The organism is Emticicia sp. C21, assembly GCF_003418935.1.
Taxonomy (GTDB): Bacteria; Bacteroidota; Bacteroidia; order Cytophagales; family Spirosomataceae; genus Emticicia.
Genome location: NZ_QVMT01000001.1, coordinates 1095757 through 1153427, shown reverse-complemented (window position 1 = coordinate 1153427; position 57671 = coordinate 1095757). Strand labels below are relative to the sequence as shown.

At 40.3% G+C, this 57671-nt stretch carries 52 protein-coding genes (2 of these 52 only partly in view); 19 read left to right on the top strand and 33 right to left on the bottom strand.

The window, feature by feature from the left end:
• Positions 1–1285, top strand: partial view of an ABC transporter permease gene (locus tag D0T08_RS04630; RefSeq protein WP_116981398.1) — the 3' portion only. It extends 1127 nt beyond the left edge of the window; only the last 1285 of its 2412 coding nucleotides appear in the window; its start codon lies off the left edge, out of view; its stop codon occupies positions 1283–1285.
• 82 nt (positions 1286–1367) lie between these two features.
• On the opposite strand, the gene D0T08_RS04625 is transcribed toward D0T08_RS04630, so the two are convergent.
• The 4 genes from D0T08_RS04625 to D0T08_RS04610 form a co-directional block, all read right to left on the bottom strand.
• Positions 1368–1841 carry a hypothetical protein gene (locus D0T08_RS04625; protein WP_116981397.1) on the bottom strand — a complete coding sequence of 158 codons (474 nt, stop codon included), beginning with the start codon at positions 1839–1841 and terminating at the stop codon, positions 1368–1370.
• Positions 1842–2009: 168 nt separating this feature from the next.
• Positions 2010–3059, bottom strand: coding sequence for a hypothetical protein (locus tag D0T08_RS04620; protein ID WP_116981396.1), 1050 nt, complete (start codon positions 3057–3059; stop codon positions 2010–2012).
• Positions 3060–3163: 104 nt separating this feature from the next.
• Entirely contained in the window at positions 3164–4147 is a 984-nt protein-coding gene (locus D0T08_RS04615) for a hypothetical protein (protein WP_116981395.1), read from the bottom strand.
• Between the two features lie 109 nt (positions 4148–4256).
• Positions 4257–4928 carry a hypothetical protein gene (locus D0T08_RS04610; protein WP_116981394.1) on the bottom strand — a complete coding sequence of 224 codons (672 nt, stop codon included), beginning with the start codon at positions 4926–4928 and terminating at the stop codon, positions 4257–4259.
• Positions 4929–5367: 439 nt separating this feature from the next.
• On the opposite strand from D0T08_RS04610, the gene D0T08_RS04605 reads away from it, so the two are divergent.
• The 9 genes from D0T08_RS04605 (at position 5368) to D0T08_RS04565 (ending at position 16446) form a co-directional block, all read left to right on the top strand.
• Positions 5368–8109 (top strand): DUF1553 domain-containing protein, encoded by a 2742-nt coding sequence (locus tag D0T08_RS04605; RefSeq protein ID WP_116981393.1) that lies wholly within the window; start codon positions 5368–5370, stop codon positions 8107–8109.
• Positions 8110–8166: 57 nt separating this feature from the next.
• Positions 8167–10902: a DUF1553 domain-containing protein gene (locus tag D0T08_RS04600; protein ID WP_116981392.1), complete on the top strand. Its 2736-nt coding sequence runs from the start codon at positions 8167–8169 to the stop codon at positions 10900–10902.
• Between the two features lie 330 nt (positions 10903–11232).
• Positions 11233–11493, top strand: a complete 261-nt coding sequence (locus D0T08_RS04595) for a hypothetical protein (RefSeq protein ID WP_116981391.1) — start codon at positions 11233–11235, stop codon at positions 11491–11493.
• Positions 11494–11704: 211 nt separating this feature from the next.
• Positions 11705–12394, top strand: a complete 690-nt coding sequence (locus tag D0T08_RS04590; protein WP_116981390.1) for a hypothetical protein — start codon at positions 11705–11707, stop codon at positions 12392–12394.
• Between the two features lie 174 nt (positions 12395–12568).
• Positions 12569–13102, top strand: a complete 534-nt coding sequence (locus D0T08_RS04585; RefSeq protein ID WP_116981389.1) for a gluconate 2-dehydrogenase subunit 3 family protein — start codon at positions 12569–12571, stop codon at positions 13100–13102.
• Between the two features lie 30 nt (positions 13103–13132).
• Complete coding sequence (locus D0T08_RS04580; protein WP_116981388.1) at positions 13133–14848, top strand: GMC oxidoreductase; 1716 nt, start codon at positions 13133–13135, stop codon at positions 14846–14848.
• A gap of 141 nt (positions 14849–14989) precedes the next feature.
• Complete coding sequence (locus tag D0T08_RS04575) at positions 14990–15439, top strand: DUF3592 domain-containing protein (protein ID WP_116981387.1); 450 nt, start codon at positions 14990–14992, stop codon at positions 15437–15439.
• 56 nt (positions 15440–15495) lie between these two features.
• Positions 15496–15945 (top strand): DUF3592 domain-containing protein, encoded by a 450-nt coding sequence (locus D0T08_RS04570; RefSeq protein WP_116981386.1) that lies wholly within the window; start codon positions 15496–15498, stop codon positions 15943–15945.
• 42 nt (positions 15946–15987) lie between these two features.
• The gene (locus tag D0T08_RS04565; RefSeq protein WP_116981385.1) at positions 15988–16446 is read left to right on the top strand and encodes a DUF3592 domain-containing protein; all 459 of its coding nucleotides are present in this window, start codon (positions 15988–15990) and stop codon (positions 16444–16446) included.
• 65 nt (positions 16447–16511) lie between these two features.
• On the opposite strand, the gene D0T08_RS04560 is transcribed toward D0T08_RS04565, so the two are convergent.
• A complete protein-coding gene (locus D0T08_RS04560; protein ID WP_116981384.1) occupies positions 16512–17168 on the bottom strand; it encodes a hypothetical protein in 657 nt (218 codons plus the stop codon).
• Positions 17169–17335: 167 nt separating this feature from the next.
• Between D0T08_RS04560 and D0T08_RS04555 the strand changes: the two genes are divergently transcribed.
• Both D0T08_RS04555 and D0T08_RS04550 read left to right on the top strand, forming a co-directional pair.
• The gene (locus D0T08_RS04555; protein WP_158561193.1) at positions 17336–17791 is read left to right on the top strand and encodes a DUF3592 domain-containing protein; all 456 of its coding nucleotides are present in this window, start codon (positions 17336–17338) and stop codon (positions 17789–17791) included.
• Positions 17792–17864: 73 nt separating this feature from the next.
• Complete coding sequence (locus D0T08_RS04550; protein ID WP_116981382.1) at positions 17865–19877, top strand: beta-L-arabinofuranosidase domain-containing protein; 2013 nt, start codon at positions 17865–17867, stop codon at positions 19875–19877.
• Positions 19878–20030: 153 nt separating this feature from the next.
• Here D0T08_RS04550 and D0T08_RS04545 read toward each other — a convergent pair whose 3' ends face one another.
• Entirely contained in the window at positions 20031–21293 is a 1263-nt protein-coding gene (locus D0T08_RS04545) for a replication-associated recombination protein A (RefSeq protein ID WP_116981381.1), read from the bottom strand.
• Positions 21294–21443: 150 nt separating this feature from the next.
• On the opposite strand from D0T08_RS04545, the gene glgB reads away from it, so the two are divergent.
• Entirely contained in the window at positions 21444–23414 is a 1971-nt protein-coding gene (gene glgB, locus D0T08_RS04540; RefSeq protein WP_116981380.1) for a 1,4-alpha-glucan branching protein GlgB, read from the top strand.
• Between the two features lie 259 nt (positions 23415–23673).
• Here the strand turns inward: glgB and D0T08_RS04535 are convergent, their stop codons facing one another.
• From D0T08_RS04535 to cmk, 12 genes are all read right to left on the bottom strand, one after another.
• Positions 23674–24339 carry an MCP four helix bundle domain-containing protein gene (locus D0T08_RS04535; RefSeq protein ID WP_116981379.1) on the bottom strand — a complete coding sequence of 222 codons (666 nt, stop codon included), beginning with the start codon at positions 24337–24339 and terminating at the stop codon, positions 23674–23676.
• A gap of 134 nt (positions 24340–24473) precedes the next feature.
• Positions 24474–25241 carry a nuclear transport factor 2 family protein gene (locus tag D0T08_RS04530; RefSeq protein WP_116981378.1) on the bottom strand — a complete coding sequence of 256 codons (768 nt, stop codon included), beginning with the start codon at positions 25239–25241 and terminating at the stop codon, positions 24474–24476.
• Between the two features lie 93 nt (positions 25242–25334).
• On the bottom strand, positions 25335–26201 hold the full coding sequence (locus D0T08_RS04525) for a helix-turn-helix transcriptional regulator (RefSeq protein WP_199538111.1): 867 nt from the start codon (positions 26199–26201) through the stop codon (positions 25335–25337).
• Positions 26202–26211: 10 nt separating this feature from the next.
• The gene (gene bla, locus D0T08_RS04520; protein ID WP_116981376.1) at positions 26212–26946 is read right to left on the bottom strand and encodes a BlaB/IND/MUS family subclass B1 metallo-beta-lactamase; all 735 of its coding nucleotides are present in this window, start codon (positions 26944–26946) and stop codon (positions 26212–26214) included.
• A 31-nt stretch (positions 26947–26977) separates the two neighbouring features.
• A complete protein-coding gene (locus D0T08_RS04515) occupies positions 26978–27748 on the bottom strand; it encodes a helix-turn-helix transcriptional regulator (protein ID WP_116981375.1) in 771 nt (256 codons plus the stop codon).
• Between the two features lie 9 nt (positions 27749–27757).
• On the bottom strand, positions 27758–28840 hold the full coding sequence (locus D0T08_RS04510; RefSeq protein ID WP_116981374.1) for a winged helix DNA-binding domain-containing protein: 1083 nt from the start codon (positions 28838–28840) through the stop codon (positions 27758–27760).
• A 262-nt stretch (positions 28841–29102) separates the two neighbouring features.
• A complete protein-coding gene (locus D0T08_RS27525) occupies positions 29103–29243 on the bottom strand; it encodes a hypothetical protein (protein WP_158561192.1) in 141 nt (46 codons plus the stop codon).
• Positions 29244–29535: 292 nt separating this feature from the next.
• Entirely contained in the window at positions 29536–30555 is a 1020-nt protein-coding gene (locus D0T08_RS04505; protein WP_116981373.1) for a phosphotransferase enzyme family protein, read from the bottom strand.
• 47 nt (positions 30556–30602) lie between these two features.
• The gene (locus D0T08_RS04500) at positions 30603–31157 is read right to left on the bottom strand and encodes a hypothetical protein (RefSeq protein ID WP_116981372.1); all 555 of its coding nucleotides are present in this window, start codon (positions 31155–31157) and stop codon (positions 30603–30605) included.
• 94 nt (positions 31158–31251) lie between these two features.
• The gene (locus tag D0T08_RS04495) at positions 31252–33573 is read right to left on the bottom strand and encodes a hypothetical protein (protein ID WP_229238894.1); all 2322 of its coding nucleotides are present in this window, start codon (positions 33571–33573) and stop codon (positions 31252–31254) included.
• A gap of 67 nt (positions 33574–33640) precedes the next feature.
• Positions 33641–34699, bottom strand: coding sequence for an FAD-binding oxidoreductase (locus tag D0T08_RS04490; RefSeq protein WP_116981371.1), 1059 nt, complete (start codon positions 34697–34699; stop codon positions 33641–33643).
• Positions 34700–34704: 5 nt separating this feature from the next.
• Entirely contained in the window at positions 34705–35406 is a 702-nt protein-coding gene (gene cmk / locus D0T08_RS04485; protein WP_116981370.1) for a (d)CMP kinase, read from the bottom strand.
• Positions 35407–35531: 125 nt separating this feature from the next.
• On the opposite strand from cmk, the gene D0T08_RS04480 reads away from it, so the two are divergent.
• Positions 35532–36143, top strand: coding sequence for a DJ-1/PfpI family protein (locus tag D0T08_RS04480; protein ID WP_116981369.1), 612 nt, complete (start codon positions 35532–35534; stop codon positions 36141–36143).
• Between the two features lie 57 nt (positions 36144–36200).
• Positions 36201–36701 (top strand): GNAT family N-acetyltransferase, encoded by a 501-nt coding sequence (locus D0T08_RS04475; protein WP_116981368.1) that lies wholly within the window; start codon positions 36201–36203, stop codon positions 36699–36701.
• A 30-nt stretch (positions 36702–36731) separates the two neighbouring features.
• On the opposite strand, the gene miaA is transcribed toward D0T08_RS04475, so the two are convergent.
• Positions 36732–37649, bottom strand: a complete 918-nt coding sequence (gene miaA / locus D0T08_RS04470) for a tRNA (adenosine(37)-N6)-dimethylallyltransferase MiaA (RefSeq protein ID WP_116981367.1) — start codon at positions 37647–37649, stop codon at positions 36732–36734.
• A 353-nt stretch (positions 37650–38002) separates the two neighbouring features.
• Here miaA and D0T08_RS04465 point away from each other — a divergent pair, with 353 nt between their 5' ends.
• Positions 38003–38647 carry a DUF4230 domain-containing protein gene (locus tag D0T08_RS04465; protein WP_116981366.1) on the top strand — a complete coding sequence of 215 codons (645 nt, stop codon included), beginning with the start codon at positions 38003–38005 and terminating at the stop codon, positions 38645–38647.
• 3 nt (positions 38648–38650) lie between these two features.
• Here the strand turns inward: D0T08_RS04465 and D0T08_RS04460 are convergent, their stop codons facing one another.
• From D0T08_RS04460 to D0T08_RS04415, 10 genes are all read right to left on the bottom strand, one after another.
• Positions 38651–39409 carry a hypothetical protein gene (locus tag D0T08_RS04460; protein WP_116981365.1) on the bottom strand — a complete coding sequence of 253 codons (759 nt, stop codon included), beginning with the start codon at positions 39407–39409 and terminating at the stop codon, positions 38651–38653.
• A 149-nt stretch (positions 39410–39558) separates the two neighbouring features.
• On the bottom strand, positions 39559–40326 hold the full coding sequence (locus tag D0T08_RS04455; RefSeq protein ID WP_116981364.1) for a hypothetical protein: 768 nt from the start codon (positions 40324–40326) through the stop codon (positions 39559–39561).
• Between the two features lie 165 nt (positions 40327–40491).
• Positions 40492–41703: an acyl-CoA dehydrogenase family protein gene (locus tag D0T08_RS04450; RefSeq protein ID WP_116981363.1), complete on the bottom strand. Its 1212-nt coding sequence runs from the start codon at positions 41701–41703 to the stop codon at positions 40492–40494.
• A gap of 202 nt (positions 41704–41905) precedes the next feature.
• A complete protein-coding gene (gene lysA, locus D0T08_RS04445; RefSeq protein ID WP_116981362.1) occupies positions 41906–43126 on the bottom strand; it encodes a diaminopimelate decarboxylase in 1221 nt (406 codons plus the stop codon).
• A 179-nt stretch (positions 43127–43305) separates the two neighbouring features.
• Complete coding sequence (locus D0T08_RS04440; protein ID WP_116981361.1) at positions 43306–43698, bottom strand: DUF3127 domain-containing protein; 393 nt, start codon at positions 43696–43698, stop codon at positions 43306–43308.
• An 87-nt stretch (positions 43699–43785) separates the two neighbouring features.
• Positions 43786–44787 carry a DUF4249 domain-containing protein gene (locus D0T08_RS04435; protein ID WP_116981360.1) on the bottom strand — a complete coding sequence of 334 codons (1002 nt, stop codon included), beginning with the start codon at positions 44785–44787 and terminating at the stop codon, positions 43786–43788.
• A 7-nt stretch (positions 44788–44794) separates the two neighbouring features.
• Positions 44795–47188 carry a TonB-dependent receptor gene (locus D0T08_RS04430; RefSeq protein WP_116981359.1) on the bottom strand — a complete coding sequence of 798 codons (2394 nt, stop codon included), beginning with the start codon at positions 47186–47188 and terminating at the stop codon, positions 44795–44797.
• Between the two features lie 235 nt (positions 47189–47423).
• Positions 47424–49571 (bottom strand): molybdopterin cofactor-binding domain-containing protein, encoded by a 2148-nt coding sequence (locus D0T08_RS04425; protein WP_116981358.1) that lies wholly within the window; start codon positions 49569–49571, stop codon positions 47424–47426.
• Between the two features lie 34 nt (positions 49572–49605).
• Positions 49606–50253, bottom strand: a complete 648-nt coding sequence (locus D0T08_RS04420) for a hypothetical protein (RefSeq protein ID WP_116981357.1) — start codon at positions 50251–50253, stop codon at positions 49606–49608.
• A gap of 12 nt (positions 50254–50265) precedes the next feature.
• Positions 50266–50742, bottom strand: a complete 477-nt coding sequence (locus D0T08_RS04415) for a (2Fe-2S)-binding protein (RefSeq protein WP_116981356.1) — start codon at positions 50740–50742, stop codon at positions 50266–50268.
• A 191-nt stretch (positions 50743–50933) separates the two neighbouring features.
• Here D0T08_RS04415 and D0T08_RS04410 point away from each other — a divergent pair, with 191 nt between their 5' ends.
• The gene (locus D0T08_RS04410) at positions 50934–51311 is read left to right on the top strand and encodes a hypothetical protein (protein WP_147322706.1); all 378 of its coding nucleotides are present in this window, start codon (positions 50934–50936) and stop codon (positions 51309–51311) included.
• Positions 51312–51457: 146 nt separating this feature from the next.
• Here D0T08_RS04410 and D0T08_RS04405 read toward each other — a convergent pair whose 3' ends face one another.
• Complete coding sequence (locus D0T08_RS04405) at positions 51458–52348, bottom strand: diacylglycerol kinase family protein (protein ID WP_116981354.1); 891 nt, start codon at positions 52346–52348, stop codon at positions 51458–51460.
• Positions 52349–52425: 77 nt separating this feature from the next.
• Here D0T08_RS04405 and D0T08_RS04400 point away from each other — a divergent pair, with 77 nt between their 5' ends.
• Both D0T08_RS04400 and D0T08_RS04395 read left to right on the top strand, forming a co-directional pair.
• On the top strand, positions 52426–53745 hold the full coding sequence (locus tag D0T08_RS04400) for an alkaline phosphatase (RefSeq protein ID WP_116981353.1): 1320 nt from the start codon (positions 52426–52428) through the stop codon (positions 53743–53745).
• Between the two features lie 185 nt (positions 53746–53930).
• Positions 53931–54521 (top strand): redoxin domain-containing protein, encoded by a 591-nt coding sequence (locus tag D0T08_RS04395; protein ID WP_116981352.1) that lies wholly within the window; start codon positions 53931–53933, stop codon positions 54519–54521.
• Between the two features lie 85 nt (positions 54522–54606).
• Here D0T08_RS04395 and D0T08_RS04390 read toward each other — a convergent pair whose 3' ends face one another.
• From D0T08_RS04390 to D0T08_RS04380, 3 genes are all read right to left on the bottom strand, one after another.
• Complete coding sequence (locus D0T08_RS04390) at positions 54607–55842, bottom strand: hypothetical protein (protein WP_116981351.1); 1236 nt, start codon at positions 55840–55842, stop codon at positions 54607–54609.
• A gap of 107 nt (positions 55843–55949) precedes the next feature.
• Positions 55950–56666: a hypothetical protein gene (locus tag D0T08_RS04385; protein WP_116981350.1), complete on the bottom strand. Its 717-nt coding sequence runs from the start codon at positions 56664–56666 to the stop codon at positions 55950–55952.
• Between the two features lie 54 nt (positions 56667–56720).
• Positions 56721–57671: the 3' portion of a SusD/RagB family nutrient-binding outer membrane lipoprotein gene (locus tag D0T08_RS04380; RefSeq protein ID WP_116981349.1), read on the bottom strand. It continues 729 nt past the right edge of the window; only the last 951 of its 1680 coding nucleotides appear in the window; its start codon lies beyond the right edge, outside the window; its stop codon occupies positions 56721–56723.

The following is a 57671-nucleotide window of genomic DNA, read 5'->3' as shown; positions in this document are numbered from 1 at the left end:
TAATGCCTTGTCGGAGAAAGCTATTCAATTGATTGATATGATAAGCTTGCAGTCAATTGTATGGTTTGGCGTATTGTTATTGATTAATATATTGCTGGCAGCCTTTTATCCGGCTGTGGTAATGTCTGCTTTAAGGCCAGTTGATGTGCTTTATAAAAAGCCTAAACTTATGACTCATGGCTTGCTGGGCAATGTCCTCATTGTATTTCAGTTTACGCTTTCTATGGTGATGATTATTGTCACGCTGATATTCTATAACCAGATGGATTTTATCAGAAACAAAGACCTGGGCTATGTTCCTGCACAGGTGTTAAGGTCTGAGATTCCGGGAGATAGAGATGTTAATAAAATCAGTTCACAGCTAAAAAATGAGGTTGCAACTACTCAATACATCGAAAAAATCTCATTTGGCGGAGAATACGGCACGTATAATACAAAATTTGGAGATCGCACCATTAAGAGCTTCTATCGAACGGCCGATGAGAACCATATTCCAACCCTGGGCATCAAACTAAAACTTGGAAGAAATTTCTCTGCCCATTTCGCAGGAGATAAGCATCGTGGACTTATTATAAACGAAGCTTTTGTAAAAGCATTCAACCTTAAAAATCCGCTGGGTGCACAGATACAGATTGACCCTTATTTTGGAAAAGGTACAATGGAACTCATTGGAGTAGTGAGAGATTTTCATTCGGGCTCTTTAAGAGAAAGGATTGAACCAATGGCAATGTTTATGAGCGAACAATACGGGGGAGGTATCTGGTTAAAACTCAATCATAAAAATCAGGCACTTGCTTTAGATGCCTGGGAGAAAATATTCAAAAAGGTAATGCCTGGAGCAGTGTATCAATATAAGTTTTTGGACGACATCAACCATAAACAATACTATCAGGAAGAGCGCTGGCAGAAAATCATCGGTTACGCCACTGCCATTTCTTTTTTCATCTGTTGCTTGGGTTTATTTGGAATTGCCAAACTCTCAGCGCACCGTCGCACCAAAGAAATCGGTATCCGTAAGGTTTTAGGTGCATCTATTGCCAGCATTGTTGCTCTATTATCAACCAGGTTCCTTAGACTCGTATTCTTCGCCATCTGTATCTCAATACCCGCGGGCTGGTATATAAGCCACATCTGGCTACAGAATTTCGCCTACAAAATTGAAGTACAATGGTGGATTTTTCTGCTCGCAGGCACAATCTCATTGCTGGTAGCTCTTTTGACTGTAAGCTTGCACAGCATCAAAGCAGCATTGCTGAATCCTGTTAAGAGTTTGAAAGTGGAATAGGGGATTAATGAGAAATAGTAAAGTGGAAATTGAAATAGAGTAAGAAAATGGATAAGTCAAAGATTATGAAAAGTAGTAGATATTAAATAGTTTGACCTGATTTACAGAATTTAATGAATTCTCCTGCCTCTGATAATAAAAAAAAATAGGAATCAGAAAAATGATAGGGCTTATGAATGGTGACGCGGACAAATATAGTATGCTCGACTTTAGTTGCACAAAAAACTATTAATTTTGTCTTTGACTTGTTTTTTGAATCCATTACTCTGACTTGCTCTTTCAGTTGAAGCTTAATTTCTTTGATTTCTGGTATAGACTTTTCAGCAGAAAATTGAATTTTATCGTATAAAGACTTATCCTTAAAACAATAGGGTGTCAGGCTAAAACTAGTCATTTCCTTTTCTGTTTTATTGCTGAAAGCTATTTTTGTTATTGACGGATACTCTTTTAGATAAATATGCTGAATGAAATAATTTGTAGCAATTTCTTCATATTTGGGCAATTGTGCCAAACCACAAAAAGGTATAAAAATCAATCCGAAAACTATATTTTTCATTTTGTATTTATCTTATTTGTTCTAAGCCAAATAAATAAGGTTGATAGATGTTTTGATTGTTTTTTAATACAAACCTAACACGTATCAACCTTATTACTATAATTATGATAGTTATTCGCTCAATCACTAAATATTCTATTCGCTAATTCGTCATTCGCTCATTCACAATTAACTAGGCAGCCCCAACAAGAAGCCAATGGTAAAGTTAGCATCCCAGTCGAAAACGAATTGCGTTGTGCCGGTAGCATCTTTAATGGCTTTGTAGATATTTACACCAGCTTTGTCTTTCGCATCTTTCAAATCTTTATAGTCGGCCGGAGCTTTCAACACCGTATAGCGTTCTTTGCCGTTTCTCACTTTCTTAGCCATTGAGAAAGGTACACCACCGATGATAAAACAGGTTTTGCGTTTCATACTAGGCACAGACGATGCTTTAGCTTTAACATCATCATATACTTTACCATCATCTTCGCCATTCTGGAAATATTTCGCGCCATAAGTCTCTAAAGCAGAAACACTACCATTGTTTGACCACGAGATTTTAGTATTACCCGAACCAATATCAGTTACAAAAGCATCCTCTTCAAAATCTTTTGGTAGCACACATTTCAAGGCTAATGCGCCCTCTTGCTCTGGGGTTACGGTATTTACATAGTAGTTAAGTGCTTTTAAGTTCTTTACAATTTTTTGCGTAACATCAGCTTTCACGGCACCTGAACTCACCACAAAGTGAATATCACGACCGCTCACGCCGAAGTCCAGCATGCCGCCGATATACTTTTTCAAACCGGTTCTGATATCTTCATCAGTTGCCATATTTTCAGTAACCAAGCTATTACCGAATTCAGCTTTTTCCAGTTTCCAGTTTTTGTCTTTGTCTATTCTGACAATAAATGAGTTGAAACCACTGGCACCTAATTCTACTACGCCTTTCAATTTACCATTCACAGGCTCTGGTGCTACATAACTGAAAGAAGACGAACCTGTAGCAGTTGCTTCATTATCGCTGCCTGATGATGAGGCACTTGATGAGCTTTCAGCCGCAGGGCCTTCTTCCGGTGCTTTAGTTGATTCTTCTGTGGTAGTTTCTTCGCTTTTGTTCATCAAAGACTTACCCCAGGCGGTATTATCCATAATATATTTGCCCCCAAAAAACAGACCCGCCAAAATAACAAGCGTAATCATAAATCTGGCAAATGGTGTGAGTGTTGTTTTCATTGTGTTAAGTGTTAAATCTACTGAGTTTTGTGTAAACAGGATGTTAAATTTAATTGGAATGAAAAGGCACTGTTGCTATAGTGCCTTTCGCACTATAGATGTAATTATTCAAAAAGTTTATCGTATTGATTACCTGATGGTTTGTGAGAAGATACATCTTTACCGGCAATAAGGGCTTTTTTATCATTCCCCAAAAGCAGCGACACACCTTCATTTTCCCATTTCTCCAACATTTTTAAACCTTCTTCTTCAAATACCCCATTCTGTAAGTCGATAGAATCCATGAAATTCGACGACATTTCCATGAAACGCTCCATTTCACCTACTTTCTGGCTCACATCATCGGCGATAGATTCCATAGCCATATCAAACATTTGGCGCTGGTCTTTATTCCCATTCAGGATATTCATGGCCGAACGCATGGCTGAATGACTGGCACGAATGGCTTTGCGCTCCTGCTCTTTTACGGTCACCTGGTCTTTAATATCTTCCAGCATTACCTCCGAGTTTTCATACATTTTGCCCAACACACGGTAAAGAATCTCCATCTTTTTGTATAAATCTTCCAGCTTGATGTTTGACTCCTGTAAGCGTCCGGCTTTGCGGGCTTTCAATACCATCATGGCCTGTTTATCAGTCTCTTTTGCCTTACTTGCTAGATTCAAATCGTTCTGAATCTGCTTTTTATTGGTTTCAATGATGGTTTTCAGATTATACATCTGGCCTTTCAGCGTCGAAATCTGCTGATTCATTTTGCCCAGATTATTCTTCAATTCATCAATATATGTTTTCAGGATACCGATAGGGTCTAGCTGTACAAAAAGACCAGTTATCCAACGCATGATACTCTTATAAATGTAGAAAATAAGATTTCTCATTTTAGGGTCGAGTATCATATAGATAACAGCCGCCAATACGATTAGCAAACCAGCCAGATACAGCGTGTTAGAAGCTAATGTAATCAGATACGGCAGGGCTTTATAGAGCAGAACACCTCCACCTAATAGTAAACCAGCGCCTAAAAGAGTTCCTGTTTTGCCTTCCGGGCGTTCCCAAAATGATTTGGGTTTCATTTCTTGCATTTCCATGTTTTATTCGGTAACCCTCTGCCCCGGAGGAGTTTGCTAAAATTTATAATGTATGTTAGTAATTCTACCGGAGAAATGGGGCTCTCTCCTGGTAGAATCCGGGTTTTGCTTATTTTAAATACTTAGCCATGTTCTCAACGTCTTTGCTGATTTGGGCAGTCAGTTCGTTGAAAGTAGCATGGAAGTCACTTAAGGTTGTTTCAATTTTTACAACCGCATCCGAAATCTCTGCTTTCATTTTTTCCATATCGGTCTGATGCGCTTGTATTTCCTGCGTTAGTCTGGTTATCTGTTCGGCTTTGGCCTTAATGGTCGCATCCATATCAGCAATGGCTTTTTCTTTATTACCAATCTGTTTCTGGCGCTGGGCATTCACCGATTCCTGAAATTTCGAATCTTCCGCAGCTAATACTTTCAGATAAAAATTAGCCGAATCTGTTAATTTCTGCGAAGTTACCCCCATCGCCTGTGCTGCAGCAAAAGCCGAAAAATAGCGGGTTTGCTCGTCCATTGGCATTTTAGATAGCGTTTGCAGAGATTTTTTATACTCCAGATAATCAAATCCCTCCTGATTATTGGCCTCCATAGAAGCTAAAAGAATGTCATAAAATTTCTCTGATGCTTTTCCGACAGGAGTGGTTGGTGTAGAACCAGAAGTAGCGCTGTTTGCTGGTGTGTCAGATTTGGCAGAGTTCGTCTTGTCCGTACTTTCAGTAGTTTCGCCCTCAGTAGGGGTTTGTACAACAAAGAGACCCTTTAAAGTTTTGAAAATATCGCTCATTTTTTATGCTGAATACTATGGTTTTTTAGCGTAAATAAAATATTAACAGACTTTTGATTTTAACCGGATGATTAATTTCGACTCAAATGTTGGGGTATTGCAAAGATTGTACAATCATTATCATACAATACAAGTAAAAAGTGGTGTCGAATGGTTAAATTTAGTGATGATTTTTGAAATCTTTCAAATCTCACGGGATTTTTGTGCAAATAAGTTTATTAAATGAACAGCAGAGAAACTTTGAAGACAATGCAGCGATACAACGACTTCAGTCGCTGTGTATGTACCATGTTGGCTGTCATGCGATTGTCATTGGCAATCATTCGTTTGTGATTTCGCCGCTATTCTAAGAAATTTACTTAAAAATCTTGGAAGAATTCAATGCAATTCCCCCAAACAATCTTTAAATTTGTGTAGATTTATTGTTGTATAGACAAGTATGAGATACTCTAAGCTTTTTCTGTTCTCGCTGATAGTGGTGGCACTTGGGGCTATCATGGCTTTCAGTTTCAATCCTTTTTCAAAATCCGTCGATTTCAATACCGAAATCAAGCCGATTCTGAATAAGCATTGTGTGTCTTGTCACGGAGGTGTCAAAAAAGCGGCTGAGTTAAGTTTCCTGTTCTCGCAGGAAGCCATTAATACCAAAGGCAAATCAGGAAAAGTAGCCATTATCCCTGGCGATGCCGATCACTCTGAGTTCTTTAAACGCCTGATTACCAACGATACAGAAGAGCGGATGCCCAAAGGAAAAGACCCGCTCAATAAAGACGAGATTGCGACACTCAAAAAATGGATTGACCAGGGTGCTCCCTGGGGTGACCATTGGGCCTACCAGAAACCCGAAAAACCGGAGGTGCCATCAGTAGGCGGATTCTTTGCCCGCCTGGGCTTGATAGAAGATGACGAAACCCGTTTTGCCAAAAACGACATTGATAATTTTGTACTGCATAAGTTAAAGGAAGAGGGGCTCTCTCATTCAAAACCTGCCGATAAAGGCACTTTGCTACGCCGTGTCTATCTTGACCTCACTGGTTTACCACCCACCGAAGCGCAATTACAAGCTTTTCTGAAAGATACTTCTGAAAATGCCTACGAAAAAGTAGTCGACCAATTGTTGGCATCCTCAGCTTATGGTGAACGCTGGGCAGCTATGTGGCTAGACCTTGCCCGCTATGCCGATACCAAAGGCTATGAAAGAGATGTCTATCGTAATATCTGGCGTTACCGCGATTACGTGATTAAAGCCTTTAATGAAGATAAGCCTTTCGATAAGTTTACGATTGAGCAATTGGCCGGAGATTTATTGCCAAACCCGACTAACGAGCAATTGATAGCCACAGGCTTCCACCGCAATACCATGAATAATGATGAGGGCGGAACGGTAGACGAAGAGTTCAGAGTAGCAGCTACGCTCGACCGGGTAAATACCACTTTTGATGTATGGCAAGGCACTACCATGAGTTGTGTACAATGTCATACTCATCCTTACGACCCATTCAGACACGAGGAATACTATAAGCTGATGGCATTTTTTAACAATGCCCGTGATGAAGATGTGGTGAGCGATACCCCTTATCTAAGATTTTATAAACCCGAAGATTCAACCAAAATACAAGAGCTGAAAAGCTGGATTTTAGCTAAAGGTAGAAACGAAAAGGAGTTTTCGAAATTTGTCAGAATCTTAGAACCGAAATTCAATTCTCACGATATAGAACCGCTTTCCAATGGCACCTCTTCTTTGCTCGATGCCAAATATTTAGGTTTACAACACACCGGCTATGGCCGGTTAAAAGGCGTAACGCTGACTGATAAAAACCGCCTGGTCATGAATTTCAATACAGGCACCGAAAAAGGAGTACTACATATCAGAGACGGTAAATTAGATGGCAATACCATCCTCACCATCCCGATTTCCACGGCGCGTGATACGGTGATGTTTTACCCATTACCAAAGCTTGAGGGCACACATGATTTGTATTTTACTTTTACTAATCCTAAAAAGCCAAAAGACTGGCTGCAGATTAAATGGTTATCTTTCCAGAAGACTTTTGGAGAGGGAAAGGACTATGAACCTGTTGAGTTGAAATACAAAGAGATTCTAAACGCCAAAGCTGATTTTACGCCTATTATGAGCGAGGGCGAAGGTGATCTGGCGCGTGAGCAGCATATTTTTGAGCGCGGTAACTGGCTGGTACATGGCAAGGAAGTAAAAGCAGATGTGCCTAAGTACCTGTCGAAAATGCCTAAAGATTATCCAAACAACCGTCTCGGCTTAGCCAAATGGTTAGTAGATGGCAATAATCCACTAACAGCACGTGTAGCAGTCAATCGTTTCTGGGAGCAGCTATTCGGCACAGGTATTGTTGAAACGGTTGAAGATTTCGGAACGCAAGGTTTCAGTGCCACTAACCCCGAATTGCTCGATTACCTGGCCCTTACCTTTCAGGATGATATGCACTGGAGTGTGAAGAAATTGCTCAGAATGATTGTGCTATCGGGCACTTATCAGCAATCATCCGATGTCAACAAAGAATTAGTAGAAAAAGACCCTTATAATCGTTTCTTAGCTCGCGGCCCTCGCATCCGCCTGTCAGCAGAGCAGGTAAGAGACCAGGCTTTATTAGTGAGCGGACTATTATCGAAAAAAATGTATGGCAAAAGTGTAATGCCTTATCAACCGGATGGCATGTGGCAATCACCATGGAATGGAGAGTCTTGGAAACTCTCTCAAGGAGAAGACAAATATCGCAGGGCCATTTATACTTTCTGGAAACGTACCGCCCCTTATCCATCGATGATGTCTTTCGATGCCCCAAGCCGCGAGTTTTGTCAGTTAAGACGCTTACGCACCAATACTCCTTTACAGGCTTTGGTAACGCTCAACGACCCTACTTATGTAGAAGCGGCACAGGAATTAGCCAGAAACATGTTGCAGAAAGGCAAGACACCAGAAGAACAGATACAGGCAGGTTTCAACCTGATTATGATGCGGAATATTGATAGCAGAAAGCTACAGGTGCTCAGCAAACTTTACCGCCAGACTGAACAAGAGTACACCAAACACCCGATAGAAGCCTATAAATTCTTTGGTCGGTCTGATGTATCACCAAAGATGGCAGCGATGGCTGTTACGGCTAATGCGATGTTGAATCTGGATGAAATTGTGACGAAGGAGTAGGGAGGATGGGTCGTACCACGTCTCTACAGAAACACCATTATTGTTGTCAAAACAATCATGAAATACTCCAAACCTTTCATATTTTCCTTTATAACAATAGCCGTCGCGGCTATCATGGCATTCAGTTTCAATCCTTTTTCAAATGAGGTCGATTTCAATACTGAAATCAAGCCGATTCTGAATAAGCATTGTGCGCCATGTCATGGAGGCGTAAAGAAAGCAGCCAATCTCAGTTTTTTATTCTCGCAGGAAGCCATCAATACGAAAGGCAAATCTGGAAAAGTAGCCATTGTACCCGGAGATGCCGACCATTCAGAATTCTACAAACGTCTGATTACTACCGATACAGAAGAGCGAATGCCAAAAGGCAAAGACCCGCTCAAAAAAGAGGAAATTGCTATTCTAAAAAAATGGATTGACCAGGGTGCACCCTGGGGTGACCATTGGGCTTATCAGAAACCCGAAAAACCGGAGGTACCGTCAGTTGGTGGCTTCTTTGCCCGTTTAGGATTGATAGAAGATGAAGACACCCGTTTTGCCAAAAACGCAATTGACCATTTTATCCTCCAGAAACTAAAAGAAGAGGGGCTCTCTCATTCAAAACCTGCCGATAAAGGCACTTTGCTACGCCGTGTCTATCTTGACCTCACTGGTTTACCACCCACCGAAGAGCAACTGCAAACCTTTCTGAAAGATACCTCTGAAAATGCCTACGAAAAAGTAGTCGACCAATTGTTAGCTTCCTCAGCCTATGGTGAGCGTTGGGCGGCTATGTGGTTAGACCTGGCCCGCTATGCCGATACCAAAGGCTATGAAGCTGATATGTACCGGAATATCTGGCGTTATCGTGATTATGTAATTGATGCCTTTAATAAAGATAAACCTTTCGACCAGTTCACGATAGAGCAATTGGCGGGAGATTTATTGCCGAATCCGACTAACGAGCAATTGATAGCCACAGGGTTCCACCGTAATACCATGAACAATGATGAGGGTGGAACTATAGATGAAGAGTTCAGAGTTGCGGCTACGCTCGACCGGGTAAATACCACTTTTGATGTATGGCAAGGCACTACTATGAGTTGTGTACAATGTCATACCCATCCTTACGACCCATTCAGGCATGAGGAGTACTACAAGCTGATGGCATTTTTCAACAATGCCCGCGATGAAGATATTTATACTGATACGCCTTACCTGAGATTCTACAAACCGGAAGATTCTACCAAAATAGAAGAAGTAAAGAACTGGATTCTGGCAAAAGGCAGAAACGAAAAGGATTTCGATAAATTCGTCAGAACTTTAGAGCCGAAATTCAATTCGCATGATGTGCAACCGCTCTCTGCAGGTACATCATCCTTATTAAGTTCAAGATATATTGGTTTTCAACACGGGGGCTATGGTCGGTTAAAGGGTGTAACGCTGACTGATAAAAATCGACTCATCATCAGTTATGATTGGGGTACTGATAAAGGCATCCTGCAAATCAGAGATGGAAAATTAGATGGAAGTGTCATTTTGTCGATTCCTGCGGCGCATGATACAGTTATGGTTTACTCATTGCCTAAGTTAGAGGGCAAGCATGATTTGTATTTTACTTTTACTAATCCCGCTAAGCCCAAAGACTGGATACAAATCAAATGGTTTTCGTTCCAGAAGACTTTCGGAGAGGGGAAAGACTATGAACCTGTTGAATTAAAATATAAAGAGATACTGAATGCAGATGCCGATTTTACCCCGATTATGAATGACGGTGAGGGAGACTTGATGCGTAAACAGCATATTTTTGAACGGGGTAACTGGCTGGTGCATGGCAAAGAAGTAAAAGCTGATGTGCCCAAATATTTGGCTAAAATGCCCAATGATTATCCTAAAAACCGATTAGGCCTGGCTAAGTGGCTGGTAGATGGCAATAATCCGCTCACGGCCCGTGTAGCTGTCAATCGTTTCTGGGAGCAACTATTCGGCACAGGCATTGTAGAAACGCTTGAAGATTTCGGAACACAAGGATTTGCTCCTACCAATCCTGAGTTATTGGATTATCTGGCACTTACCTTTCAGAATGATATGCAATGGAGTGTAAAGAAACTCCTCAAACTGATGGTGATGTCGGGCACGTATCAGCAATCATCTGATGTCACCAAAGAGTTAGTAGAAAAAGACCCATATAATCGTTTCTTAGCCCGTGGTCCTCGCATCCGCTTGTCAGCAGAGCAGGTAAGAGACCAGGCATTGTTGGTGAGTGGCTTATTATCTAAAAAAATGTATGGCAAGAGTGTGATGCCTTATCAGCCCGATGACTTGTGGTTATCCCCTTGGAGCGGCGAATCATGGAAATTGTCAAAAGGAGAAGATAAATACCGCAGAGCTATTTACACTTTCTGGAAACGGACAACTCCTTATCCATCCATGATGTCTTTCGATGCCCCAAGCCGGGAATTTTGTCAGCTAAGACGTCTCCGCACAAACACCCCACTACAAGCCTTGGTTACCCTCAATGACCCTGCCTATGTAGAGGCCGCACAGGAACTCGCTAGAAATATGCTCAAAAAAGGCAAAACACCCGAAGAACAAATTCAAGCAGGCTTCAACCTGATTATGATGCGGAATATTGATAGCAAAAAACTACAGGTACTCACCAGACTCTTCCGAAAAACTGAGCAGGAATACACTAAACATCCTGTTGAAGCCTATAAATTCTTTGGCCGCTCTGATGCTTCTCCAAAAATGGCTGCCATGGCCGTAACTGCTAACGCTATGCTCAATCTGGATGAGATTGTGACGAAGGAGTAAGAATATAGGTGTATTTACCAAATGGTATTACGTTTAATAAATTTTCAGTATTATTAATCCTAAAAAAAGACTAAAACCCTTGAATTATAGTTTATTAGGGGTGAAGTTGCTTAGGATTATTTCTTACAAATGTGTTGTTTTGACTCTGTCTCTATCAAACGATTTCAAGCCTTCCGCGCATAGAGTAACACAATAGTCTGATTACACCATAAACCTCCTCAAGCACTTTGAAAACACAAACTTAAGTTGGAAATTCAAAGGACGCTGAGTCGGTGATGCCCAATCGGTGACACCCAGTCTTATATAATCATTCAAAGAACAACTATTGCCATGAAAGAAAAGAAAATTAAAGTGAGGACAGGTGGCAGAGGCATCACCGAATATCGGAATATGATAAGCAAGCCAGCTGTTATTGGCGGAAGGCTAGTTTCTGTCAGAAAAGGTTACCGATACGGTGGGAACCTTTTTGAACGAGACAGTGATGTTATCCAGATACCAGATATTAAAGTAGAGTTAGAAAAGGTTACCGATATGGAGGGAACCTTTTTGAACGAGACAGTGATGTTATCCAGGTACCAGGTATTAAAGTAGAGTCAGAAAAGGTTACCGATACTGTGGGAACCTTTTTGAAAGAGACAGTGATGTTATCCAGGTACCAGGTATTAAAGTAGAGTCAGAAAAGGTTACCGATACTGTGGGAACCTTTTTGCAAGACTAACTACTGACCGTATTATTTGCCATCAATCTATAATAGTTAAATCAGGAATGTTAAACAAGTTCATTACTAAACTATAATAAACCCATGAAAAAAATACTTTTTATACTTGGCTTTTTGCTAATCATCAACTCAACTTTCGCACAGGATTGCGGCGGTTATTTCGCTTTTAAAAAAGGCATGAAAGTAGAAATGACTTCCTACGACAAAAAAGACAAACCCACCCTCACTACTAAATATGAAGTAATTGATTATAAACCTGTTGATGGAGGCGTTTCCATGTCATTTGCCCATGAGGTTTATGATGCCAAAGGCAAACTCATATCAAAAAGTGAATCTTCAGGCAAATGTGTTGGCGGAGATTATTATACCGATATCCGCAATATCAGTAGCGATATGATGCCTAAATCTCCGGATATGAAAGTAACGGTGACAGGCGACCAGATGATATACCCCAGAGACTTGAAAGTTGGCGATAACCTGAAAGATGCCAGCATCAATGTGAAGAGTGGTTTTGAGGGAGGCATGACCTTAATGAATATGACTGCCAGCATCACCAACCGCAAAGCAGAAGGCTATGAAACTGTAGAAACACCCGCAGGCAAATTTGAATGCGTGAAACTCACTTATAATATGAATGTAAAATTCATGGGTAACCGCACCCTGAAATGCACAGAATATATAGCAAAAGGCGTTGGTCTGGTAAAAACCGAGCAATACGACGAAAAAGGCAACCGACAAACCTATATGGTTGTGACCAAAATTGAAGGACAATAGAAATATATCTGATATATATTAGGTATAGTAGGGGTTCAAAATTTTGAACCCCTAACTGGCAATATTAAAATATCCATCAATATTAATCGTTTTCTAATATGATTTCGAAAAACAGATAAACCTCTTTTGCTGATAAATCTGTAAATTGCATAAATTTTCAACCTAGTCACTATAATGCAAAGACGAGCTGCCTTAAAAACATTTGCCCTGAGTATTGGCAGTACCCTTGTGCTTCCATCATGGGCCAATGCCTGGAGCAATGAAACCCTCCATACCACAGACACCATTCTTTCTTCTACGCAGGAAGCCCTATTGGCAGAAATTGTAGGAACTATTATTCCAAAAACAGATACACCCGGTGCCAAAGAATTAAACGTAGACAAATTTGTGACGCTCATGGTGGCCGATTGCTACGATGCCAAAGCACAGGATACCTTTGCCAAAGGTCTGTTAGCTGCTGACGAAATAGCGAAGAAAGACTACAGTAAAGCCTTTTCAGCAACAGAACCTGCACAAAGACTGGCGGTACTGAATAAAATGGATAAATCGGGTAGTGATACCGAAAAAGGTTTTATCAGATTGGTGAAAAATCTTACAATTCAAGGCTACCTGAACTCTGAATATGTGATGACTAACCTACGGGTCTTTGAATTTATTCCGGGTCGTTATCATGGTTGTGTACCTGTAAAAGTTCAGGCAGGCAAATAAGTATCCTAATCACTCATTTAAGTTAACATTATGTCATATTTTAATATAGATGCCATTGCGGCGCAAACTTTCGATGCCATCGTTATTGGTTCGGGTATCAGCGGAGGCTGGGCTGCCAAAGAATTAACGGGTAAAGGACTTCGCACCCTCGTTTTAGAGCGTGGAAAAGAAGTAAAACACGTAACCGATTACCCGACAACCATGATGCAACCCTGGGAGTTTGAACACCGTGGACAATTGAAAAAAGAGGTACGTGATGCCAACCCGATTGTAAGCAAGTGCTATGCCTTCTACGAAGGTACACAACAATTCTTCGTAAAAGATGCCGAGCATCCTTATGTTCAGGAAAAGCCTTTCGATTGGATTCGTGGCTATCAGACAGGTGGTAAATCGTTATTGTGGGCCAGACAAACCCAACGCTGGTCGAAATATGATTTTGAAGGTCCGGGTCGCGATGGTTTTGCTGTAGAATGGCCCATTGGCTATGATGATATTGCTCCCTGGTACAGCTATGTAGAGAAATTCGCAGGGATTTCTGGTAATAAAGACGGACTAGACAGTTTACCGGATGGTGAGTTTCTACCGCCACACGAAATGAACTGTGTGGAAAAACATTTCAGTCAACAGGTAGCTAAAAACTATACCGACCGCCATATTATCATGGGTCGTTGTGCACATATTACCGAGCCAAAGAAAATACATCTCGATCAGGGCAGAGCCAAATGCCAGCACCGTACAATCTGTGAGCGTGGTTGTCCGTTCGGGGGCTATTTTAGTAGTAATGCTTCTACCTTGCCTTGGGCTGCCAAAACCGGAAAAATGACCCTCCGCCCTGATTCGGTAGTTCATTCTATTATCTACGATGAGAAGAAAGGCAAAGCCACAGGTGTAAGAGTAATTGATGCCAATACCAAGCAAATGACCGAGTATTATGCCCGCATTATCTTTGTCAATGCAGCGGCACTGAACTCAAATCTGATTCTATTGAACTCTATTTCCAGTCGTTTCCCGAATGGCTTGGGGAATGATAATGGTTTGTTAGGTAAATATGTAGCTTTCCATAATTATACGGCTACTATCAATGCAGATTATGAGGGGTATTTAGATAGCACAACCGACGGTCGCCGTCCGAACTCTCCATATATTCCACGGTTCCGCAATGTATTCAAACAGGAAACCGATTTCTTACGTGGCTATGCTTCCGGTTTTCAGGCTGGCCGTTATATGCGTGATGATAGAAGCGGCATGGGTGAAGATTTGAAAAAAGGTTTATTGAACCCTTACCTGAATAATGTATGGAGCGTAGGCTCGCACATGATGGGAGAGACCATTCCTAAAGAAAGTAACTATGTAAGATTAGATAAATCAAAAGTTGACTCCTGGGGTATTCCACAGTTAAGTATCTCGGTAGATTATGATGACAACGACCGCAAAATGGTAAAAGATTTCTTTGAGCAACTCACGGAAATGTATACTAAAGCAGGTTTCAAAAATATTCGTACCAATGATTCGAACCGTACACCCGGCCTGGATATTCATGAAATGGGTGGCGTAAGAATGGGTAAAGACCCTAAAACCTCTCTACTCAACAAATGGAATGCCCTGCACGAATGCAAAAACGTATTCGTAACGGATGGTGCTTGTATGACCTCAACCTCAACACAAAACCCATCGCTTACTTATATGGCATTGACTGCCAGAGCTGCTGATTATGCGGTGAAAGAATTGAAGAAGGGGAATTTGTAGGAATAATTGTAAGATATATTAAAGCCTTGTCTGTGAGAATGGACAAGGCTTTTTTGTGAAATTATATTCAGGATAAAAATAGAACGAGTAATAAATATACGTTGCAACTAATTTGTTTAACTTTAGAAAAACTTTAACCTGATGTTTACGCTAATTTTTCTAACTCTTGTAACTACAAGTACCTTTTACTTAGTCTTCAAAAGTATTAAATCAATCTATGATTTCCGTCGTTTGATGCGGGAAGGTGTAATAGCTAAAGGAATTATTACAGATTTTAAGACTATTAAAAACAGAGATAGTGAAAGTTATCAGCCAATAATTCAGTTCAAAACTTATTCGAGTTTAGAAGTTGTTGGCAGCCCTATGTTTAACTACGATACAGACGAATATGTGGATGCTCCGAAAGATGTGGAGGTTATCTATTTGGAAGCAAGTCCAAAAATCTTCATTACAAGTGGACAGAAAATCAGTTACAAACCTTTGTTGGCCGTGGCAATTACGTTAGTAATAAATTTTTTCGCCATAAAAATTCTGGTCGGACGAGACCCCAACTGGCTGAATGATTTAAAGCATTTGTTTGATTGGTTTTAATCAGCCGGATATATTATAATTAGAATAACAAATAACTTTAAATAAGAAAAACATCAATGATTGCAGCACTTATTTTTTTAGTCACTGGTTTAGGGCTCATATACATCACCTACAAGTTTTTTAAACTATCATTAGACTTTCGCAAATTAAGGGAAAGTGGGACAAAAGCCAGAGGGACTATTACCGATGTTGATATTACCGAAGGCGAAAATGGTAAAACCTATTTTCCGATTGTGCAATTCAGAACCTATACGGGTGTAGAAATTATTGGTAAAACACTAAGAGGATATAAAGAGAAAGATTATCAAAGCTCTCTGAAAGAAGTAGAAGTAATCTATTTAGAATCCAACCCTAAAAAATTCATCATTGAAGGACAGAAATTTGATTATTGGGTTTTGATTATCTTTATTGCCATGATCATCAGTTATCCTTTTATGATAAAAATAATGGCAGACCAGAATCCGTATTGGGTAAATGATTTCAAGCAGTTTTTTGAGAAGTTTTAAAAATCAAAACCTGTCAATAAATCAAAATTTAAATCAACGCTGATGATTACTGTTCTTTTTGCTTTAGTATTCCTCATAATTGCACTGTTTTCATGCTATAGTACCATTAAGTCCTATTCTAAATTTCGTAAATTAAGCCAGCATGGCTTAAAGGCCAAAGGAGTTATCAAAAAATTTGATATTGAAAAAGGAGAGGGAGATGATGATAACGACCTCTATTTCCCGATTGTTCAGTTCAGAACTTATCTGGGGTTTGATATTCAAGGCAGACCAATGAAGGGCTATCAGGAAAACGAATACCAGGATTTACCAACCGAGGTAGAAGTGATTTATCTGGATTCGGATCCGGAAGAGTTTATCATTGAAGGACAAAAATTTAACAATACACGTTTACTGATTATACCAGTCTTTTTACTAGTCTGTTATGAGGCATTTACTATTCTGAGTGATGAAAATACTGATTGGTTAAATGAAGTTATGGAATTTTTTAAAAGTTTGTGATGAGACATTCAATTACACAAAAAAGCCTTGGCTATTCTGATAGACAAGGCTTTTGTATTCTATATTCAACTATTATATTCTACTTGAATCTTCGCCTCTCTCGCCTTTTGTAAAAGAGATGGTTTAGCACTTAGCTTTAGTCTATCGTCATCAGTATAGCCTATTACAATTGTTTCGATTTCAGTATTAGGTAGCGGATAAAAGCTATAATCCATTTCTCCCTCATCCAAAAACTCTGTGAAATCAATTTGACCTGAAATATGGTCGGAATAAGAACGTAATGTGACACTAGAAAAATTAATCCAGCTAACAGTGCCGGTTACTAAAGTGCCGATTGGAAACTTTTCAATAATTCTACCTCTATTAGTGCCCAAATCTATCCTTTTGATAGCACCTTGTCCGAGCAACTCATATGCTTCTTTTAAGCGCGAGGATTTAATGCTCAATTTGAATTGATGTATAGTTTGATTGATATAGGCATTGGCGTGTACACCCAATACAACCGCTTCAATTCGAGACCCAAGTCTTGGAAAAGAGTGAAGATGATATGCCATTGGGGGGATATCCAAAAATTCTACTATATCAACCACAGCATTAGTATTATCCATGCCAATATCCAAAAAGATACCAAAAGGAGCCTGAGCTGTTACGGTTCCTTTAATTAAAGAACCTGGGGGAATTTTTTCATTGAGTTCATTTTCAATTAATTCATTTAATTCCATGTTTATGTGAGTTAAGCTGCAAAAATAGTGATATGAATTGTATTTGTTTGATGGTATGTCTTATTTAATGAGTTATTTAAAATAAATTAGTAGTTCTTCTTATTAAGGATTTGTTTTGTTAAAACCCGATTAATAAGTAATTTTAAGAACTAAAAAATCAAATGCCGATGTTTTTGTTCACCGCCTTTTTCCTTTTAGTAATGTCAGTAGGTATATTGTATGCGACCTATTATATTTTAAGGTTGTATTTCAAATTTGAACGACTAATCAGGTATGGTGAAAAAACGAGGGGCGTTATTAAGAAGTATGATGTTCTGCAAGGAAAACATACCAGTACTTATGTTCCTGTTGTTGAGTTCAGAACCTATTCAGGAATAGAAGTTCTTAATAGGTCTTTACAGGCCTTTGACGAAAAACAATACTATAGCTCGCCAAAAGAGGTAGAAGTTATTTATCTGAATTCAAACCCGAAAGAGTTTATTGTTGAGGGGCAAAAGTTTCCGAAATTCCTGTTCTATATTATTCCCCTGATGTTCGGATTTGGTATTTACACCTATAATCTTTTTACTGATGCAATGCCTGATTGGATGAATGAGACGATACAGTATTTCAGGAATTTATGATTAGTGCAGGTTCTGCTTTTGTATGCAAACTCATTTTACCTAAGTTTGCAAAAACCTATGAACATCAAATTCCATGAAATCGATTCTCATCACCTTATTATTCCTCAATACCTTATTAACCACCCTCAACGCCCAACCCCGCAACACCCACTACATCACCAATCAATCTCCACTATACGCCCAACCATACACTGCCTTGCCATTAGGCAATATCCAACCCAAAGGATGGTTGAGAAAAATGCTGGAAACCCAAAGAGATGGCTTGACCGGAAATCTGGATAGTGTCTATGCCCTGGTTTGTGGAAAAAACAACGGTTGGCTTGGCGGCACTGGCGATAGCTGGGAGCGTGGCCCTTATTGGATTGATGGATTAGTACCTTTGGCTTATATCCTGAACGATGCCAAACTTAAAGCCAAAGCACAGGAATGGATTGAATGGAGCATCAAAAACCAACGTCCTGATGGCTATTTCGGGCCATATCCGTTTGATGCCAAAACCATGAAACCTATCAAAGGCACGCAACAAACCATGAGTGAAGACTGGTGGCCTAAAATGGTGATGCTCAAAGCCCTGCAACAATACTATATGGCAACGCAGGATAAGCGGGTAGTTACGCTCATGGATAAATATTTCAGATACCAGTTAAAGATGCTGCCGACGGTTCCTTTAGGCAAATATACATTCTGGGCAGAACAAAGGGGAGGAGACAATCTGCAAATAGTCTATTGGCTTTATAATATCACCAAAGAAAAATACTTACTCGATTTAGCCGAAATCATCCATAAACAATCCTTTAACTGGACGACCATTCTGACCAACAATACCGTCCGCAAAATGAATCCTTACCCTGATTTGCATTGTGTGAATGTAGCGCAGGGTATTAAAGAGCCTTTGATTTATTACCAGCAACACCCCGAAGCACAATATAGCTATGCTGTAAAAGAAGGTTTATCGGCACTAAAGGATGTACATGGATTTGTGAATGGCATGTACGGTGGCGATGAACAATTGCATGGCAACGACCCGACCCAAGGCTCAGAACTCTGTTCGGCAGTTGAGTTGATGTATTCGTTTGAGAGCGTGCTACCCATTACTGGCGATGTCTATTACGCCGATTATTTAGAGAAAATCGCGTTTAATGTACTGCCAACTCAGCACGATGATAAGTATACCAAAAAACAATACTTCCAGCAGGTAAACCAGATAGAAATAACAGATAAAGGCAGAAACTTTGCCGACGACCGCGAAGCCCGATTGGTGTTCGGCACTACCACTGGCTACCCATGCTGTGTATCAAATATGCATCAGGGCTACCCAAAATTCGTACAGAATCTCTGGTATGCCACGGCTGATAATGGTCTGGCGGCATTGGTTTATTCAGCTTCAATAGTAAAGGCAAAAGTAGCCAGCGGCATAGAAGTAACATTCGCCGAAGAAACCAATTATCCATTTTCCGACCAGATTAAATTCATTTATCAGACCAATAGCAAAATACAATTCCCGCTACATTTAAGAATACCGGAATGGTGCACAAAACCCATCATCAAGGTAAATGGCAAAGAGCAAACCTATAATGGTGAAAAGATAGTGATACTCAACCGCCAATGGTCTGAAAATGATGAGGTAACCTTACAATTACCTATGGAATTCAGATACTCGTATTGGTACGAGAAATCGGTAGGTATCGAGCGCGGCCCATTGGTTTATGCCCTGAAAATTGGTGAGAAATGGAGTGAGGTAAAAACCAATGATTACCCGGATACTTTTTATGAAGTAACAAATACCACTCCGTGGAACTATGGTATCTCAAAAAAATACATTAGCGCCGATTCAATGGAGGTAAAAGTAAATGAAACTATCTCTGATTATCCATGGAATCTAGAAAATGCCCCAATCACTGTAACAGCTAAAGGAAGAATCATTCCATTTTGGGAAAAGACAATGAACTCAACAGGGAAAATTCCGTTTCCATCATATCCCTATAATAATCTAGGTACACCTCTGGAAACGCTTACGCTAATACCCTATGGCTGTACAACTTTGCGTATTGCACAATTTCCAGTGGTAGATGCTCATCAAAGGTAAAGCCTTGATAATACTTTATTTTTAGAATTCAACGGCTAATTTCACTAGGTTTCATAAATTAAACATTCTTGTATACGCATGTTTGGTAGAGACAGGGCATTGCCCTGTCTCTACGTTTACGCACCATAATAGTATTTTAACCAACCATAGTACTCAATACCCATACCACTCAGCCCACCAGGCCTGCAATTGTCGGCGAATCTCATTTTCACGGGCATTATTACTAGGTTCATAGAGTTTTGTACCTTTCAGGTCGTCAGGCAGAAGGTTGAGTTTGGTAAAGTTGCCTTCAAAATCATGAGCATATTTATAGTTTTTGCCGTAGCCAATCTGCTTCATCAGCTTGGTAGGCGCATTGCGTAAAGCCAGCGGCACCGGCAGATGGGAAGTTTTCTCAGCCAGTGCAATGGCATTTTCAATGGCCATATACGAAGCATTAGATTTAGGCGAAGTAGCCAAATAAATAGCTGTCTGGGAGAGAATAATCCGGCTCTCAGGATACCCGATTGTCTTAACTGCCTGCATACAATTATTAGCCATAATTACTGCCGTAGGGTTCGCATTCCCAATATCTTCAGAAGCGAGAATCAACATACGTCGAGCGATGAATTCTACGTCTTCTCCGGCCACAATCATACGCGCCATCCAATACAAAGCCGCATTTGGGTCTGATCCTCTCAATGATTTAATAAAGGCCGAAATAATATCATAATGCTGCTCGCCCGATTTATCATAGCGGGCTATATTCCGCTGCGCCACTTCTTCTACCAATTCATCAGTAATCACAATCGGTGTATCAGGTGGAAAAGAAAAAGTAATAATTTCCAACAGGTTCAATAATTTACGTCCATCTCCACCTGAAAGACGCATTAAAGCCTCGTACGATTCTACTTTTATATCTCGTTTTTGTAGTTCCACATCTTCTCTGACGGCTCTATCCGTCAGTTCCTTTAACTCTTTTTCTCCAAAAGATTCCAATACATATACCTGACACCTTGAAAGCACTGCACCGTTAATTTCAAAAGAGGGATTTTCTGTGGTGGCGCCTATGAGTGTAATCTTCCCTTTTTCAACAGCGGCTAATAGTGAATCCTGCTGAGATTTATTATACCGATGAATTTCATCAATAAATACAATCGGAGGAAACAAACCCGATGGCTTGCTAATCACCTCACGCAATTCTTTCACGCCCGAACTTACGGCATTCAGTTGATGAAACTGTCTTTTAGTGGTTTCAGCTATCAATAAGGCCAGCGTGGTTTTGCCCGTACCCGGTGGTCCCCACAATATCATCGACGGTACCAGATTAGCCTCAATGGCTTTGCGGAGCGGTTTGTTTTTCCCTAATATATGTTCTTGTCCGATATAGTCATCTAATTTTTTCGGACGCAGGCGTTCGGCTAATGGTGCAGTCATGTTGTTATGAGATTTTTATAATTAATCTTAGTAGCGGTAGAAATTTAACAAGAAATATTTTCACAGACAAATATACTTCGCTTCTTGGAATTGTAGAACCACTCCTCTATTTTTACCCATTCGAAAACAAAACCAGATTCGCTTCGACCTATGGCAAAGAAAACGACTTCTACCAAGAAACAAGAAGAACCTCAAGAAGAAAACAGCCCCAGTTTCAAAAACGTAGAGTCATTCAGTTTATTTACTGATTTTGACATTAATCTTTTCAAGGCCGGTAAGCACTATCGCCTCTATGAGAAAATGGGCTCACACGTGCTTGAATACCAGGGTGTCATAGGTACTTACTTTGCCGTTTGGGCGCCCAATGCCCGCTATGTGGCAGTAATTGGTGGCTTTAATGGCTGGACTCGTGGCGCTCATCCACTGAACTCCCGTTGGGATGGCTCGGGTATCTGGGAAGGCTGGATTCCGAATATAGGTAATGGTGAAGTCTATAAATATTTTATTTCGTCCAATATTGGCGAAGACCTGGAAAAAGGCGACCCTTATGCCTTACATTGGGAGCATCCGCCTAAAACGGCTTCCGTCGTATGGGATAACTGGTACGAGTGGAAAGACCAGGAATGGATGCAGACCCGCCGTCAGAAAAATGCGCTAAACGCGCCAATTTCTGTATATGAATTACATGTGGGCTCGTGGCAACGCGACCCGGGCGACCCAGAACGAAGACTAACCTATCGGGAAATTGCCAATACTTTGGTGCCTTATATCAAAGAAATGGGCTTTACGCACGTAGAGTTTATGCCCGTAATGCAACACCCTTACGAACCATCATGGGGTTATCAGATTACAGGCTATTTTGCTACAAGTAGCCGTTTCGGCACACCGCAGGATTTCATGTATCTCGTTGAACAACTTCATATCAATGGTATCGGCGTAATACTTGACTGGGTTCCTTCACATTATCCAAATGATGCACATGGTATTTATCGTTTCGATGGTACGGCCCTTTATGAGCACGAAGACCCACGTCAGGGTTATCACCCCGACTGGAAAAGTTATATCTTCAACTACGGGCGCTACGAAGTGCGTTCATTTCTGATAAGTAATGCGCTTTTCTGGCTAGATAGATTCCATGCTGATGGTTTGCGCGTTGATGCTGTAGCCTCTATGCTTTATCGGGATTACTCTCGCAATGCCGGAGAATGGGTACCGAATATATTTGGTGGAAGGGAGAATCTTGAAGTAATCTCGCTTTTCAAGGAATTAAATGAAGAAATATACAGAAGTTTCCCAGATACACAGACCATTGCTGAAGAGTCAACGGCATTCCCTGGCGTTTCAAGACCGGTTTATACAGGTGGTTTAGGCTTTGGCATGAAATGGATGATGGGTTGGATGAATGATACCCTACGCTATTTTGCCAAAGACCCTATGTACAGAAAATGGCATCAGAACGACATCACTTTCAGCACAGTGTATGGATTCTCTGAAAACTTTATGCTGCCACTCTCGCACGACGAAGTGGTGTATGGTAAAGGTTCATTGATTGAAAAAATGCCTGGCGACCAGTGGCGAAAGTTTGCCAACCTCCGTTTGTTATTTACTTACATGTTTACTCACCCGGGCACTAAGCTATTGTTTATGGGAGGTGAATTTGCCCAATATGCCGAGTGGAATTTTGAGAAGAGTCTCGACTGGCATTTATTGGAAAATCAGCCAAATAAGGGGGTTAACGAGTTGATGAAAGACCTGAATAAACTCTATCGTAGCGAAGCATCATTATTTGATAAACAATTCTCACCCGATGGTTTTGAATGGATTGATACCAGCGACCGCGAAAATGCCGTAATTGTATATGCCCGAAAAGGTTTCAATGAAAAAGATACCACAGTAATCGTATTGAACTTTACTCCGCTGCCTCGCTCACCCTATAGAATTGGTGTACCGGCAGAAGGTACTTACGAAGAAATCTTCAATAGCGATAACCAGAAATACTGGGGAACAGGCGTGGTAAATGGTGACTTAAAAACCGACAAAACACCATTACATGGAAAAGATAATTCAATTGAAGTCTCATTGCCACCATTGGGAGGGGTAGTGTTCAGATTGAAAAAATAAAACGAAAGGCTCTGATTTTTCAGAGCCTTTTCACTATTCTAAAATCCGAAGAATTTTCGGTGCCTGACCAGAGAGGCCACCACAATCAATCGTTATCCTGTTAAGAATTAATGAGTCATTTTAAAGTGCCAAGCCGGTGGTTGAGCGCAGCCGAAGCTCGTGCTAAGGAAACAGTCGGTCAAGTGCCCCGGGGCTTCGGCCGCGCGGCGACCGCTCCGCTCAGCCGCCGAATAATGAATGCTTTCTTTCCATGGTACACCTAATTCAAAGAAGGATCCCTTGGAATCTTTGGCATTGTAGAATTAGAAGTAAAAATCAATGTCAGAATAACCGTACCTAAAACAATCAACAGCGTCAGTTCAAACTGGTTATCAGACGTTGACCCCAGTACAATTTTCTGCGAAGTTTTATTCAGTTTTGCTCCCTCTGTAATCTGGATATTTGACAGATGATTCAGTGTGTTCAAGACCCCATAGAAAGCCTCATCTAATATCTGCTTAGCACTTTGGGCATTACTGAAATCAGACTCATAGATATGCTTTTGCTCTAAAGCCAGGCCACTGTCAATCTTCCGCTTGAAATCTTTAAACAAAACCTCTTCGGTAGGCGTCAATTTAGTTTTTTCATAAGAGCCTATTAAAGACTGAATGGCATTATTATGAACCTTTATCTTATCCTTAATCTGATTGAGGTCTTCTTTGGTATTACAATCATCCACCAAAAGTTTTTTTCTGGATAAATGATTCGACATCTCATAAATATAACTTTCAGCCAGCAGGCGGTCTTCATATACCGCCGAAAAGCTATCCCCTAATTCATTAAAATGTCTTTTATCAGAGACATTCTTGATAAATAAAAAAACAAAAATAACGGTGAGTGCCATAGCGGCTTTCATCTTCTGCTCGATACTATATGCCCATTTCATGATGAATTACAAAAATTGATTTAATACAAATATAAGTAAAAATAACTATATTTTATTAACGTTTTCTCTGACTAAAAGATGCCAGAAAAGGCTGCTATATTTCTACAGCAGCCTTTTTGAATGTATTATTAATATCAGAATTTACCATTCTGGTTTTTCCAATGTTCTTTGGCCGGAATCGCCTCTATCACATCCCAATGTTCAGCGATTTTGCCATTTTCTACTCTGAATAAATCATAAAAGGCATTATGTATACCACCCAGATGTCCCTCACTCACTACTAGTACAAAGTTACCCTCTCCTAATACCTGATGGATGGTATCATATTTCATGGTAATACCTTGTGCTGCCCATTCGCCAATGGCTTTGCCAAGCCCTGAAAGTTGGTCTGGAATCAGAGGGTTATGTTGAATATAGTTATCGCCATCGAAATAAGAGGCCAGTTTCCCCATGCTGCCATTTACCAGAATATCATCTACAAAACTGCGTACAAAGCTCTTGTTTCCCTTTGTTTTATCAAGATCGGTTAAAGCACTTGAGCCATCAATCATACTATGCCCGCTAGGATTTGTAGAAGCAGGAGTTTCCTGTAAATTATCCCAATGTTCCACGATTTTCCCATCCTCAAAACGGAAAATATCGAATCCGATTTTTGGGCCGAAGAAATTATATTCGGTATGCGCAAATACAAAATCACCATCTTCAAAAGCGCGAACCGTATTCACTTTGGCTGAACCCTGCGGCAATTGTTGCAATAACTGACCAAAGCCCGCCAAACCATCAGCTACCCCTAAATTATGCTGAATATATTTTTCGGCATTGATATAAGCCACAGGTTCAGTAGCACCTGTTTCGATTGATTTCAGTAAATCAACTACTTTTTGTTTGTTTGAGAGTCCCATATTTTGTCATTGATTAATGATGCAAAATTGGTGCTTAAACAGATGTGCATAAAGGTAGCTTTGGGCCTTTAAATGATACTTTTGGGCAGAGGGCTATGCAAATATCCTCTCCCTGAACTCCACAGGAGTCACTTTCTGGTGCTTGCGGAAATATTTAATGAAGTTGGTGGGTTCATCAAAACCTAAAGAGAAACCTATCTCTTTAATACTTTCTGTTGTATGCGTCAACAATCGTTTGGCTTCCAGCAATACCCGTTCGTCAATCATCTCCTTTGGGGATTTACCTAATACTTTAGAAGTCGCCTGATTCAAACGCTTTTCAGTAATACTGATTTGCGAAGCGTACTGGCTTACCTGCCTATTGGTTTTAAACTGGTTTTCGAGCAGGTCTTTGAAAAGCAGTACATAATCTAAATCAGCACCCTTCTTGATTTCGATGAAATTCTGTTTTCTTCTTTCCCTTTCAGCCAATAAAAGAAAGTTGTGCAGGTAATTCTGTAAAATTTCAGCCTGATAATTATCTTTTGTCTGTTGCCATTCCCTTTCTATCAAGGCAAAGATTTCAGTTAATGAACTACCAGAAGTGATTTCTATATGAGAAACCGAAAACAGGTCATTGAATAGAACTGTACTCCGCAGAAACTTTAGATCATCAGCTGACTGGCAAAAGAAATCATCCGTAAACAGAATAGCTTTGCCATCTATGGCCTCAGTATTGTCAAATATTTGAACCGTGTCCTTGTTAAGAAAAAGAACAGAATTATGCTTTACTGAAACGGGGTTGAAATCAACTAAGTGCGTGAGATTACAATGTTGAAACCAAAGGATATGATAAAAATTAGCGCGGTGTGGCGTAGTAAGGCTGCCTTTAGCTTTGATATAGAGTTCTTTCAAAGACACTATCTCAAAGCCCATCGGCAACCCTTCTTTAAAGGTGTATTTCTTTATATCTGTTACCACAAAACGTGTTTTACTTTTGCTTGCTATTATGCTTTTTAACTAAATCCAGAGTATGCTGCATAGTCTTGTTACTTTCCCAAGATAAATGCCCTGGAATCACGTATTTAGGCGCAGGGTATTTCTTAATAGCCCGAGCCAAAGATTTTTCCCATTCTACCGGATTAGCATCAGATAAATTACCAACATCGGTGCTTTCGGTACTTTTTACAAAACAGCCCCCATATAAAATCTTGTCTTTATCGAACGAAACCATAATATTGTCAGGCGCATGACCTTCTCCCGGATAATAGGTTTTAAAGATATACTCACCTACTTTAAAGGTGGTATCTTTCATGAAATGAAATTCAGCTTCCTGTTCCTTAAACTTCTTGCAAAGCTCCCATGTCTTTACGCTGGAATAAGTTTTGATTCCTTTTGCTTTCAGGATATTCAATCCCGCTGTACGGTCGGCATGAAAGTGGGTCGAGATACTCATCACTACTTTCTTGTGATGTCGTGTTTCTATGCTATCCAACAGTGGTAGCATCTGGCTTTCGTCCCAGGGCGTATCAATCATCACTACCCCATCTTTAGTCACAACATACATACTATTGGCCGGATAAAGCGTGCCTTTGAAATCGCTGTACGTGATGTAGATATAGAAATTTCCGGTCAGGTGTTTAATTTCCAATCTTTTGGTTTGGCTCCATGATGGGATGCTAAAGAGTAATGCGATGATTAGGATTAATGATTTGATGGTGGTCATTGATGGTGATTATAGAATATAGAAAATTGAATTATAATTTGTCTTTTCCAAAATACCCTTCCGGTGTTTCTCCGGTAAAAATCTTGAAATCATGGATAAAATGTGCCTGATCGAAATATCCTGCCTCGTAGCCTAATTCAGTTAAGGATTTTTCAAGATTGTAATCTTTCAATAAGGCATTGAATCGAACGATAGAAGCGAATTTCTTAGGTGATGCACCTACAATCTTTCTGAATCGTTTTTCAAGCGGACTTTTACTTGTATACAATTGCCTGGCCAGGTCGCTGATTCTGATATTACCTTTGGCTAACTGAATCTGCTGAATAGCTGACTGCACCAAAGCATCAGTCTGAATCGGTTGCAGGCGTGCCATCAGAAATTGCTCAATGATACCAATACGTTCGTGATGGTTTTCTGCTTCTGATAATCGCTCTTCAATCTTATTTAGCAAAGATTTTTCAACAAAGTTTTCCAGAGAAACACTCTCACCAAAAAGCTCATTCATAGGCTCTCTGAAAAAATAAGCTGCTCCGGTTTCATTAAAGAACACCAGCACAGTACCAATATTTTTTGAGTTCTGAAATACCCTGAATTTATCCTGTAAACCTGTGATACCTGCCGTATTTAAAGGTTTAATAGAGGTGTCTTCAATAGTAACCAATCGTCCGCGGTACTGAAAGCCCATCACCAGCGAAGTGCCGGGCAAAACCTTATATTCCGTTTCATGAGTGACCTCAGAAATAGCCAGCAAACTGATATAAGGTTTCAGTATGTCGTTCGGAATAAAAGTCGTTAAACCCATCACAGAATCTTATTCGGCGTCGTCAATAGTTTCACCAAAGAAAGTTTTAAATCTATTAATTGATTTCTCCATAGTTGCGTTCTCCTGCGCATTAAACGTATAAAAAGGAGCAATTTCTACATTGATTTCCTTGTTTTTAACTGTTCGCTGCCAGGCTCCTACAATCGTTCCATTGATAATTACCATTCGGTTGAAAGGAAATATGGGTCTTTCTCCACTTGTAGCAACCTTGTGCTTCGGTAACAAAATAGCATCACGGTTTTTGTAGGCAATGCCATATTCGTCATAATCAGGCATCAGGAAAGAATGATTAGGATGCTCTAGTTCTTTTATATTGCCTGGCGCAAAAATATACTCCTCTCTATCAACTTTGATATTTACAAAGTACGGAGGGAGGTTTGCAATACCAATTTTAGCATCTTTGATAGTTAAGCCTGACCACCAGACAAAATCCTGTATTGTAGCAGGGCCTCTGCTTGTAAAGTATCGCAATACCAATTGACTCAACGCCTCTTCTTGGGTAAATACGGGGGTAGGAGGTACACGCTCATCAATCAAAGCATAAGTAAATTGCTTCCCTTGGCGAGGCCCACTACAGATGATTCCGTCCAGTTCGGCCTGCATCATAATACAACTTAAACCAACTGTATCAGTCACAATACCTGCTTGCTGAAATTCTGTATTCAGGACCGCACGAGTAAGAGACTTGCCACCCTCCAGATTTTTGACCATGATATCATTGCACTTGTTAAATACTGCCGCATCCAACCCATTTTTTCGATACTGATAGGCATTAAATGCATGTACTCTTGGGGCAGTTAAGGCAAGTAACCATCTGATATCAGCCGGGTGTACGAAATGCCAGGTTGGGCGCAACACATGCGTGCGCAGAATCCTGCCCTCATTAATGGCTTGTTCAACATCGGCTTCTTTCACCCCTTTAAGTCTCAGCCCTATGGCCCATTTCGACATGGCGTATTCCTGTGCCTGTACTGCTACTAAACACGAAACTATTTCTTCGGGCTTGGTAAATTTTGTCTCGGTGATTTGTTGGTTATAAAGCCTGTGTGCAATGATTTCGTTGTTGGTCATTTTGTTTTTCAATCTTTATAATTATATCCAATAGATGGTTTGATTAGCATCATTGCTGTCTTCATTCAAAAAGGTTCCCACCAGATTGGTAACCTTTTCCAGTGACGTTTGAGTGTTGCTACTCTGATTTTTCTGGTAATCATCATTTAGATGGTTTGATTAGCATCATTGCTGTCTTTATTCAAAAAGGTTCCTACCAGATTGGTAACCTTTTCCAGTTACGTTTGAGTGTTGCTACTCTGATTTTTCTGGTAATCATCATTTAGATGGTTTGATTAGCATCATTACTGTCCTCGTTTAAAAAGGTTCCCACCAGATTGGTAACCTTTTCAGGTTCCGTTTGAGTGTCGCTATTCTGATTTTTCTGGTAATCATCATTGTCCTCATTCAAAAAGGTTCCCACCAGACTGGTAACCTTTTCCAGTTACGTTTTAGAGGTTAGTAATTTCCCAGCCTCTGAATAGTTCTTGTGAAAATTTTTATCCCCGCCTGGGTGTCCAGAATCGGGGTATCCGACTGTGCATACATCTTCTAAATTTCCGATTTTGGATTGTGTTTTCAAAGTGTTCGGGGAGGTTTTTGGTAAAATCAAACTATTGCGCCTCACCCAGTGCGACTGTCACCTCGCTACAGCCACATTGTTTTGTTGCTATTTAAAAAATGTATTGTTTAAAACGGGCTAAAACGACCATTTTTTAAGGGAAGGATGAACCCTGAACAACTTCGATATTATCCAACTGATTATATTCAAACCATCGTTTGATTCGTAAATTGATGAATCTTTTCAGATAAACTTCATTGATAAAAGTATTTGACCAATTATTAAATCGCTGGCATTGTACACCCAGATAAAAAAGATAAATACATTCACCCAACATAGGTAAAATACGTCTTTCTTCAGCCGTAAGCAGTGTAATAGACTCATAGCCTTTCAGAAAACTTTCGGCCTTTTGTTTGTATTCATTTTCGTCAGTTTCAACACTATAAATCTGCATAATATAATAGGCCGCATCATAACACAACCAGCCATTCCCACAGAAATCAAAGTCAAAAAGCGTAATGTCTTTTTCGTCTGCAATGTTCAGATTATCAAACCAGATGTCCAGGTGTATCACGCCTTTTCTTACCTGTGTCTCATCTATTTTCTTTAATTGTTCCAACAGATGCTCTTGCGCGTATCTGATAAATTCTACTTCTGGGGTATCATCAGGCAAAAAACCAAAGAAGTGCTGAAGTGATTCGAGTAAGACTTTTTTGGGCGTATAAGTCACTCGATCTATATGTAGATTATGCGTAATCTGATGAAACCTTGCCATAATCTCACCGATTTTCTCGTGTAAGGTAGGCGATAAATTAAGCACCTTTTCGCCTTTGGCATACGAAAACATCACCCCAAATCTTTCACCCTCCGGTGCATTCAATGTCTGTATATAATCGCCATTTACATCAGCAATAGGGTAAGAGACATGCATTTGATTTTCATTCAGAAGATTCAATAGCCTGATTTCTTCTGAAATCTCCTGTCTGCTTCGCCAATTGAGGCTATAAACCCTGAAAACAGACTTCTGCTCATTATCAGTAACCAGATATGCATGATTGATTCCGGTTTTCAATAACTGGCAGGTGGTATTCGTACTTAGGTTATATTTTTTTTGTAAAAATAAAGCCAGATGCTTTTCTGAAAGTGTGGAGGTAATGACTGGAAAATGATTCATTGATAGTAGAATGGTTTATAAAGGTGGATAATGTTTAATGTTTTTTTCTATAAGTCAGCTTGCCTTTGCAACAAATAGTTAATCCGGATCCGGTTGTATTGTTGTAGAAAGATAGGATAAAGGTTATAGATAATATTAGCCACTCCAATGAAAACCACCCAGCCAACCAGCCCACGCATAATTGCATAAACCATAATACACATAAAAAATACAAAGACCACATAATGAAACTTCTCCTGCATATAAGACTTACCAATCAGTTTCTTAATGGCCTGTTTGTTGTCTGCATATTTATATTGTGGGTGCTGGCTTTTGATGAAGCGATTCACCAAATCGCCATTCTGTGTGTATTTCTTTATAAACCGAATGCCTATTTTCGTGTAAGCATTTGAAGATTGACTTAGCTGAATTTTGTTCAGTAAAGAGGTAGGTAGGAAAATAACTAAGCAACTAATACCCGAAAAGATGTATAAAAGCCTTAGCGGCAGATACTGATAGCAGAAATACACCACAGGCGCAAAAGCCAGTATTGTCCAGAAGAAATTAATCAATTGGTTGTATAAAATGGCTGTCTGTTGGATTCTTTTATGCCGGGCATTCATCAGGTTGTTGGTTAAACAAACGAAAAACCCATTCGGTAGGAACGGGTTTTTCTATATGATCTTCGGATACTATTATCCAAAGGCTATGTGTCGATTAAAAATCGTAACCAAGTGAAATGTATAGCTTAGGCTTGTTTACTTCTTTATCTTCAAGTCCCCAGGCATAGTCGGCTTTCACAAAATAACCCAGAATAGTTGTTCTCATACCGACACCATAACCCACCAGAAATGGGTTTTTGAAGTTGGTCACCGTTGCTCTGAAAGGGTTATCACCCCCACCAATTACCTCTGTATTTAAGCTATTCTGACGGTTGAATGGCCCTTTATTGCCATACCAGGCAGTGCCAATATCGCTGAACCCTACAAATTGCATATTACGTAAGAAATTAGACGTAAGCGAGCCTTTAGAGAAATACTGTGCCAATGGCAGGCGTAATTCAAAGTTGGTTAGTAAGTGACTGGTACCGAATAGTTTCGCAAAGTTGAAACCTCTTAAGTTTCCGGCATAATCATAGAACAATACATCACGCAAATCACGTGGTACACCTGTGCCTTGTCCGTTAGGTGTTTCAACCGAGCGGTTGATGGTGTTTTCCATACCACCCAGGAATGTTACTTTTGGGGCATTACCCAACGAGCGGCTATACGATAAACGGGCAGCAAAAATAAAGCTGCGTAGGATTCTCTGATAATGACGGGCATCAATCACCAAACGGCTGAAATTCTCGTTGCTTGTATTGAGGCTATACGAGCGTTCCAGACGAGCTTTAGCGCGGGTACCTGTTACCACTTTGCTGAATAGCGGAACAGTATTATCGAATACAATTTCAGCTTTATAACCTACATAATTAGAAGAAAGATTCTTGCGACCTAATTCAACCAGATCAACATCGGTAGTTGTCATGAAGAAAGGAGAAATCCCTGCGCGCAGGTTGCGGCTTAAAGGATAATTGGCATAAGCCGAAAACTTGTTATAATACAAGCGTCTGTCGATAGCAATAATTGCGCTAGATGGTGTAGTAATACCCAACGGGCGGAATAAATACAAACTACGATAATCCAGTTCGCCTAACGAAATCGAGCGGCGCATGATGCCTAAACCCCAGTCAACACGCTTGGTATTGTTGTTATATTCTAAGAAAATATCGTGATTTCTGAGTACAGGAGTAATGAAAAGTCCTAATTTAATATTATGATTCTCCAGTAAATCGTTCAGCACCAGGGTGTTTTTCATACCCATCCGGCGCACAGGATCCATCAAAAAGTCAGACTTCACATCGTTGGCAATCATGATATTTTCATATGCAAACGGCCCTTTGATTTTCAGTGTTTCTTTGTAGCGACCCAGCTTAGGTGTCGATTTATCTGTATTATCAACCTTGTTCTTCGCTGTTTCATTAGCCAGAGACTTGATGATATTCTCGGCATCAAATTCATAATTATCAGTATCAACCTCACCCTTTTGTAATACCAGTTTCTCTTTAGGCTTCGATAAGTCTATTTTAGGTGAAACAATGGTTTTCTCTTTTGGTTCATCATTTTTTTCATTTACATTGGCATAAGCACCCGTGAGATAAAACTCTTTCCACTCTCTCATGAAACGATTGTAAGAGATACCCAACGTACTGGTAATACTCGATTCTTCTGTACGGATAATCCGGGTCAGATTCAGAATATTAGAAATATTATCTTTGCCATAGCGCATCGCAATATAATTCCAGATAGATTGCCCTATCAATTCAGCATCTTTTCCCTCCAGGTGCGAAATCTTTTTATCTTTGTTTTTCATCACCGCCACTTTCAAACGGTCAAGCACGGCAGGGTCTTCGCTGTTTTCTGAGATATAAGCAGAGATACCGGCCATATACCATTCAGGTACTGTCAATAGAAGTGAGCTCTGCAACACTTCTTTCAACGAACCACCATAGAGCATATCATACACAAACAAGCGGGATATTTGTCTGATTAATTCTTTTCTGAAAGTTTCCTCATTACCTGTATACGCAATCTGTACGCGCGACTTGGCTAAGTTCAGAATACTACCATCCAGGTCAATAGGGGCAGTAAGACCAATATTACTTTGTTCCAGGTCTTTTTTTGAGTTATACAGGAAGATTTTCATGGTTGTGAAAGGCGTATAACCCAACAACTCGGTGATTCGGTCATACTCACTTTCTGAGAGTTTTGCAGCACTTTGGGCGATTTTATCGCCTCCACGGTAATAATTAAACTCAAAATTATTACTTCTGATCGTAAGCCATTCAAATCTTTTTTCCTGAATACGGTTTTTACCAAACTCTTCCTGTGTTGATGAAAAATAACTTTGGGCAAAAGCAGTTTGTATTCCTATGAAAATAAGAGCATTAAGGGTAATGAAGCGCAGCGCGCATCGACGATAAGTAGAGATTTTTTTCATAGCTCTCTGTATAATCCCGCTCCTTCGTTCGGGTCTCTCAACTAAATATCCTGGATTAAGGGGTTTCTTATAACGAATATAACGAATAAAAACGCTGAATGTTAGAATCTGGTATTAAATCTTTATTTTTTTCTAAAAGATTTAACATTTGCTCCGCAAAGTAGGGAGCCAGCGATACACCCTTTGTGCCTAATCCGTTGAATACATAGACGTTGGAATGTACAGGATGGTTGCCCAGGAATGGGCGGCGGTCTTTTGTAGTTGGTCGGATACCCGCCTGTTGGCCAATAATTTGATAAGAAGTTTTAAGGAATTTGTCGATTTTACCGGTAATGGCTTCTTCACCTTCAGGAGTAGTGTGCCAGTTCAACTGATTCCAGACATAAGTGGAACCGAATCTATATTGCTGATTTCCCAGAGGAATAATCCATGAGCCCTGATTGACGATTTCTTTGATGGAATAGTCTGCCATGCTGGCAATCAATGTTTCACCCTTGGCAGGATTAAACGGCAACCACTTGAAGTAGGGGTTTTGCGAAGCATAATATCCCTCGCAGAAAATAATTTTTGGCGCCTGAAAGTTTTTATAGGAAATCTGTTCCTCTGAAATTTCTAATGCCTGATAATCAAATTTCTCAGCCTGATATGCACCCGATTGTATGAACAATTGTTTCAGCCCCTCAAGCATCAAAGGTACATCTACCCATCCGGCAGAGGAAGTGTAAAGTCCTCCTAGAGGATTTTCAACCTCGGTATAGATGTTAGGCTTTACGAGAGAAATATATTGATCCAAATCATATTCATCGGTCAATTGCAGAAAATGCCTGCGTTGTTGCTCATTAGCATAAGGACGGAAGAGATTGGTTTCGTGGTAGAACCGGCTATAGGTTTCTTTTTCGAGAGAAAGATAAAAATCCTTGAAATAAGGAAAAATAGTATCCGCCAGCCAGGTTTTATCCAGATTTTTTCCGGTAATAGGGTTAAAAATCCCTCCGGCAACGGCCGAAGAAGTAGGAATAGATTCATCATTCAGTATCAATACACGCCTGTCGGCTTTCAATAGTTGATAGCCCAGTAAAGACCCTGCAATGCCTTGACCTACGATGATATAATCAAACTGTCTCATACTCCTCACTGACCGCTTTTTTGCAACTTCCTGCTAAACGCCTCATCGGCCAGAAGACAAACCACATCTACCTGTTCATCAAGAGTCATGTAGGATGTATCTACCTCAATGGCATCATCCGCTTTTCTTAGTGGACTTTCCTTGCGGGTAGTATCTATTAAATCTCTTTTTCTGATGTTTTCAATAATCTCTTCCAGGTCTACTAAATCACCTCTTTCGGCTAATTCTATTTGTCGGCGATTCGCCCGGATGATGGGGTCGGCAGTCATGAAAATCTTCAATTCAGCATCCGGGAACACTACCGTTCCGATGTCCCGGCCATCCATCACAACTCCTTTCTTTCTGCCCATCCGGCGTTGTTGCGCTACCATCGCATGCCGTACGGCAGCAATAGCGCTTACTTCGCTTACCTGATTGGCAATATATAATTTTCTGATTTCGTCTTCTACATTCAAGCCATTTAAGCAGGTTTCATTTCTACCATCACCCGGATTACGGCGAAACTCAATATGAATGTTTTCGAGGGCTTTTTCTACTTCTTTTTCGTTGGTGAGTGTTACATGGTGTTCAAGAAAATAGAGTGTTACCGAGCGGTACATGGCACCTGTATCGATATAACTGTAGCCTAATTTCTTTGCCACTCTTTTGGCTGTTGTACTTTTACCACAACTCGAATAGCCATCAACGGCAATAGTAATTTTCTGCATTCAATGGGATTTTTTTACAAAGAAAAATCTAATTTGCGAGAGTAACAATTCGGGTAGAGAGTTTTGAAGATTTTTCATTTGAATCTTTGAATTATTCAAAAAATCAGGCCCTTAATTCTTAGTTTATGAAATCAGTAGGTATTTTTATTTTTGATGACGTTGAAGTGCTCGACTTTGCCGGGCCATTTGAAATCTTTGGTGTAGCCGGAAAACAAGGCGGACAAGCAGGATATTTCAATGTGTTTACAGTGGCTGAAAAGCCAAAAATTGCCGCCCGTAATAATCTGATTATTGAAGCTACGTATACTTTCGATAATTGCCCGACACCCGATATATTACTGATTCCGGGTGGGGGAGGGCACAAACCTGATGGCACACCCTTTGGCACCAGAAGAGAAATGCATAACCAGAAATTACTTGATTGGGTAAAAGCCATGAACGAAAAAGTGGAGTTACTACTCTCTGTGTGTACAGGGTCGCTAGTGCTGGCCAAAGCAGGATTGTTAGAAGGCTTATCTGCCACTACGCATTTTAAAGCAGTAGAGCAAATGCGCGAAGTAGCACCAAACACAACCCTATTTCCCGAAGAACGCTGGGTTGATAATGGACGGATTATCCTCTCAGCAGGTGTTTCGGCCGGGATTGATATGTCTTTGTATATATTGTCTAAATTGTTGGGGAGAGAAGTGTCTAATGAAACAGCCAAGTACATTCAGTATGATTATTGGAGGATTTAAAGCTTTATATTTGCTACTAAATACAGAAATTACATTAAAAACCAGCAACTAATTCTAATGCAAGGATACATCTTCCGAAAGGCTACAATAGACGACATTGAAAAACTTAAACTAATCGGACTCAACTCTTTTGGGAATTTTAAAGACCAGTTAACTGAGGATAATTGGGAAAAACTGAAAAATTACCTGACTGGTGAAAATACTTATCCTGAATTGCTCAACCAATCAACGTGTTTTGTATGTGAGCATGCCAATGAGGTTATTGGAATGGCCTTTCTTTTTTCCAGAGGCAATCCAACTGACATTTTTCAGGAAGACTGGTCTTATCTGAGAATGGTTGGGGTTAATGCAGCCTATGCCGGAAAAGGTCTGGGTAGACGCTTGATTGAAGTATGCATTGATCATGCCAGAACCACAGGTGAGAAAACCATTGCTTTGCATACGTCCGAATTTATGGATGCAGCCCGCCATTTGTATGAAGACATGGGCTTCAATCAGGTTAGAGAACTGCCATCCAGACTTGGGAAAAAGTACTGGCTTTATCGGCTTGAATTATGATTTCAGGGCTGTTTATCGCCACGAATCATTTTAATTAATCCCTGATTGTATATATTCATAAACCCCCTCAAAATCTTCCGCATTAAACCATCGAAAATCATCCTGATTTTTAAACCAGGTCATTTGTCTTTTGGCATACCTCCTCGAATTGCGCTTCAATAATTCTACCATCGTGGGGTAATCATAAGCGCCATCCAGAAAATCAAAGACTTCTTTGTAGCCCACAGTCTGTAAGGCATTATGGTTTCTGTAACTCGTTAACCCTTTTACTTCCTCCATCAAACCATTGTTCAACATTATATCCATCCGGCGGTTAATCCGGTCGTATAGTTCTTCCCGTGGACGTTCTATGCCAACTTTAATGAAATCGAAATTCCGCTCGATTTTGGATTTTTTATGAAATTGAGAGAATGGCCTTCCTGTGCTTAAACATACTTCTAAGGCCCTTACCACTCTTTGGGAGTTTTGCAAATCAGCAGTAGCGGCATACTCAGGGTCTAATTGTTTGAGTTCTTCCGCTAGTACTGTTACACCTTCGGTTTCGAGTCTTTGCATCAGGTTTTCTCGCAAAGCCAGGGGTGCTTCGGGCATATCATCTAAGCCATCCGTAATGGCTTTCACAAACAAGCCGGAACCTCCCGTCATAATCACCACATCTTTTCGCTTGAATAGATCCTCTTCCAATAGCCTGATAACATCTCTTTCAAAATCTCCCGCACTGTAATACGAGTCAATGCTATGCGAATCAATAAAATGATGGGTAACGCCATCCATTTCTTGTATAGTAGGTTTGGCTGTTCCAATACTTAATTCTTTATAAAACTGTCTTGAATCAGCCGATATAATTTCAGTATCTAAATTATGAGCCAATCTGATAGATAAGTCGGTTTTGCCAACAGCCGTCGGGCCAACTAATAGTATTAAATATTTATCTGGTGTTTGTTTCAAGTTTGTTTAAAATAACTTTTTCGTTACAAAAGTATTGAAAATTATCTATTCTTCAGATTAGCATATACTCTAATATGCCTTATGTTATTTTGTTTTCATCGTCTCGGGTTGTTACTTTTTTGCAGCCCAAAAAAGTAACAACCCGGGACTATGAAAAGATAAAATAATTTAAGGAATAGCAAGTTTGAAACTCTGGAACTGAGATGCTTTTTTTGCAGCCCAAAAAGTAACATCAGTGGACTAAGCAAAACAAAAGAATATAAAGAGCACCAATTAGCGTAAATTTTCTATATTTGATTAAGAAACATCTTTCAATTTTTACGTCTCAATAAAAACCGAACACTTTGCAAAACATGGACTTTCTGTTTTTTATTTCAGCTTTGGGTGTAGGCGGAATAGCCGCCTGGCAGGTTTTTAATTGGATTTATGGCAAGAAAATACGTGATAACCGTGAGCAACTACGCCGTGAATCTACTTTACTGCTCGAACGTATAGAGAAAGTGTTTAAGGTGGTAGTGGCAGAGGGTTATTTCACTGAAATCTACGACCATAATAGTAAAAAAGACTTCTGGGGCTTATTTCAGATTAATAAGAAAGCTTTGGTGGTTTCGAGGGCAAAAGTTTCGGTTGGATTTGATTTTGGAAAAATGAAAGTGATGAGAGATGAAACGACACGAAAACTGATAATAGAAGATTTTCCACAAGCAGAAGTGCTATCAATTGATACAGATTATAAGTTCTATGACATAGACCAGGGCTGGTTGAATAAATTCAGTCATGAAGATTATACCAATATTCTGAATGAAGCCAAAAAACTAATGCAGGAAAAAGCCCTGGAGAGCGATTTGCCTAAAGTAGCCAACCGACAGGTAGGCTTGATGATGAACCAGTTAGCTGCGTCAGTTAATTGGGAAATAGACTACAAACAACTAAAAACCAACAATAAAAAAGAATTGTCTGAATTCACTGAATTTCAGGAGATCAATAATGCAGAATAATCTCTAAAATTTAGTTTTCACAAACTTTGGGTTTAATTTATTGGCTAATCTCTTTTCTTCATAAGCCAGTACTGCGTGCCGCATGAGTTTTTCACCTTTTATTTCTTTTACTATTGAAATTACTTCCATGGTCATTGCTCCTAAAAGTAGTAAATCAGGCAATATTGGCGTATAAATAGGTATAATATAAAGCGAAAAAAGAGGGATTTTTGAAAGGTAGAATATTTTCCGGCCCTGTTTAAATTTATCATTTCCTTTACCAAAATCCTGGTAGGTTTCATAATCATATCTACTCATGATTTCCTCCATTCTATTACGCCCCACCCGCATGCCATTTGAAGTATAGGTACGCCATAAAATCCATCTTCTTACTCTTAATTTGGGCGCATCCTTTACAGCAGGAACTTCTATAATTACAACCTCTTTCTCCTTCTTAATAGTTTGCGATTTTTCTTCAACAGGCTTAGAAACTGGAACCGACTTTATTTCAGGCTGTTTATTGGTAGTTTTTTTATGCTTATCTTCAAACTCCCGATTGATGATGTATTCAAGACCAGTCCGCCAGATGATTTTGTGCAAGTCTGACACAGGCATCTCCTGTAGTTTTTTATCTGTATCTGCTTCGAGATAGTAGATAACTTTTTGTTTGTCGATACTGTTGATTTTTGCTTTGAGCGTATCTTGCTTAAGGGTAAGAATTCGGTCTTGCGCCGACAATTCAATAGCGCACAGCAGGCACAGCCAGAAAGTAGTTTTCTTCATAAAATTTTAGTCGCCAGTGAGGTAGTGAAAAATGGCTGATTTGTAAATCAGCGAATAATTATTTTGAAATACATATTCATTAAAGTTACTTATCGGTCAACATTAAATATCAAACTGAAGACAGAGGTTTGTAAGAGATAAGTAAATTTTCAGGGAATAAACATATCATGTGATTGAGATGATGGTATTAGTGATGGATTTAAAGTATAGGTAGTACGCCTGAACTCATATTCTTTAATCGCCTCTTCCATCAGTCTGACTGAATACCAGATTGAAAAACTACTTAAAGAGCCAACAGATAGAGTTGCTAATCCTATAGTATCTGTTCCGGATGTAGGAGAGGAAGCCAGCCAAAAGGCAAAAACTACTGTAGAGGCAGCCATAAATATCTGACCTTTCCCCAATAAATTATTGCCTTTTTTGAATACCTGAAAACATTCATAATCATACCCACGAAGTATTCTTTCTACTTTCTGCCGCTTTACTTTTTTCCCATTCACTCTAAAGATTATCCAGGCTATATTATTATCCATCGTAATTTCAGGTGCTTCATCCGAAGGGGTATTTGCCAAAGCCTCTTTCTTTTTTTCAACTATCTTGGTTTTTTGTTCAGCAGGTTCAATGTTTGAAACTGATTTTACTTCAGGTCTAGTAGAGGACTGTTTTTTATGCTTATCCTCAATTTCCTGATTAATGATATATTCCAGACCAGTCCGCCAGATGATTTTGTGAAGGTCAGTTACAGGAATTTCCTGCAATTTTTTCTCTTTATCTGCTTCCAGATAATAAACAATTTTTTGTTTGTCGACACTGCTTACTTTTACTCTGAGAGTATCTTGCTTAAGGGTAAGAATGCGGTCTTGCGCCGCTAATTGAATAGTGCACAATAGGCACAGCCAGAAAGTAGTTTTCTTCATAAATTTTAGTCGTCAGCGAGGTGGTAGTGTTTATTTAGTGAATGAGTGATTGTGTGAATGAGTGATTAAAAATTACGAATTAAAGAATTGTTTAAAGCGAATATTGTGCTTAAATTTAATAATCACTAAATCACTAAATCACTAAATCACTAAATCACTAAATGGTTATTTAAACGCCGGAATCCCGGTAATAGCATTTCCTAAAATCAACAAATGAATATCATGCGTGCCCTCATAGGTTACTACTGATTCGAGGTTCATCTGGTGGCGCATAATCGGGTATTCGCCTGTAATACCCATACCACCATGTATTTGTCTAGCTTCGCGGGCAATCTCAAGCGCCATTGCTACATTGTTGCGCTTTGCTAAAGAGATTTGTGCCGTGGTAGCTTTGCCCTGATTTTTCAGATTCCCTAATCGCCAGCAAACTAGTTGGGCCTTGGTGATTTCGGTCAGCATTTCTGCCAGTTTCTTTTGTGTCAACTGAAATGCCCCAATCGGTTTATCAAACTGGATTCGTTCCATCGCATATCTTCGGGCAGAATCGTAGCAATCCATCGCAGCTCCCAAAGCTCCCCAGGCAATGCCGTAGCGGGCATTATCAAGGCAAGACATCGGAGCTTTCAGCCCATCAGCATCGGGTAAAATATTTGCTTTAGGTACTCTTACATTATCAAAAACTAACTCACCTGTAATACTCGCTCTTAAAGACCATTTACCATGTATTTCGGGCGTACTGAATCCATCCATTCCACGCTCCACTATCAAACCTTTTACACGTCCTTGTTCATTCTTTGCCCACACTACGGCTACATCAGCTTTGGGTGAATTAGAAATCCACATTTTGGAACCATTCAGAATCACATGGTCACCGTCTTCTTTAAAATTGGTGGTCATACCACTCGGATTCGAACCAAAGTCAGGCTCTGTTAACCCAAAGCAACCTAAAAACTCTCCGCTTCCCAACTTCGGCAGAAATTTCATTTTTTGCTCTTCACTACCATATTTATAGATAGGAAACATGACCAACGAACCCTGAACGGATGCAGTTGAACGCATGCCCGAATCGCCCCTTTCAATCTCCTGCATCATCAATCCGTAGGAGATATAGTCTAGCCCTTGGCCGCCATATTCCAGTGGAATTGTTGGGCCAAAAACGCCAAGTTCTCCAAACTTCTTTACAATAAACTCAGGGAAAGTGCAGCGTTGCGCCGCATCTTCAATAATAGGAGAGATTTCCCGCTTCACAAAATCACGAACTGCCGAGCGAATCATCTTATGTTCTTCAGTCAGCAAATCGTCTATATCATAAAAATCAGGTGATTCAAATTCGTCTTTTTTGCTTGAGCGATGGAAAGTTTGTTCAGAAGCGGTCATGTCTGTACTCTAATTGGTTGATACCTCAAATGTAAACAATCTATTACTACTATACAATTTTGAAAATATGATGCTTGATAGGAAAAAAGATATTGCCACAATATACAACAGATACATAATGTAACACTATAAAACAATTGTGTAACATTGAGTACCTTGTGTACATTGTGGCAATAAAATCATACCAGAATGATGTACCAATCTATATATCCAACACAACCTGATTTTTCAGAATATCTTCCATCGTTTCGCGTTGGCGAATCAACTTCACTTCACCATTATAAATCAAGACTTCGGCCGGGCGGAAACGCGAATTATAGTTAGAAGCCATAGAAAATCCATAGGCTCCGGCATTCTTTATCACAATAATATCACCCTCATTTACTATCGGAATTGTACGGTCTTTACCCAAAGTGTCTGTCTCGCAGATATATCCTACAATATCATATTTCTCTTTCCCCTCACCATCCGGATCAGACCCATTGATGATCTCATGGTAAGCATCATACATCATCGGACGAATCAAATGATTCAGCCCAGAATCAACACCCACAAAATTACGACCCGGATTATGTTTCACCACATTGGCCCTTGTCAACAGATAACCGCACTCACTTACCAGAAATTTACCCGGCTCAAACCATAGTTGTACATCTTTACCATATTGCTCGCAAAACTCGTTGAAGACTTTTACTACGCCTTTGCCTAGTTTCTCCATATCAGTTACATGATCGTCTTCGCGATAAGCTACTTTAAATCCAGACCCTAAGTCTATAAATTCAAGATTTGGGAAGTATTTGAAAGCTAAGTCAAATAGCTTTTCAGCTGCATCAATAATCACATGGGCATTCTTGAAATCTGAACCTGTATGTTGATGCAGACCTACTACATTAAGACCGTATTTTTTTACGATTTCATGAATTTCATCAGCCTGTTCAATCGAAATACCAAACTTCGAATCTTTATGTCCGGTTGAGATTTTGATTGTACCCCCCTCCATGATATGCGGATTAATACGCAGGCAAATAGGCAACGAACTACCATAAATTTGCCCGAATTTCTCTAATAATGGTAGCGAGTCAAGGTTCATTCTTAAACCTAATGTTACAGCCTCCTGCACCTCCGAGAAGGCTACACCGCTTGGTGTATATTGAATCTGATGTGGCTCATATCCTGCCAGAATAGCCAGATGAGCTTCCTGTGTCGAAACCACGTCAATATCTACCCCATTCTTTCGCATGAGTTTCATGATATTAATATTTGTAAGGGCTTTGCAGGCATATTTTAATTTGAGATTACTACCTGCAAATGCCTTGCGCATTTTGCCGATTTGTTCCTCAATTTTATTGCCGTCATACACATACAAAGGTGTTCCGAACTGATTGGCTAAAGACTCAACTGTAAAATTCTGAATAGAAAACATAGCATTTGCTGTGAAACAGCGGTTTGAGAATGAAAAATGTGTAAAACCCCACTCCCTAAGTCCCTCCCTATTGTTGGGTAGGGTTGGAGTAGGGTTGAATGTCTGTCAACCTATTACAAAGAAACACAGAGACCAAAAAATCTCTGTGTTTCTCGAAATACTTAAATATTTTATTCCGATTAAAACGGCAAATCATCCTTGCTGTCTTCAGCTGAAATCAAAAACTCAGGGGCTGTGGTTTTATTAGTTGCTGGAGCACTATTTTGTTGGCCAGCCGCTGCATAATATGGTTCTACAGGAGCACTGCCGCCACCTTCTTCTACTTTCCAGGCGCGTACATCGGTGTACCAACGTCCGTTAAACTCGCGGCTTTCAATATCGAAAGATACAGTTACTTCTTTGCCTACAACCAGCACATTTTCACTTACCTTATCTCCCCATGCCGAGATACACACTTTTTTAGGGTATTGTCCATCGGTTTCAATAACAAAATCCTGTTTTTTCCAAACACCATTTTTACCCTGACCTGTTTGTAGAGGCAATAACTGTATAATTCTACCTGTGATTTCCATTTGATTAAAAATATTATATAATAAGGGCGCAAAGATACAAAGCAACAAGCAATAAATAAAACCTGAGTTTGTCAAAAACAGCGTAAATCAGAAAACAACCGTCAATATTGATTTATTAGAAGCAGCAAAACAGCCCAGACCGTTTTTGATATTGGTAGGTATTGGCACAGGTTCTACAAACGGATTGCCATCCTGTCTGTTATTAATTCGCACTGCCCTGTGATAATCGTAGTAGTTTTTGTCGGTATTCAGCACTTCGAGCGTGATAGTACTTTTTTCTCCGGCAAAATAGGCATTATATCTTTCTCCATTACTATAGGCTACATCCATACCCAATTGCACCATTCCAATAGGCGAAGAAATCACCTTACCGTCTCGACTCATGTCGGTCTGATAAATCTGTTGCCCATTGTCTTCATTCCAATACCCATAGTATTTAATGGTTCTGACAATGTAGTTTGGCGGATATTCACTGCTACCTCTATGCAAACGCATGGGCGTGGTCAATGTGGTTTTGGTGGTATAATAATTGGCTTGCCCGGCTATGTCTTTCCAGTCAAAATTGATTCTGAAAAGCTTGGTGAATATACCATTGATATTATCTGTAAGCGTATCGATTTTATAATTAGTGGCAATCGTGTTTTCTTTAGGTACGGTACAGGTCGCCTCCACTTTCCCAATGGGTGTTTCAACATTGAGCGTATAAGTTTCACCCGCTTCAATCGGAAATTGATGAGCATCAATTTTATAAAGCATTTCAGGTTTATAATAAGGAATCTCAACCGATTGCTTTTTGCTGTTTGACAGCACAACAATGGCATTTTCGACATTGCCACCTGCGTAGAAAATTGTGTCCTGCCCCACTACACTATAACTACCTTCATTGCCATTGATTACACCCAGCAAAGGAGTAGAAATTCCCACTTTTACTATAATAATACTATCTTGTGGGGATATATATGCGTGTACAACCACTTTTTCGGTCTCTTTCGGCAGCTTGCTTTCAGGAACTGTTGTAATCAGACTTTCGCATGAGGATAAACTTCCAATCAGACCTGCTAAAACCAATATTTGAATAATATATCTCATGACTGAATCAGAATTTAAAGTTGTAGGAAAAAGCCGGCACAATCGGGAATAAAGAATACTTCTTCAAGACATTTTTAGATTCAGTAGATGTCCCGGTTGTAGTAGTTTCTGAAACTATATCATAAAAGAAAGGATTTCTACGATTGTAGGCATTATAAAGGCTGAATTCCCAGGTGCGTTCGTGGCGTTTGAGTTTTTTATGAAACTGTATACCAAAATCCAGGCGATGATAAGCTTCGGCTCTGAAAGAGTTCTTCTCACCATATTCATTTACATTCTGGCTACTCCATTGCACTCTATCCACAAAAGTCGGATTTCTTCTTGAACTGTTAAACCTGTCTACATAAGCCTGATAGCTTGATATAGGCAATGTAAGGGCATTGCCAGTACCATAAACCCATGTACCCGAAAGCGTAATTCGAGGACTTAATTCATAAATACCCACCACAGAAATATCGTGTCGACGGTCATATTTTGGGAAGAATTTCTTTCCTGCATTAAGCTCAGCAAACTGCCATTGTGTCCACGAAAGTGTATAGCCTACCCAACCCGAAAAACGCCCTACTTTTCTTTGTAATAGTACCTCTCCACCATAAGACCAACCTTTTCCCGCCGTTACATTGTCTTCCCAACTTACTTCCTGTGCACCCAAGCCATCCAGATTCAGAAATGTTGAGCCTTCTTTATACGCCAATATATTATTCATTACTTTATAATAACCCTCTACGGTCAAGGTTAAATCCTGATTTGGGAAATCTTTGGCTAATCCTGCGGCTACCTGTTTTGAATTTTGAGGGGCTACTTTTTTAGTGGTAGGCACCCATAAATCAGTAGGTAGACCGATGCCCGTGTTTGAGAGCAGGTGTACAAACTGATTCATTTCGGCATAAGAAGCTTTGGCTGAAAGATTCTCTGCCAGTTTCAAAGCGGCAGAAAATCTTGGTTCGGGACGAACGTAATTGCGTTTTTGCGCCAGAAAATAACTCAACCGCAAACCCAGATTCATCTTGAATTTATCAGTCACTTTCCAGGTGTCTTCCCCATAAATGCCAGATTCCAAGACATCAATCGGATTGGCTTCGCGGTCTAAGTTTGCATCGCTGCTTTTCAAAACGATGGCTGACGGTATAAAACGATGGCGTGTAGCCGCTATCCCTATGCGAATAGAATGCCTGTGGTCGGGGAAATAATCAAAATCGCTTTTAATACCAATATCGTTGATTCTTGAATTGTATTTCAGCGTAAAATCTTCTGTAGATTGCACCTTATCTCTGAAAAAACTACCGATACCAAACTGGTAGCGACTCAGGATAAAAGAGGTATTGGCAAAGAGTTTCTCGTTAAACAGATGGTTCCAACGAGCTGTAGCAGTAATATTTCCCCAGTTAAGGTTCGATTCATTGCTTTCAGTACTGTTTTCTGATTCGACATAGAAACGATCTTGTCCGAAATAGCCACTCAGATAAACCTTATCTTTTCTGCCAAAATCATAATTCAGTTTGGCATTGAGGTCATAGAAATAATATCCTCCATTATCTCTGCTATCGCCAGTTGCTTGGGCTTTAATGAATGGTCGGGCAATCACATCAAGATACGTTCGTCGACCAGAAACCAGAAAGGAAGATTTACCTTTTTTGATAGGGCCTTCGAGGGTAAGCCTTGACGAAATAAGCCCTATGCCTCCCTCGCCATGTAGTTTTTCTTTATTACCCTCTTTCATATTGAGGTCTATCACCGACGATAACCGACCACCATAACGGGCCGGAAAACCTCCTTTGGTAAGTTCTACGCTTTTTAGGGCATCGCCGTTAAAAGTGGAAAAGAAACCAAAGAGGTGGTTGGCATTATAGACAATAGCATCATCCAGAATAATCAGGTTCTGGTCGGCACCACCACCTCGCACATAGATTCCTGATTGGCCTTCAGAGCCTTTCTGCACACCGGGCATCAATTGAAGCACTTTCAATACATCTTTTTCACCGAGAAAAGCCGGAATTTTTTTTATCTGATTGACCGGCAGGTCTATCGTACTCATTTGTACCGTTTCACTGACTTTATCCTCCTGTCTTTTGGCAGATACTACCACCTCCTGCAATTGCATAGCCGGCTCTAAATCAATATTGATTTCCTGATTTTTTTGTAAACTGATTCTTCGTTCAATGCGCTGATACCCCACAAAAGAATAAATAAGCGTGACAGAATCCTGTGCCGGAATAGTTAAAGAATAAAAACCATAAGTATTAGAAGTGGTGGCTATGGAGGAATTAGGCAGATAAACATTCACCCCGATTAATAATTCCTGACTGCCTTTTTCACGGATGTATCCACTTACAGTGAAGCGATTCTGCGCAAAAGTGGTAAGGGTGACAAAGAGGAAGAAAAAAGTAAATAATCTATTCATAAAAGCGCTTTCGCAAGTATTGACTCTTATGAATAACGTGCTTTGGGAGGGATTATTGAGTTTATGAATGATTATAGTATGTATGATAATCTATTCATAAATAAAATATTAAACCATTCTTTAGAGACGCAGGAACTGCGTCTCCAATGATCTATGCCATTCAATGAATGATATTTCGAGGATAAGTCTGAAAATTTATCTATATGTACAGGTCAGCCAAAAAGGATTAGATACGCTACACCTCTGCCAAATTAAATGGCAATTTACGGATGCGCTTGCCTGTTAAATCATAAATAGCATTGGTTAATGCCGGAGCCAATGGCGGTAAGCCCGGTTCGCCCACACCCCCTGCTTGTTCTTCATTATCCATCACATATACATCAATCGGCGGAATGTCATTGATGCGTGGCATCTGATAGGTGCTGAAATTGTTATCAACGGCCTTGCCATCTTTAAATGTTACCTGATGAATAGTCGCCGCTCCGATGCCCATCACAATAGAACCTTCTACCTGTGCCTGAATGGTATCGGGGTTTACATACCATCCGCAGTCCATCACGGCCCATAGATGGTCTATTTTTACTTTGCCATCTGCGTTTCTGGATACTTTTACTACCTGACCAACGGTACTTTCAAAACATTCCGTAATGGCCATTCCATAACCCTCATTTTGCTTTCTGCTTTTCCAGCCCGATACCTCTTCCATTTTGTCGATAAGCTTTTGCACCCGTTCGTCTTTCAGATACATTCTTCTGAATTCCATTGGGTCTTTGCCTGCTTCTATAGCTAATTCGTCTATAAAACTCTCATAGGCAAAACCATTGGTTGAGGCATATACTGACCGCCACCACATAGTCGGAATCGGTGTTTCGAAAGGCACATCGCTGATGCTCAGGTTTTTGATGGTCTCATAATAGGGTTTCAGAAACCCTTCAGAAGCACTACGATTCGGTTCACCTTTTTTGCCGCTTCGCCAATGGTCATTATTTTGTCCGGCCAGTCTCACTTTAAAGGCATCAATCTCTCCGTTTTTAACCACACCTTCACACCGATACATCATTCCCGGGCGATAGGGCCCTTGTGTGGCATCATCTTCTCTGCTCCAGACTACCTGCACTGGTGCATTAATGGCTTTCGAAATCTCGGCTGCTTCATGTGGATAATCCATGAATGCTTTGCGACCAAAGCCACCACCCAGAAAAGTCATATTCACAATCACTTTTTCTCTTGGGATATTCATCTCCTTGCTGATAAAGTCCTGTACCCAGTCAGGTGCTTGTATTGGTCCCCATATTTCCAGTTTATCGCCCTGATAATGTGCAATACAGTTCAACGGCTCCATACAGGCATGGTACTGGTAAGGCGTTTCATAAACCACGTCAAGCTTTTTCTGCGCATATTTCAGGATAATGTTCGGGTCACCCTGTTTTTTGAATGATAATCCTTCTTTAGTTTTCAGGGCTTCACTCATGCGTTTGTAGATGACATCAGTGCTTAAATGCTCAAAACCACTATCGTCCCACACGACTTTAAGTGCTTTCTTACCCTGCATAGCTGCCCAAGTGGAATCTGCTACCACAGCCACCCCCTCACGATAAGTGCTGAATACACCCATTTTCACTTTCACGACATCTTTTACACCAGGTATTCTCCGGGTAGCACTATCATCAAAACTCTTCACCTTTCCCCTCAATCGTGGATTACGCTCAACAGCGGCATATAACATGTTCGGAATCTCCTTATCCATACCAAATACTGCCGTACCATTAGTTTTCATCCAGGTATCCAGCCGAGGTAGTGGCTTTCCAATCAGCTTATATTCCGAACGTTTTTTGAGTACTACATTTTTAGGCATTTCCAGTTTGGCAGCCTCCACAACCAATTCTCCATAATGCAATTTCTTTTTTGACGGACGATGATACACATGCCCGCCCTCGGCATAGCAATCAGTTTTCGGTGCATTCCATTTGTTGGCAGCGGCCTGTATAAGCATTTCGCGGGCAGTAGCGCCAAGATTCAATAGATTTTTATAAGCTGTGCGTACGGTAGAACTACCTCCGGTTATCTGACTACCGTATTTTTTATTATCGCCTTTGGCAAAAACTACATTGACTTCATTCAGGTTTACCTCCAGTTCTTCGGCTACAATCTGTGGAATAGCCTGATACACTCCTTGCCCCATTTCAGCACGATGGCTGAAAATAGTTACTTTACCGGAGGTGTTGATATGCACCCAGGCATTGAGCTCAACGCCAAAGTCTTCGGCGTCAGTAGCTTTGATGATTTCGGCATCTTTGGCATCGGCTTTCCAGTAATAACCCAGTGCGAGCATTGTTCCGGTAAGCCCGGATACTTTTAAGAAATTTCTTCTTGATAATGACATCTTAGTATGATAAGGGTGTGGATAAAATAGCAGATTACTGCGGCTTAGGGGCAGGTGCATATGCACCTTTGGTAAGCCAGGTAATCCATGCTTTTTTAAATTCTTTGTGGCTTAAAGGAGGAAGTTTCCTTCCCTCACCCGGATTCCATCCGGCAAGCACCAACGTATCAGAGGCATGCTCAATCAACTGCTCCATATTCTTATGCCCATTCTGATTGGGATCTATCAACTGCTTAGCCAGTTCATGAGGCGTTTTCCCCTGAAAAACCATTTTCATATCAGCAGGTGGCAAGTGCCATTTAGGATTCCCCGGCGGTGTGTGTAGCCCCGGCGTATTGGTTTCCTGATGGCAATTAGCACATTTCATGGCAGATACACCCGTGCCATCTTTGCCTCGCTTGGGCATCATCGTATGCAAATGGCTGTCTTCTCCTTGTAGTGGGACATCTCCTGCTGGATGGCAATTCATACACCGCGGACTCATCAGCACTTTATAGACACTCGCAAATGCCTTAACTGACTCAATACTATCTTTATTGATGATAATTTTGCCAACTGGGCCTTCTTCTTTATTTCTAAAAGCAGAAGCGACTGCTGCCGTAATAAATAGCATAGCAGATAAGGCAAAAACCGTCTTTGTGGGAAAATAGCGGGAAGGCTTCGTTGTGTTGTGTGGTTTCATGGCATAGGGGTTTTATCCTTTGGCTGTTTTTTGTTGCATTTCGGCCGCCAGATGAATGGCTTTACGAATACGCAGATAAGTACCACAACGGCAGATATTTCCTGCCATGGCATCATCAATATCCTGATCACTCGGATTCGGATTTTCCCGAAGCAACACCGCCGCTGACATAATCTGCCCGGAATGGCAATAGCCGCATTGCGGCACATCTACCTGTTGCCAGGCTTGTTGCACCGGATGATTATTGGTTTCTGAGAGTCCTTCAATGGTTACTACCTTCTTGCCCTCTGCACGACTGAGCCGGGTAACGCAAGACCTAACAGCTTCGCCATCCATATGCACTACGCATGCACCGCATTGGGCAACTCCGCAACCATATTTAGTGCCTTTCAGGCCAGCCATGTCTCTGATAGCCCAAAGAAGCGGCATCTGTGGGTCAGCATCCAGTTGATACTCCTTATTATTGATGTTTAAAGTGATGTTAGCCATAAATCGTGTTGTAAAGATGGAGATGAGGAGTAAATAAGATTTACCTTAATAATTTCTACCAAAAAATGTATGCCAGCCTTTAATAAGAGGCGATTGAGTGTGTAACTAGCTGTGGCACAGTTTTTTAGGGTTATTTCTGAAAGAATTTTATCAGGAAAAAAACTTATGCTTACCGCAAAATATAACAAGCCATGCCACATACAACACAGTACTTTTTTAAAGACTATGCCGCCGCATTAATGTCTTTCTCAGCCGAAAACATTGCAGATTATTATCGTGCACCCATGGCCGTTTATTCAGACCAGGGGGTGATAACAGTTACTAAAGATGAAGAAGTAGTAGATTTCTGGAAGCAGGGTTTGAAACAATATGCTTCGCAGGATATTAACAAAGCAGAATCCACTATTTTATTAGAAGATAAAGTCTCCGAAACCGTTTATCTCTGCAAAGTGAAATGGGACAATTATGGCCAGTCAGGCAAAAAAGTATCCAGCGAAACCAACTACTATATACTAGCCAATAAAGATGGGAAACTAGATATTGTGGGATTGATTATAACCGGAGAGTAAAGCCAGCATGGTACGCCTATATTCGCAAGCAAAAGGTCTGGCCGTTGCACGGGTGGCATGCTTATCTTTGGCCTAGATACACCACAGTACTAAAATACTTACAGAAAGCTCCCTCAGCGCCTATGCGTGCTACGCAGGCCCGGATATTAAACAATCATATTAACCTTATTCCCCAAAACCTCTGCCCACAAAGGTGTTTCGCCCTTTACCTCCCCATCAATCACCAATGTCATAGGCTCAGCATCAATGCTGAATTTCCTCGCTTTTTTATAAATCACTAAAGGTGAATGAATATGTTTGCCTGAGAAAATTAAAGGGAATAAGCGTAGGAGATGAAAGAAAGGCACGTGTTTAATCACCAGAATATCCAACAGCCCATCATCCAGTGCAGCCAGAGGAGCTATTTTCATAGCTTTACCTGTGTGTTGCGTATTGCAGGCCAGTACAAAGCAGAAATCACCTGTAAATACCTCATTATCAACTGTCACTTTTCCCTTAAAACGGGGATTCTTGAAAATATGAATAACTGCAGCTACACTATACCGCAAACCACCCAACCAACGTAGTTTCTCTGACGTCAGATTAATATTTGATACTAATCCCCAACCAATAATATTGAATCCATAAACCATTTTTTCGGTAGCTTGGTTTTTGGGAAATTGTACTTTGAAAATATCAATCTGTTTGGTATTGTTTTGATGAAATTTCTGTAATGAACTTTCCCAGGTCAGATTATTAATATCATGATTCAACGCTTTCCCACCACCGCATGGAAATAGCAGGAGGGGAGGAGTATCGATTTTTCCGGCAATACCGTTAGTTACCTCATGCATGGTGCCATCTCCGCCAAATATGATAATTTTCTCATATTGGGTTAGATCTTCTTTTTGCAGGAAATCAACAAAATGCCCTTTATACTGGCTCACAAGGGTATTAAATTCGTAGCCCTTTACATTTCTTTTGAGATATTCACAAGCAGCAAGGCTTTTGCCCGAACCCGAATAGGGATTCACAAGCAAAAGAAGTTTTTTAGGCATTTTACAGAAGTTTAATACAAGGTTTGTTCAGAATAGGTTAAATTTGTCGATACTAATGAATATCACTCCCTAATATTATGATAAAAAAATTACATCTACTAACACTCATCCTCTTAATTAGCGTTTTGTCGCTTTCGGCACAGATACAGTCAGGCCCTATGCTAGGGTATTCTGAAATGCGGGAAGTAATGCTTTGGGTACAAACCAAAAAAGAAGCCTCGGTTAAGTTTATTTATTGGGATAAAGAAAAACCAGCTGTTAAATTCTCAACAGAAGAAATAAAAACCACCAAAGCCGATGCCTTTGTAGCAAAACTGGTAGCCGACGAAGTGTTACCGGGTAAAAAATACAACTACGAAGTCTGGGTCGATAAAAAGAAAGTGGCTATCAAATATCCATTGGAATTCCAGACACAAACACTCTGGCAGTACCGTACCGACCCGCCTGCCTTTAAGTTTGCCGTAGGTAGTTGTGCCTATATCAATGAAGAGGGTTTCGATCGTCCGGGTACGCCATATGGCTCTGAATACGAAATCTTCACAAGCATATATCAATCAAAGCCTGATTTTATGCTTTGGAGTGGCGATAATATCTATCTAAGGGAGGTTGACTGGAACACCAGAACAGGTATCCAGAAACGTTATACACACACGCGTTCATTGCCTGAAATGCAACCACTTTTGGGCAGTATCCACAATTATGCCATCTGGGATGATCACGATTTTGGCCCGAATGATGCCGACAGAGGCTTTGTGAGCAAAAAACAAACGCTTGACGCCTTTAAGCTTTTCTGGGGTAATCTGAATTATACATTTAAAGATGAGGGAGTAACGGGTTCTTTCCAATGGTCAGATTGTCAGTTCTTTCTAATGGACGACCGTTGGTGGCGAACGCCAAACGAGCGCACCACAGGCAGCAGAGAGTATTTCGGACAAAAACAGATACAATGGTTAGTAGATGCCCTTAAATTCTCGAATGCGCCGTTTAAATTTGTGATCGTAGGTGGACAAGTGGGTAATCCGTCGAAGATTTTTGAAAACTTTGCCAATTATGAAGAAGAACGCAACCAGTTATTCGACCTGATTACCAAAGAGAAGATTCCAGGTGTTATATTCATCAGTGGCGACCGCCACTGGACATCACTTTGCAAAGTAGACCGTCCGGGTGCATACCCTTTATATGATTTAACAATCTCGGCCTTAACTTCAGGCCCATCGAAGCCAGTGAAAGAAGAAGCAAATGCACCTTATGTAGAGGGAACATCAGTAACCAAGCATAACTACGGTTTACTAGAAATATCCGGTCCACGTACCAGCAGGGTCTTGAAAATCAATGTCTTAGACAAAGATGGCAAAGAATTGTGGACGAAAGAGATTAAGTCTAGTGAATTGAAATAGAGTTTTGTTTGAAATTAACCCCGTAGGGGTGATATATCGGTAGAATAAGGTTAATTCTTTTGAATTTAAGTCCCGTAGGGACGGTATATTAATTAATATATTATCCCTACGGGATATGAATTTCATTTTCTGTATTTTTTCTACCTATATAACATCCCTACGGGATATAATCTAATATTTGGATTATGTCCCTATTAAACCCTTTAAGCCGGGAATATTCAAACAGGAGACTATATAAGTCTCTGATTACTTTCCTGTTGTACGCTTTCACTTTCCTAACCATTTCAGCACAAAAACTAAAAAGCGATACTGACCATAAATTCAATTTCTCAGACCTCAACCAAAATAAAGCCTCAGTAATCATTTTTTTTGATATTGAATGCCCCATCTGCCAGAAATACACTAAGCTTCTCAAAGAAATCAATCAAAAGTATAGCTCGGAGGGTATTAAAGTATATATGATTTATCCCCATAAAAATATCGATAAAGCAGCATTTAAATCTTTCAAAACAGAATATCAGTTTGACTTACCCATTTATTTCGATAATCAAAGAAAATTGCTTAGCCAATTGAAAGGTAGGGTAACACCTGAAGTATTTCTACTCAATAGCCAAAACCAAACGATTTATCATGGTGCTATTGACAACTGGTTTTATAGTCTTGGCAAAAGCAGGGCCCAGGCCACAGAAAATTATCTGATAGAGGCAATTGAGGACTTATTAAAAGGAGAAAATGTGAAGAATAAATACCGTGAGCCGATTGGGTGCGCGCTGTAGAAGAATTTAGTGATTGAGTGAATAAAACTATCTGATTCAACTGTCTGGCATCAGCAATCACTCAATCACTCAATCACTCAATCACTCAATCCTCCACATAATATACCACCAGATTCAACATTTCATCGGTAGTGCCCCAACCATAGTTAATATCTTTGGGTGGGTCGAAAGGGTTTTCGGGGTTATTGGCTGAATTATCGTAATTTGCTTCTACAATGAAGGTAGAGCCCGCAGGTATTTTGAGCAGATTTTTGAACTGATAAGTCATCTGCCAGTTAAAATCCCAATTATCGATTTTTACCAGATTGACCACTTCGCCAGTAGGAGTAATAACAAATGCCCTGAAACTCTTACCAATCAGGTGCATGTGCGGAAGCACTGAGATTAAGAAAACAGTTTTATCTATTTTCTTAGAAATGTAGAAAGTTGGTTTTTCTCCTGCTTTAATGATAAAAGGTTTGTTTGAAATATCGTTTTCGCGTAAAGTAAAATTCTTCACTTCTCTTTCAATCTGATTTTTAGCAAAATACAGCTTTATTTCAGATTGGTCTGTGCTTGCCACAGGCGAGGGCGCATAATGCATATTGAGAATAAAATCGGCATTGGCATTGAGTTTTACTCCCGTACCTTGAGGGAAATGGATACGGTCGTTACCGGGTACCCAACCATACAAAAACTCTTCTTTCAAAGCTATTTTCTGAAAATCCACTACTTTTGTGTCGGTCTCTGCCAGACCATTAATGCCGCGTATCAGATTGGTGGTATCTACCATCAATCGGCTATGATGGACTAATTTTTTATTACCTGCTGAAAACTCAATGGAAGTGATATATTGGTCATTGGGTAAATGGGTCGGTAAGCTGAAAAAACGAAAATCCTCGCTGTTATCTCCTGTAATAGCATAAGGTGTCTGCATTTTTAAAACCAGATCTGGGGCAGCTTCATCGGATGAAGCAATGGGCTTATTTATTTGCTCCGGCTTTTTAGTGCCTTCTCTCATTCCACCTTCTATCCAGAGTTGAATGGTAGCTATTTCACCCACAGTCAGGCCTCTTTCATTCAGATACGATTGAAACTTCCTGTCGGCAGGAAACGGGGGCATATATCTTGCCTGTGTAACTTTTCCTATGAACCTCCCTCTTTTGCTTACGTCTTCATAAGTTATCAGACTAAATGGCCCTGATTTATTGGGCTGGTGGCAGGGTGTACAGTTTTTGTGAATGATAGGGGCAATATGGTCGTAGAAATTTACTTCGCTTGATGGTTGAGCAACAGCGGCAGTAGTAGAAAAAAGAAGAAGAATAAACAAATGCTGCCGCATAAATAGTAAACTATATATGATGGAAAATAACCCCATCCATATCCTCCCCCGAGCCGGGGAAGGGAACAGAGGAATGGGGTATTTATCCTAATAAACAAACTATAAACCTAACGGACTGTGAAAGTCAACTGACAGTTTGAGTTAGCCTCAGAAACCGGAGTCGGGTCAGCACAGATAGAATCTGGATTCCATGTATTGAAAACCTGACCATCGCTCGTAGTTAATACCCAGGTAACTATAAAACTATCAGCTCCAACACTGCCGTATCCGGCTGTTTCTGCAGGTCTGAACCAGGCACCTGCCGGACGGGGTCTTGCCGGGTTATTAAACACATTTACTTTGTTAACTTTATCATAAGCAACAGTAGCAGTTTTGTAAGCTTCATATACTTGTTGCGCTGAAATACTGAATGTATTCCATTGACGATTGGCTGCCGGAGTAGTAATAGTAGAAATCAGTTTACCCTTACCGTTTCCGCTTAAATCAGCTACTTTAGGGTTACCGTCCGGGTCATTATAAGACTCCAGCATACGAACATAAATTTCGATTTTGCTTACCGTAAGTTTGTTGTCTAATGATACCCAACGAGTTTTTAAATCGACCTTTGAGGTGTTCTGACTGGCCTTTGAAAAGTTTCTGGCATTGGCAACCTCGTAAGGCTGAGGTCTTGCCAGAATGTTTCCATTAAAATTGATGCCGTCAAATACGGTAAAGGCATGTACCCCCGGACCCCAGCCCGGCAGAGGATTCAACGATTCGTCCCGGCAGGCACTGAATGCAAACAGGAGAGAAACTATGATTGATAGACTTAATATTTTTTTCATTGTTATGAGCAATTAAATTTTTTTTGAGATTAATTAAATTGTTTAAACCACGGATTAAAACTCCCATTTCAATTTAACTTTATCCCAGAACACAGGGTCTCTGTCGAAAATAACTTCAGTGAGTTTTGGATTTGCATTTGAGTTCAGGCTACCCTCCTGCGATGGATAAGGTAAACGCAAAGCAAACTGGCGTGCCGGTTTGATAATAGGGTTATTGATATTGGATGGATAACCTGTGCGACGAAGCGCATTCCAGATTTCAATCCCTTGTCCCCATGAACAGAACCACATTTGTTTCATTACTACATTCAATTTGGCATTGTTTGATGGCGCCGCATCATATAGCGCGAGTTGGCTATTGACGTAGGCGTCAATATCAGCGCTCGCCGGAGCTTTGGCATTAGCTGCATCAACGCTTAGACCTAAATCAACCACACGCTTGATATGCTCTTTGATAGCTGCTTCAAATATGGCTCTGGCATCGCCATCGCCGCCACCATCTAAGATAGACTCGATCTGATAGAACTTGATGTTATTGCTAGTCAATAAAGGCCATATACCATTGCCCGCACCTCTACCACCTGTCAGAGCTCTGGCTGCTATACCTCGGCCACCATATAAACCTCCGGCAGGATAGGCACCGGGTGCAGTACGTAGAGCACCATCTTGCGGCACCCCTGTATTATCTCCTCTGTCGCGGCCAAAAAATCCGGCCACGTACATAGAGTCAGCTTTAGTAGGTTTGCCAAATACCTGATTCCATTTTTCCCAGAAAGCAGGTTTCAATACCAGGTATGAACCGCCATAAGGAATCGTACCTCTATCGGTTGGGTTCGATGGGTCAAGAATTTTATCTGTCTGGCGATAGAAATAAAAATCCAGACGCGGGTCTTTGTTGAAAAGCATTTCAGTCATTAACTGATGGCTTGGGTAAGAGAATCCGTTATCTGCCAGATAAGCAGAACGGAACCAGGGATGACGACCTTCAGGGGCAGATGCCGTGCT

What these genes read in the sequence shown, in the direction of transcription:
- D0T08_RS04625 (WP_116981397.1), bottom strand. Translation starts at nt 1,841, where the DNA reads ATGAAAAATATAGTTTTCGGATTGATTTTTATACCTTTTTGTGGTTTG.
- D0T08_RS04620 (WP_116981396.1), bottom strand. Translation starts at nt 3,059, where the DNA reads ATGAAAACAACACTCACACCATTTGCCAGATTTATGATTACGCTTGTT.
- D0T08_RS04615 (WP_116981395.1), bottom strand. Translation starts at nt 4,147, where the DNA reads ATGGAAATGCAAGAAATGAAACCCAAATCATTTTGGGAACGCCCGGAA.
- D0T08_RS04610 (WP_116981394.1), bottom strand. Translation starts at nt 4,928, where the DNA reads ATGAGCGATATTTTCAAAACTTTAAAGGGTCTCTTTGTTGTACAAACC.
- D0T08_RS04605 (WP_116981393.1), top strand. Translation starts at nt 5,368, where the DNA reads ATGAGATACTCTAAGCTTTTTCTGTTCTCGCTGATAGTGGTGGCACTT.
- D0T08_RS04600 (WP_116981392.1), top strand. Translation starts at nt 8,167, where the DNA reads ATGAAATACTCCAAACCTTTCATATTTTCCTTTATAACAATAGCCGTC.
- D0T08_RS04595 (WP_116981391.1), top strand. Translation starts at nt 11,233, where the DNA reads ATGAAAGAAAAGAAAATTAAAGTGAGGACAGGTGGCAGAGGCATCACC.
- D0T08_RS04590 (WP_116981390.1), top strand. Translation starts at nt 11,705, where the DNA reads ATGAAAAAAATACTTTTTATACTTGGCTTTTTGCTAATCATCAACTCA.
- D0T08_RS04585 (WP_116981389.1), top strand. Translation starts at nt 12,569, where the DNA reads ATGCAAAGACGAGCTGCCTTAAAAACATTTGCCCTGAGTATTGGCAGT.
- D0T08_RS04580 (WP_116981388.1), top strand. Translation starts at nt 13,133, where the DNA reads ATGTCATATTTTAATATAGATGCCATTGCGGCGCAAACTTTCGATGCC.
- D0T08_RS04575 (WP_116981387.1), top strand. Translation starts at nt 14,990, where the DNA reads ATGTTTACGCTAATTTTTCTAACTCTTGTAACTACAAGTACCTTTTAC.
- D0T08_RS04570 (WP_116981386.1), top strand. Translation starts at nt 15,496, where the DNA reads ATGATTGCAGCACTTATTTTTTTAGTCACTGGTTTAGGGCTCATATAC.
- D0T08_RS04565 (WP_116981385.1), top strand. Translation starts at nt 15,988, where the DNA reads ATGATTACTGTTCTTTTTGCTTTAGTATTCCTCATAATTGCACTGTTT.
- D0T08_RS04560 (WP_116981384.1), bottom strand. Translation starts at nt 17,168, where the DNA reads ATGGAATTAAATGAATTAATTGAAAATGAACTCAATGAAAAAATTCCC.
- D0T08_RS04555 (WP_158561193.1), top strand. Translation starts at nt 17,336, where the DNA reads ATGTTTTTGTTCACCGCCTTTTTCCTTTTAGTAATGTCAGTAGGTATA.
- D0T08_RS04550 (WP_116981382.1), top strand. Translation starts at nt 17,865, where the DNA reads ATGAAATCGATTCTCATCACCTTATTATTCCTCAATACCTTATTAACC.
- D0T08_RS04545 (WP_116981381.1), bottom strand. Translation starts at nt 21,293, where the DNA reads ATGACTGCACCATTAGCCGAACGCCTGCGTCCGAAAAAATTAGATGAC.
- glgB (WP_116981380.1), top strand. Translation starts at nt 21,444, where the DNA reads ATGGCAAAGAAAACGACTTCTACCAAGAAACAAGAAGAACCTCAAGAA.
- D0T08_RS04535 (WP_116981379.1), bottom strand. Translation starts at nt 24,339, where the DNA reads ATGAAATGGGCATATAGTATCGAGCAGAAGATGAAAGCCGCTATGGCA.
- D0T08_RS04530 (WP_116981378.1), bottom strand. Translation starts at nt 25,241, where the DNA reads ATGGGACTCTCAAACAAACAAAAAGTAGTTGATTTACTGAAATCAATC.
- bla (WP_116981376.1), bottom strand. Translation starts at nt 26,946, where the DNA reads ATGACCACCATCAAATCATTAATCCTAATCATCGCATTACTCTTTAGC.
- D0T08_RS04515 (WP_116981375.1), bottom strand. Translation starts at nt 27,748, where the DNA reads ATGGGTTTAACGACTTTTATTCCGAACGACATACTGAAACCTTATATC.
- D0T08_RS04510 (WP_116981374.1), bottom strand. Translation starts at nt 28,840, where the DNA reads ATGACCAACAACGAAATCATTGCACACAGGCTTTATAACCAACAAATC.
- D0T08_RS04505 (WP_116981373.1), bottom strand. Translation starts at nt 30,555, where the DNA reads ATGAATCATTTTCCAGTCATTACCTCCACACTTTCAGAAAAGCATCTG.
- D0T08_RS04500 (WP_116981372.1), bottom strand. Translation starts at nt 31,157, where the DNA reads ATGAATGCCCGGCATAAAAGAATCCAACAGACAGCCATTTTATACAAC.
- D0T08_RS04495 (WP_229238894.1), bottom strand. Translation starts at nt 33,573, where the DNA reads ATGAAAAAAATCTCTACTTATCGTCGATGCGCGCTGCGCTTCATTACC.
- D0T08_RS04490 (WP_116981371.1), bottom strand. Translation starts at nt 34,699, where the DNA reads ATGAGACAGTTTGATTATATCATCGTAGGTCAAGGCATTGCAGGGTCT.
- cmk (WP_116981370.1), bottom strand. Translation starts at nt 35,406, where the DNA reads ATGCAGAAAATTACTATTGCCGTTGATGGCTATTCGAGTTGTGGTAAA.
- D0T08_RS04480 (WP_116981369.1), top strand. Translation starts at nt 35,532, where the DNA reads ATGAAATCAGTAGGTATTTTTATTTTTGATGACGTTGAAGTGCTCGAC.
- D0T08_RS04475 (WP_116981368.1), top strand. Translation starts at nt 36,201, where the DNA reads ATGCAAGGATACATCTTCCGAAAGGCTACAATAGACGACATTGAAAAA.
- D0T08_RS04465 (WP_116981366.1), top strand. Translation starts at nt 38,003, where the DNA reads ATGGACTTTCTGTTTTTTATTTCAGCTTTGGGTGTAGGCGGAATAGCC.
- D0T08_RS04460 (WP_116981365.1), bottom strand. Translation starts at nt 39,409, where the DNA reads ATGAAGAAAACTACTTTCTGGCTGTGCCTGCTGTGCGCTATTGAATTG.
- D0T08_RS04455 (WP_116981364.1), bottom strand. Translation starts at nt 40,326, where the DNA reads ATGAAGAAAACTACTTTCTGGCTGTGCCTATTGTGCACTATTCAATTA.
- D0T08_RS04450 (WP_116981363.1), bottom strand. Translation starts at nt 41,703, where the DNA reads ATGACCGCTTCTGAACAAACTTTCCATCGCTCAAGCAAAAAAGACGAA.
- lysA (WP_116981362.1), bottom strand. Translation starts at nt 43,126, where the DNA reads ATGTTTTCTATTCAGAATTTTACAGTTGAGTCTTTAGCCAATCAGTTC.
- D0T08_RS04440 (WP_116981361.1), bottom strand. Translation starts at nt 43,698, where the DNA reads ATGGAAATCACAGGTAGAATTATACAGTTATTGCCTCTACAAACAGGT.
- D0T08_RS04435 (WP_116981360.1), bottom strand. Translation starts at nt 44,787, where the DNA reads ATGAGATATATTATTCAAATATTGGTTTTAGCAGGTCTGATTGGAAGT.
- D0T08_RS04430 (WP_116981359.1), bottom strand. Translation starts at nt 47,188, where the DNA reads ATGAATAGATTATTTACTTTTTTCTTCCTCTTTGTCACCCTTACCACT.
- D0T08_RS04425 (WP_116981358.1), bottom strand. Translation starts at nt 49,571, where the DNA reads ATGTCATTATCAAGAAGAAATTTCTTAAAAGTATCCGGGCTTACCGGA.
- D0T08_RS04420 (WP_116981357.1), bottom strand. Translation starts at nt 50,253, where the DNA reads ATGAAACCACACAACACAACGAAGCCTTCCCGCTATTTTCCCACAAAG.
- D0T08_RS04415 (WP_116981356.1), bottom strand. Translation starts at nt 50,742, where the DNA reads ATGGCTAACATCACTTTAAACATCAATAATAAGGAGTATCAACTGGAT.
- D0T08_RS04410 (WP_147322706.1), top strand. Translation starts at nt 50,934, where the DNA reads ATGCCACATACAACACAGTACTTTTTTAAAGACTATGCCGCCGCATTA.
- D0T08_RS04405 (WP_116981354.1), bottom strand. Translation starts at nt 52,348, where the DNA reads ATGCCTAAAAAACTTCTTTTGCTTGTGAATCCCTATTCGGGTTCGGGC.
- D0T08_RS04400 (WP_116981353.1), top strand. Translation starts at nt 52,426, where the DNA reads ATGATAAAAAAATTACATCTACTAACACTCATCCTCTTAATTAGCGTT.
- D0T08_RS04395 (WP_116981352.1), top strand. Translation starts at nt 53,931, where the DNA reads ATGTCCCTATTAAACCCTTTAAGCCGGGAATATTCAAACAGGAGACTA.
- D0T08_RS04390 (WP_116981351.1), bottom strand. Translation starts at nt 55,842, where the DNA reads ATGCGGCAGCATTTGTTTATTCTTCTTCTTTTTTCTACTACTGCCGCT.
- D0T08_RS04385 (WP_116981350.1), bottom strand. Translation starts at nt 56,666, where the DNA reads ATGAAAAAAATATTAAGTCTATCAATCATAGTTTCTCTCCTGTTTGCA.